General features: G+C 46.6%; 41 protein-coding genes (1 of these 41 running past the window's edge). 14 read left to right on the forward strand and 27 right to left on the reverse strand.

The annotated features are described in order from the left end of the window. The 3 genes from BTA31_RS12855 to BTA31_RS12870 all read right to left on the reverse strand — a co-directional run. Positions 1 to 2,528 (reverse strand): non-ribosomal peptide synthetase (locus BTA31_RS12855; protein ID WP_142243752.1); only part of this gene is annotated, 2,528 nt, incomplete at its 3' end. Between the two features lie 499 nt (positions 2,529 to 3,027). Beyond that, positions 3,028 to 4,665 carry an AMP-binding protein gene (locus BTA31_RS12865; RefSeq protein ID WP_076792178.1) on the reverse strand — a complete coding sequence of 546 codons (1,638 nt, stop codon included), beginning with the start codon at positions 4,663 to 4,665 and terminating at the stop codon, positions 3,028 to 3,030. Between the two features lie 31 nt (positions 4,666 to 4,696). Then, positions 4,697 to 5,857 (reverse strand): acyl-CoA dehydrogenase family protein, encoded by a 1,161-nt coding sequence (locus BTA31_RS12870; protein WP_043927660.1) that lies wholly within the window; start codon positions 5,855 to 5,857, stop codon positions 4,697 to 4,699. A 232-nt stretch (positions 5,858 to 6,089) separates the two neighbouring features. Between BTA31_RS12870 and BTA31_RS12875 the strand changes: the two genes are divergently transcribed. After that, a complete protein-coding gene (locus BTA31_RS12875) occupies positions 6,090 to 6,650 on the forward strand; it encodes an NAD(P)H-dependent oxidoreductase (protein ID WP_043927659.1) in 561 nt (186 codons plus the stop codon). A gap of 40 nt (positions 6,651 to 6,690) precedes the next feature. Here BTA31_RS12875 and BTA31_RS12880 read toward each other — a convergent pair whose 3' ends face one another. The 7 genes from BTA31_RS12880 to BTA31_RS12915 form a co-directional block, all read right to left on the reverse strand. Next, on the reverse strand, positions 6,691 to 7,041 hold the full coding sequence (locus tag BTA31_RS12880) for a winged helix-turn-helix transcriptional regulator (RefSeq protein ID WP_076792180.1): 351 nt from the start codon (positions 7,039 to 7,041) through the stop codon (positions 6,691 to 6,693). Between the two features lie 214 nt (positions 7,042 to 7,255). After that, the gene (locus BTA31_RS12885) at positions 7,256 to 8,527 is read right to left on the reverse strand and encodes a glutamate-5-semialdehyde dehydrogenase (RefSeq protein WP_076792183.1); all 1,272 of its coding nucleotides are present in this window, start codon (positions 8,525 to 8,527) and stop codon (positions 7,256 to 7,258) included. 25 nt (positions 8,528 to 8,552) lie between these two features. After that, complete coding sequence (gene proB, locus BTA31_RS12890; RefSeq protein ID WP_076792186.1) at positions 8,553 to 9,674, reverse strand: glutamate 5-kinase; 1,122 nt, start codon at positions 9,672 to 9,674, stop codon at positions 8,553 to 8,555. A gap of 38 nt (positions 9,675 to 9,712) precedes the next feature. Then, positions 9,713 to 10,564, reverse strand: a complete 852-nt coding sequence (gene proC, locus BTA31_RS12895; protein ID WP_076792805.1) for a pyrroline-5-carboxylate reductase — start codon at positions 10,562 to 10,564, stop codon at positions 9,713 to 9,715. A gap of 350 nt (positions 10,565 to 10,914) precedes the next feature. Beyond that, on the reverse strand, positions 10,915 to 11,592 hold the full coding sequence (locus tag BTA31_RS12900) for a YetF domain-containing protein (RefSeq protein WP_076792188.1): 678 nt from the start codon (positions 11,590 to 11,592) through the stop codon (positions 10,915 to 10,917). Positions 11,593 to 11,930: 338 nt separating this feature from the next. Next, entirely contained in the window at positions 11,931 to 13,070 is a 1,140-nt protein-coding gene (locus BTA31_RS12910; protein WP_076792190.1) for an inorganic phosphate transporter, read from the reverse strand. Positions 13,071 to 13,084: 14 nt separating this feature from the next. Then, entirely contained in the window at positions 13,085 to 13,795 is a 711-nt protein-coding gene (locus tag BTA31_RS12915; protein WP_076792193.1) for a phosphoadenylyl-sulfate reductase, read from the reverse strand. A gap of 572 nt (positions 13,796 to 14,367) precedes the next feature. On the opposite strand from BTA31_RS12915, the gene BTA31_RS12920 reads away from it, so the two are divergent. Next, complete coding sequence (locus BTA31_RS12920) at positions 14,368 to 15,132, forward strand: phosphosulfolactate synthase (protein ID WP_043927648.1); 765 nt, start codon at positions 14,368 to 14,370, stop codon at positions 15,130 to 15,132. Between the two features lie 17 nt (positions 15,133 to 15,149). On the opposite strand, the gene BTA31_RS12925 is transcribed toward BTA31_RS12920, so the two are convergent. The 7 genes from BTA31_RS12925 to gltB form a co-directional block, all read right to left on the reverse strand. Then, entirely contained in the window at positions 15,150 to 15,773 is a 624-nt protein-coding gene (locus BTA31_RS12925; protein WP_043927646.1) for a YitT family protein, read from the reverse strand. A 91-nt stretch (positions 15,774 to 15,864) separates the two neighbouring features. Continuing rightward, on the reverse strand, positions 15,865 to 16,971 hold the full coding sequence (locus tag BTA31_RS12930; RefSeq protein WP_076792196.1) for a mandelate racemase/muconate lactonizing enzyme family protein: 1,107 nt from the start codon (positions 16,969 to 16,971) through the stop codon (positions 15,865 to 15,867). 16 nt (positions 16,972 to 16,987) lie between these two features. Beyond that, positions 16,988 to 18,229: an MFS transporter gene (locus BTA31_RS12935; RefSeq protein ID WP_043927643.1), complete on the reverse strand. Its 1,242-nt coding sequence runs from the start codon at positions 18,227 to 18,229 to the stop codon at positions 16,988 to 16,990. Between the two features lie 70 nt (positions 18,230 to 18,299). Further along, a complete protein-coding gene (locus BTA31_RS12940; protein WP_076792199.1) occupies positions 18,300 to 19,307 on the reverse strand; it encodes a glycosyltransferase family 2 protein in 1,008 nt (335 codons plus the stop codon). Continuing rightward, a complete protein-coding gene (locus BTA31_RS12945) occupies positions 19,304 to 21,028 on the reverse strand; it encodes a DUF6044 family protein (RefSeq protein WP_239693207.1) in 1,725 nt (574 codons plus the stop codon). The genes BTA31_RS12940 and BTA31_RS12945 overlap by 4 nt, the downstream gene beginning before the upstream one ends. A 536-nt stretch (positions 21,029 to 21,564) precedes the next feature. Then, positions 21,565 to 23,046, reverse strand: a complete 1,482-nt coding sequence (gene gltD, locus BTA31_RS12955; protein WP_076792204.1) for a glutamate synthase small subunit — start codon at positions 23,044 to 23,046, stop codon at positions 21,565 to 21,567. 16 nt (positions 23,047 to 23,062) lie between these two features. Next, on the reverse strand, positions 23,063 to 27,628 hold the full coding sequence (gene gltB / locus BTA31_RS12960; protein ID WP_076792206.1) for a glutamate synthase large subunit: 4,566 nt from the start codon (positions 27,626 to 27,628) through the stop codon (positions 23,063 to 23,065). Positions 27,629 to 27,776: 148 nt separating this feature from the next. On the opposite strand from gltB, the gene gltC reads away from it, so the two are divergent. Then, complete coding sequence (gene gltC / locus BTA31_RS12965; RefSeq protein ID WP_043927636.1) at positions 27,777 to 28,679, forward strand: glutamate biosynthesis transcriptional regulator GltC; 903 nt, start codon at positions 27,777 to 27,779, stop codon at positions 28,677 to 28,679. Between the two features lie 305 nt (positions 28,680 to 28,984). Here gltC and BTA31_RS12970 read toward each other — a convergent pair whose 3' ends face one another. Continuing rightward, entirely contained in the window at positions 28,985 to 30,907 is a 1,923-nt protein-coding gene (locus BTA31_RS12970) for a di-heme oxidoredictase family protein (protein WP_076792208.1), read from the reverse strand. Positions 30,908 to 31,037: 130 nt separating this feature from the next. On the opposite strand from BTA31_RS12970, the gene BTA31_RS12975 reads away from it, so the two are divergent. The 5 genes from BTA31_RS12975 to BTA31_RS12995 all read left to right on the forward strand — a co-directional run bounded on the left by BTA31_RS12975 (position 31,038) and on the right by BTA31_RS12995 (position 38,220). After that, a complete protein-coding gene (locus BTA31_RS12975; protein WP_076792211.1) occupies positions 31,038 to 32,612 on the forward strand; it encodes an alkaline phosphatase family protein in 1,575 nt (524 codons plus the stop codon). Between the two features lie 139 nt (positions 32,613 to 32,751). After that, positions 32,752 to 33,225: a MarR family winged helix-turn-helix transcriptional regulator gene (locus BTA31_RS12980; protein ID WP_076792212.1), complete on the forward strand. Its 474-nt coding sequence runs from the start codon at positions 32,752 to 32,754 to the stop codon at positions 33,223 to 33,225. After that, entirely contained in the window at positions 33,222 to 34,949 is a 1,728-nt protein-coding gene (locus tag BTA31_RS12985; protein ID WP_076792214.1) for an ABC transporter ATP-binding protein, read from the forward strand. The genes BTA31_RS12980 and BTA31_RS12985 overlap by 4 nt, the downstream gene beginning before the upstream one ends. Beyond that, on the forward strand, positions 34,946 to 36,769 hold the full coding sequence (locus BTA31_RS12990; RefSeq protein WP_076792217.1) for an ABC transporter ATP-binding protein: 1,824 nt from the start codon (positions 34,946 to 34,948) through the stop codon (positions 36,767 to 36,769). The genes BTA31_RS12985 and BTA31_RS12990 overlap by 4 nt, the downstream gene beginning before the upstream one ends. Before the next feature lie 236 nt (positions 36,770 to 37,005). Then, a complete protein-coding gene (locus tag BTA31_RS12995) occupies positions 37,006 to 38,220 on the forward strand; it encodes a cytochrome P450 (protein ID WP_083698309.1) in 1,215 nt (404 codons plus the stop codon). 47 nt (positions 38,221 to 38,267) lie between these two features. Here the strand turns inward: BTA31_RS12995 and BTA31_RS13000 are convergent, their stop codons facing one another. Further along, positions 38,268 to 38,984, reverse strand: a complete 717-nt coding sequence (locus BTA31_RS13000) for a 3-ketoacyl-ACP reductase (protein ID WP_003182496.1) — start codon at positions 38,982 to 38,984, stop codon at positions 38,268 to 38,270. 53 nt (positions 38,985 to 39,037) lie between these two features. On the opposite strand from BTA31_RS13000, the gene BTA31_RS23560 reads away from it, so the two are divergent. The 4 genes from BTA31_RS23560 (at position 39,038) to BTA31_RS13020 (ending at position 46,018) form a co-directional block, all read left to right on the forward strand. Then, entirely contained in the window at positions 39,038 to 39,166 is a 129-nt protein-coding gene (locus tag BTA31_RS23560; RefSeq protein ID WP_275667487.1) for a hypothetical protein, read from the forward strand. 182 nt (positions 39,167 to 39,348) lie between these two features. Then, positions 39,349 to 41,943 (forward strand): phosphoenolpyruvate synthase, encoded by a 2,595-nt coding sequence (gene ppsA / locus BTA31_RS13005; protein WP_076792220.1) that lies wholly within the window; start codon positions 39,349 to 39,351, stop codon positions 41,941 to 41,943. 465 nt (positions 41,944 to 42,408) lie between these two features. Continuing rightward, complete coding sequence (locus BTA31_RS13015) at positions 42,409 to 43,833, forward strand: MDR family MFS transporter (protein WP_043927955.1); 1,425 nt, start codon at positions 42,409 to 42,411, stop codon at positions 43,831 to 43,833. Between the two features lie 145 nt (positions 43,834 to 43,978). Continuing rightward, the gene (locus BTA31_RS13020; protein WP_043927953.1) at positions 43,979 to 46,018 is read left to right on the forward strand and encodes a molybdopterin-containing oxidoreductase family protein; all 2,040 of its coding nucleotides are present in this window, start codon (positions 43,979 to 43,981) and stop codon (positions 46,016 to 46,018) included. A 40-nt stretch (positions 46,019 to 46,058) separates the two neighbouring features. On the opposite strand, the gene BTA31_RS13025 is transcribed toward BTA31_RS13020, so the two are convergent. Continuing rightward, positions 46,059 to 46,535, reverse strand: coding sequence for a MarR family winged helix-turn-helix transcriptional regulator (locus BTA31_RS13025; protein ID WP_076792223.1), 477 nt, complete (start codon positions 46,533 to 46,535; stop codon positions 46,059 to 46,061). A 201-nt stretch (positions 46,536 to 46,736) separates the two neighbouring features. On the opposite strand from BTA31_RS13025, the gene BTA31_RS13030 reads away from it, so the two are divergent. After that, entirely contained in the window at positions 46,737 to 48,194 is a 1,458-nt protein-coding gene (locus tag BTA31_RS13030; RefSeq protein WP_239693208.1) for an MDR family MFS transporter, read from the forward strand. A 4-nt stretch (positions 48,195 to 48,198) separates the two neighbouring features. Here BTA31_RS13030 and BTA31_RS13035 read toward each other — a convergent pair whose 3' ends face one another. The 7 genes from BTA31_RS13035 to abc-f form a co-directional block, all read right to left on the reverse strand. Then, positions 48,199 to 49,296, reverse strand: a complete 1,098-nt coding sequence (locus BTA31_RS13035; RefSeq protein WP_076792229.1) for a spore germination protein — start codon at positions 49,294 to 49,296, stop codon at positions 48,199 to 48,201. Positions 49,297 to 49,335: 39 nt separating this feature from the next. Then, positions 49,336 to 50,532, reverse strand: a complete 1,197-nt coding sequence (locus BTA31_RS13040; protein WP_076792232.1) for a Ger(x)C family spore germination protein — start codon at positions 50,530 to 50,532, stop codon at positions 49,336 to 49,338. Next, positions 50,519 to 51,619 carry a GerAB/ArcD/ProY family transporter gene (locus BTA31_RS13045; RefSeq protein WP_076792235.1) on the reverse strand — a complete coding sequence of 367 codons (1,101 nt, stop codon included), beginning with the start codon at positions 51,617 to 51,619 and terminating at the stop codon, positions 50,519 to 50,521. The genes BTA31_RS13040 and BTA31_RS13045 overlap by 14 nt, the downstream gene beginning before the upstream one ends. A gap of 30 nt (positions 51,620 to 51,649) precedes the next feature. After that, positions 51,650 to 52,756 (reverse strand): spore germination protein, encoded by a 1,107-nt coding sequence (locus tag BTA31_RS13050; protein ID WP_076792238.1) that lies wholly within the window; start codon positions 52,754 to 52,756, stop codon positions 51,650 to 51,652. 22 nt (positions 52,757 to 52,778) lie between these two features. Next, entirely contained in the window at positions 52,779 to 54,347 is a 1,569-nt protein-coding gene (locus BTA31_RS13055; RefSeq protein WP_076792241.1) for a spore germination protein, read from the reverse strand. 5 nt (positions 54,348 to 54,352) lie between these two features. Next, positions 54,353 to 54,478: a hypothetical protein gene (locus tag BTA31_RS23565; protein WP_003182518.1), complete on the reverse strand. Its 126-nt coding sequence runs from the start codon at positions 54,476 to 54,478 to the stop codon at positions 54,353 to 54,355. A gap of 145 nt (positions 54,479 to 54,623) precedes the next feature. Then, positions 54,624 to 56,351, reverse strand: a complete 1,728-nt coding sequence (gene abc-f / locus BTA31_RS13060; RefSeq protein WP_076792244.1) for a ribosomal protection-like ABC-F family protein — start codon at positions 56,349 to 56,351, stop codon at positions 54,624 to 54,626. 463 nt (positions 56,352 to 56,814) lie between these two features. Between abc-f and tlpB the strand changes: the two genes are divergently transcribed. Continuing rightward, a protein-coding gene (tlpB, locus tag BTA31_RS13065) for a methyl-accepting chemotaxis protein (protein ID WP_076792247.1) crosses the window boundary here: on the forward strand, positions 56,815 to 57,671 show its 5' portion. 1,129 nt of this gene lie beyond the right edge of the window; 857 of the gene's 1,986 nt are visible here — the first part of the coding sequence; its start codon is at positions 56,815 to 56,817; the stop codon falls past the right edge of the window.

Genomic DNA, 57,671 nt, shown 5'->3' on the forward strand with positions numbered 1-57,671 from the left:
CCTGTTTGATACATGCGTTCCCCTCGATAAAACGGATCATCGAGAAACCGTTCTTTCGTCAGTTCCGGCCGATTCAAGTAGCCCCTTGCGACGCCCGCGCCTGCGATATACAGTTCTCCGGCCACCCCTATTGGCTGGACGGCTTTCTCACGGTCTAAAATATAAAGACGCGCTCCTGGTACAGGTTTTCCGATCGGAAGCCGCATCCGTTCCCTGTCTTTTTCGCGGTCGTACCGATAAAATGCGGCATCCACCGTAGCTTCTGTCGGCCCGTAGCCGTGAATGACCGCAGTCTTTGGCAAAGAGCGGGCAAATCGAGCGGCTATCTGGGGAGCGAGCGCTTCACCTCCGGCGAATACGCGTTTCAAGGTTTCCGCAAGGCTTTTCCTTTTCTCCTCTGTTTCCATCTCCACCTGGTCTAAAAAGCTGTTGGCCATCGCCGGGATAAAATGCGCCGTCGTCACCCCTTCATTGACGAAGGCTTCTGTCATCAAAGCGGGATCTTTCTCCCAGCCCGGCGGAAGCAAATACACGGAGGCGCCGGGAATCATCCACCAAAACAGCTGCCAGATCGAAGCATCAAATGAAAACGATGACTTCAGCACGATGACATCATCTTCAGTTAATGGGAACTGGCGCTCGATCCCGGACAAAAAGGCGGCAGCCTGGCGGTGCTCAACCGCGACCCCCTTCGGTGTCCCGGTTGACCCGGATGTATAGATGACATAGGCGAGTGAGCCGCCATCTGTATGAGCGCAAACGGGTTCTGTTTCCTCTGGTTCTGTTTGAATTGATGACAGATTGACTTCAAGCGCCTCACCGGAAAAGCCGGAGACGGACAACCCCGGCCCTGTGACAAGGAGCTTGGCGCCGCTGTCGCTCAACATGTACCTGAGCCGTTCTTCAGGATAGTCCGGATCAAGCGGCACGTAAGCGCCGCCGGCTTTCAAAACAGCCAGCACCGCGATCACCATCTCTGGTGAACGATCGGCGAGCACACCGATGACGCTTTCTTTGGCGACACCATTTTTCTTCAGACGGACAGCGAGCTGATTTGTGTACTGATCAAGCTCTCGGTACGTCAGCGTACCGCCGGAAAAACGAAGCGCCGGCAGGTGCGGCGAAAGGGCCGCGCGGCGGGTGAATAAACCATGCAGCGTAGGTGCCAAAGGTTTGACAGAATCTGTTTGGTTAAAAGCAAACAAAATCTGCTCCTTTTCGTTGGACTCTACCATATCGATGTTTTTAATCAGCTGATCCGGCTTCTCGAGCGCCTTCTCTACAACGGTTAAGAAATGGGATTGAATCCGTTTGATGTCATGTTCAGTAAACATAGCGGTTTGATAATCAAAATTTAACTGTATGATACCGGTGTCAAGGCGTTCTTTAATTGAAACAGACAGCTGATTTGCAGTGCGTCCGCTGAAATACATGGCCGTTTCATATTCAAAGCCATCCGCTTGTTGCCATTGAAGCGGCTGATACTGTATGGAAGTGACGATTAAATTTTGCAGATCACCACGCTGATGCCTTAATTCGTTCATCAGCAGATTGTAGGGATATTTTTGATGACGCATGACTGAAAGCTGTTCTTTCCCTATGCTTGTGACAAAAGAAATAAAATCACAATCAGGATCAACCTTCATTCTGATTGGCAGTGTGCTGACAAACATACCGAGCATGTCTTTTTCCAGCCTGGAGGCGCGATTACCGTAATAGGTCCCAATCACAATATCCTTGCTGGATGTCAGCCTGCTGATGCATATGTAAAACGAAGCCATAAACAGAGAAAGAATGCTGATTTGATTTTTTTCGCAAAAGTGTCGAATCGATTCTGCCAAGGGATGTGAAAGAGTCAGGGTTTCTCTAATAGCGGCGGTACTTTGTTGAGGCAAGGCTTTTTCTGTTAGTGGGAAATGTTCTGGAATGGTGTGGTAGGTGTTTGTCCAAAATAAGCGGTCTTTTTCAAACCGGGAAGATTGCAAGTATTGCTTCTCTTTTTCGATATAGGTGAGATAGGAAGGTTCATGATGTTGAGGTAAGGGTTCATTCCGAATCATTTTTTGATACATCTCAATCAGCTGATTGCCTAGCAGATTAAGAGAAATACCGTCCATTATGATATGGTGGAATTTTGCATAGAGCCAAACTTCTTCGTCTGAAATCGCCAGCAGAGTGAATTGATAAAGCGGTGAATGAAACAGCTTAAACGGAATCGAAGTCTGATCGTCAATCCACTTGTTCCGTTCGGACTTGCCGGCCTTTGTAAAATCAATTGTCTCTATAGAAAGTGGGCGATGTTCTGCGAGATAAAGGGCAGGCTCCTCCCCTTGCCCTTCTGTCAGTTGAAAATGAAGTGAATCATGACGGGAAACTGAAAAGTCCAAAGCCCGCCGCAGCATATCAAGGTCGATAGCTCCCCTGAATTTGACACAGGCTGCAAGATTGCAGATACTTGTACCCGGATCAAGCAACTCGGTAAACCATACTCTCCTTTGAGCATGGGTCAAAGTATAGGTTGTGTTCAATGGAACCCCTCCATTTCAAATATAAGAGAATAAAAAAGTAAAATAATTACAGATTAAATTACAATATATGGCTAGATTATACTTATGAGAATCATTGTAATACAAATTCGATAAAATACAACAATGTTTACAATAAATTCAATAATTTTTTAGAAAATGGTTATTTTATCTTATCTGCAGCCTCCTTGTCTCTACTGTTATTTATACCATTTTATTCAAAAAAACAGTGCAAGCGAAAATGGAAATAAATTGTCATCATTTATTCGTAAAAAAAGACATCATCACATGTGTTTTTTTGAAAAACCTCATAAAAAAACTGTATCTTGATTGGTAAGATACAGTTTCTTGCTTCATTTTGTCTGATTTGAGCTTCAGGCTACACGATAGCCGTCTGAATATAGAGCCGCTGACAAGTTCGGATGATCCGGAGGGCGATTTCTCCCGGTTGGCGATAAGCAATTACGCCCCCTTTTATGTTAGTCGCGTTTGAAAGAGAAAATTACAATTGAAAATGCTCAAGCGCCTGCTCCCTTAACTTGAATTTTTGCACTTTCCCTGATGCCGTCATCGGGAACTCTTCTACAAATGCAATATAGCGGGGAATCTTATAGCGGGCGATTTTGCCTTTGCAGTATGCTTTTAATTCGTCAGCCGTCATGGATGCTCCGCTTTTCAGTTTGATCCAGGCCGATACCTCTTCGCCGAATGTTTCGTCAGGTACTCCGACAATTTGGACGTCGAGAATGTTGGGATGCTTGTATAGAAACTCTTCTATTTCCCGCGGATATATGTTTTCACCGCCTCTGATGATCATGTCTTTTAATCTCCCGGTAATCCGGCAGTAGCCTTCTTCATCCATTACGGCTAAATCACCCGTATGCAAAAATCCGTCCTCATCGATCACCGCTGCCGTGGCCTCAGGGTTTTTGTAATAGCCTTTCATGACATGGTAGCCGCGTGTGCACAGCTCGCCTTGAACGCCTCTTGCAACCTCCTGGTTCGTGCCCGGTTCAGTTATTTTGACTTCTACATTCGGCAAGGCGCGCCCTACGGTTTCGACCCTTCTTTTGAGCGAATCGTTGGCCCTCGTCTGGGTAATGACCGGTGATGCTTCCGTCTGTCCGTATGCAATCGTTATTTCAGACATCCCCATGTTATCGATTACTTTTTTCATGACTTCAATCGGACAGTTTGAACCGGCCATGATACCCGTTCTTAAAGAAGACAGGTCATATGATGCGAAATCTTGATCGTTCAGTTCGGCAATGAACATGGTCGGTACACCGTGAAGCGCCGTGCATTTTTCCGTTTCGACGGCGGAAAGCACTTCTTTCGGACTGAATTCTTGAACCGGCACCATCGTCGCGCCGGCGGTGACACAAGCCAGGTTTCCCAGCACACAGCCAAAGCAGTGGAAAAAAGGAACGGGGATGCACATTCTGTCTTTTTTCGATAAATTCATGCATTCGGCAATATTTGCCGCATTGTTTGCCAAATTGGAATGGGTGAGCATCACGCCTTTCGGAAAGCCTGTCGTACCTGATGTATATTGCATATTGATGACATCATGCTCTTTGAGTCGTTCCATCCTGCGATCAAGCGCTTTTTCGCTTACCGATCCGGAGAGCTTTAATATGTCATCCCAAAGATACATGCCGGGATGCCTTGTATCTCCCATCACAATAATATTTTTTAAGAAAGGCAGTCTTTCAGATGCAAGCCTGCCCGGTTCGGACTCCTTCAATTCAGGAATCAGCTTGTAAAGGATATCAATGTAGGAAGTGCCCCGGTATGATTCCATTAAAATGAGTGTTGTGGCATCTGACTGTTTCAGCACATATTCAAGCTCTGATAATTGATAGTTCGTATTGACTGTGACAAGGACAGCTCCCGTTTTTGCCGACGCAAACTGGGCTGTGAGCCATTCCGGAGTATTGGAAGCCCAAATTGCGACATGTTCACCTTTATCAATACCGAGCGCTATCAGTCCTTTTGCGGCTTTTCTGCACAACTGGTCAAACTGCCGGTACGTATAACGGAGGCCGCGGTCCGGATAGACGACAGCCTCGTGATCAGGTGCGTTTGCCGCGGTTTTCTCCAACAATTTTCCAATTGTCAAATGGAGCAGCTCTGCCAACGTTGTCCCTCCCCTCTGATAGAAAGCGTTTTCATTTCAGCGCTTGTTTGCCTATGCCGAGCTGCCTCGCGATGACGAGCCGTTGAATTTCTGAAGTTCCTTCACCGATTTCCATTAATTTTGCATCCCGCAGCATGCGCTCGACTCCATACTCTTTCATATACCCGTATCCTCCGTGTATTTGAATGGACTGATTGCATGTCCTGAACGCCATTTCTGAGGCGTAAAGCTTGGCAAATGCCGCTTCTTTTGTAAACGGCCGGCCTTGATCTTTCAGCCAGGCGGCCTTCAGCACCATATTGCGGGCGAGCTCAATTTCCATGGCCATGTCGGCAAGCTTGAACTGAATCGCTTGGAAATAGGAGATCGGCCGGCCGAATTGTTTTCGTTCGCTGGCGTATGCAAGCGCCGCCTCAAATGCGCCTTGGGCAATACCGACGGCCAGCGCGGCGATCGAAATTCTGCCGCCGTCAAGTGTATTGAGAAATTGTTTAAACCCTTTTTCCGGGCTCCCTAATAGATTTTGTTTTGGAACGCGGACATTGTCCAATATAAGCTGTGATGTATTGGAGCCGCGGACACCCATTTTGTCATATTCGCTTTTAATGGTGAAGCCTTCCGAATCTGTCGGAACGATGATCGCAGAGATGATGTTTTTTCCGCTGTCATCTTTTCCGGTGACGGCGGTGACGATGACGGTCCGGGCATATCCGGCATTTGTGATCCAGCATTTCTCACCACTGATCACATAGCTGTCCCCCTCTGAGCGGGCTTTTGTCCGGGTGCCGCCCGCATCGGAACCCGCATTCGGTTCGGTCAGCCCAAACGCTCCGAGCGCCCGGCCCGTCGCAAGCGGCACGAGGTACTCTTGTTTTTGTTCTTCAGTGCCGAAATAATAAATCGGTGCAGCCCCGAGCGATACAGCCGCAGCATAGCTTAGACCGGTACTTCCGCACACTTTGCCGATTTCTTCGACGCTAAGCGCATACGAAATCGTATCCCCGCCTGAACCGCCGTAGCTTTCCGGAAACGGAATCCCCAAGAGGCCGAGCTCCCCCATTTTTTTAAATGTCTCAATCGGAAATTCTCCCGTTCTGTCAACATGTTCAGCATGCGGTGCAATTTCCTGTTTCGCAAAGTCTCTTGCGAGTTCGCGTACCATTTGCTGTTCTCTGGTTAGTTCAAAATTCATAAAGTGACCCCCTTTTTGGATCGTCAAATTCCTTAGGCAGCAGAGCTTTGTAACATTATATTAAAAAAGTGCATTTTTCATGCCAGAGGATTTTGGACAGGCGAAATTGGACCGTTTGATGACAAACCGATACTTACCTTTACGTAAGTACCTGAACTAAAAGTGCATACTTACAAATTTGCAGTGTGAACTTTATACTCAAGATGAAAACATGCTAAAGGAGGGCAAATCTTTGAAAACGCTAGTTATCGTTGCACACCCAAGTTTAGAAACATCAGTTATTAATAAGCGCTGGGTAGAGGAACTCAAAAAATATCCGGAAAAGTATACGGTTCACGAATTGTCCGACGTTTACCCGGATGGAAACATAGACGCGGAAAAAGAACAAAAATTGGTGGAATCGCACGGCAATCTTGTTTTGCAATTCCCTATCTATTGGTTTAACTGTCCGCCTCTTCTTAAAAAATGGCTTGATGATGTGTTAGCTTACGGATGGGCTTATGGTTCAAATGGAGGAGATCAATTAAACAATCGTAAAGTGGGATTAGGTGTTTCTGCCGGAATTAAAGAAGAAGATTATTGTGAAAACGGAAGGTACCGCTATACGCTTGAACAAATATTAGTTCCATTTGAAACGACATTCCGGTATTGTCATGCAGATTATCGTTCATTTTTTGCATTTTACGGCAAGGAAAATGCACCCGGCGGAAACGAGGAAGAAGAGACTGAGCCGGGTGCAGGAGAATTGGAGAAAAGCGCACGAGATTATTTGCATTTTATTGATCATCTGTAGCAGGGAGTTGTGCTGAAATCATTCCGGTTGAAACAGGCTGTCAGCCCGGCCTGTTTTTCTCTCCCCACTCACACATCATATTGAACAAAGGTAAGAGGGAACGTCCGCGTTCAGATAATGAATACTCGACCTTTGGGGGGATTTGGGGAAATTCCTTGCGAATGATAAGGCCGTCTGCCTCCAGCTCTTTTAACATGATGCTTAGCGTTTTGAAGGAAATGGTGCCGATACTTCGCTTCAGCTCATTATGCCGCATCACTTCACGTTCAGACAGCCAATATAGAATGACTATTTTATATTTGCCGCTTATCAATGACAACGTATATCCAAAGCCGGTATCTTTAAGTTCTACACCCGTCGGAACGCAGGTTTTTCCGGATGGGATTTGCATAACGCACACTCTCCTTCTGACTCCTGTATCATAGATCATTATGTAATGTGATTGAAAGGATGTAAAGGGAGGATGTTGAAGGATGCTTTGTAAAAAACCTCTGCGCCTGTATGTGTTCCGGGATGTAAATTTTGCCGGAAGAAAGAAACTGCACCTTAAGATTGTCAGATGGTGTCTGACAATGCAGGTGCAGTTTCAATGGAGGCTTCTTTATTTATCTTCTGATATGGCCGTCGCCTCTCATGATATATTTGCATGTGGTCAATTCTTTCAGACCCATAGGTCCGCGGGCGTGAAGCTTCTGTGTAGAAATCCCGATTTCCGCACCGAATCCGAGTGCACCGCCGTCGGTGAACCGGGTTGAGGCATTGTGATACAATGCTGCCGCATCAACGGTATTCAAAAAAGCCTGGGCTGTTTCCGGATTTTCGGTGATAATCGCTTCTGAATGCTTTGTTCCGTATGTTTCGATATGATCGCAGGCTTCTTCAAGGCTTCCTGCGACTTTAACCGCAAGATCCAGGCTTAAATATTCGTTCTGCCAATCGGCTTCTCCCGCTGGTTTTGCGCCTGGAATCCATTGAACCGCCTTTTCGTCCCCGTGAACTTGAATACCGTGTTCGTTTAAAGCATTGATGAGCGCGGTGCTGTTTTCCTCAAGCCATTTTTCGTGAACGATCAGCGTTTCAAGCGCGTTGCAGACGGCGGGGCGGTCTGTTTTCGCATTGATCATGACATTGATCGCTTTTTCAGGGTCTGCTTCCCGGTCAATATAGATGTGACAGTTGCCGACTCCCGTTTCAAGAACCGGAACGGTTGCGTTCTCAACGACTTCCTGAATGAGGGCGCCGCCTCCCCGGGGTATGAGTACATCGATATGTTCTTTCATCTTGAAGAGCTGCTTCGTGGCGCTCCGGTCCGTGCTTTCGATAAATTGAACGGCATTGCGGGAGATATTTGTCGTCTCCAGCGCTTGATGCATGACCGAGACGATCGCTGTATTCGAATGAATGGCGGAAGAGCCGCCTTTTAAAACGATCGCATTGCCTGACTTTAAAGCGAGCCCGGTCGCATCGACTGTTACGTTCGGACGCGCTTCATAGATCATGCCGATGACGCCGAGAGGAACGCTGACTTTTTCCGCCTTTAGCCCGTTGTCGAGCGTCCAGTTTGATAGCGTTTCTCCGACCGGATCATCCAGTTCCGCGACTTCCAGCAGCCCATCGGCAAAATCCAGAACCCTGTCTTCATTAAGCGACAGGCGGTCGATGTAGGCTGCATCATAGCCTTTTTTTCGTCCCGCTTCGATATCTTTGTCATTTTCAGTGAGGATATAGCTCATGTTTTGTTTCAGGTGTTCAGCCAATGCAGCAAGCGCCTCGTTCTTTTCTTTTTCCGTTGTCAGCCGCAAAGATTTTGCAGCCGTTTTTGCCTTTATCGCTTTTTCTTCGATTTGCGCCCTGATGCTCTCGCTCGTCACAGTCATGTCAATTCCTCCTTTGATTTGTTTTTTAAAGCGGAACGGATAGCTCTAAATGACAGACAAACGCTTCTCTGTCAACGACAGCCTGTGAGGAAGCGGCTGTTTCCTGATTCGTATCCTTCTTCCATTTACGAAGCTGAGATGAGGAAAAGTTGACGACGCCGAGGCCGATTTCCTCTCCTTCCTGATCAAGGATTCGAACGACGGAACCGTTGCTGAAACGGCCGTTGATTTCGTAAATACTAGAAGGATACAGGCTTTTTTTATGGTCGATAATAAACTCTTTGCTTTCGTTGTGGACGACGATGTCTCCTTCAGGTCCAGAGTTAAATGCTATCCATTGCTCTTTATGGTTGAGGGTGTGTGAATCCGCATTCGGTATAAAATAGGTTCCCCTGGCAGTTCCGCTGATTGCTTCATGCAAAAGGCCGGATGTGTCAGCGCGCCCTAAAAATCCTTTGATGCCTGAAGCCATTGTAATTTTAAAAGCGTCCAGTTTGGACTTCATGCCGCCGGTTCCGATTTCGCTTCCGGCATCCCCTGCTGAAGCTTCTATTTCCGGCGTGATTTCGTTTACTTCCCGGACGAGTGCGGCGTCCGGCGCTTTTCGCGGATTCGCGTCATAAAGGCCGTCTATATCAGAGAGGATGGTCAGCAGGTCGGCGTCGATCAGACCCGCCACTTTAGCAGAAAGCGTGTCATTGTCTCCGAATTTGAGCCGGTTGACGGTAACTGTATCATTTTCATTGATGATCGGGATAATGCCGCGTTTTAGCAGCACGTTCATCGTATTCCTCACATTGTTGTACCGTTTTTCATCTGAAAAATCGCTTTTTGTGATTAAAATTTGTGAAGCGATATAGCCGTGGGATAAAAAAAGCTTGGAATACGCTTCGATTAATAAGCCTTGGCCGACAGAAGCGGATGCTTGTTTTTCAGGCAATGTATCCGGCCTGTTGATGAAGCCCAGCTTCCTGTAACCGGCCGCTACAGCGCCAGATGAAACAAGGAGGACTTCGTGTCCTTCATCTTTGAGGCGGACGATCTGCTCAACGAGCTTTTCGAGCTTTTTGCTGCTGATTTCGCCGTGAAGACTTGTTAAAGAACTGCTTCCCACTTTGACAACTACCCTCTGTTGATTAGAGGTCATTTTATCACTCCTGTAGTCTTTTTCTTCGTTACGGGTATTTACTTTGCTGCGACTAATTGTTCAAGTTCCAGACTGATGGTTTTGGATCGTTTTGCGGCTTGTTTGACCGCCTGTTCGATCGCTTCGCCTCCGCCGCTTTCTTTCAATGCCTTTAAACCGGCGGCAGTCGTACCGTTAGGGGAAGTGATGTTGTCTTTGAGAGCAGCTGTATCTTCAGGGCTTTCCAACAGCATTTTGGCGGCGCCTAACAATGTCTGCGCGCCGATTTCCCTCGTTAATTTTTGGCTTAATCCAGCCTCGGCTCCCGCTTTTTCGATGTGCTCCATTAAATAATAAAAGTAAGCAGGCCCGCTGCCGGCAATACCGGTGAAAATGTCCATTTTGCTTTCTTCAATGGAATAGACTTCTCCCATACATTGAAGCAGTTGTTTCGCGGTTTTTGACAGATCGGCTGTTACATGGCTTCCTTCGGCCATGGCGGTTGCAGATGCGCCGATTGCACTTGAGGTGTTAGGCATGATTCTGATGACCGGCTGCATGTCGTGCAGCGCGTTTTCAATAAATGAAATTGATATGCCAGCTAAAACTGACACGATAAGCTGATGGGGTTGAATATGCGGTTTCATGGAAATAAGAGCACTCTCTGCATCTTTCGGCTTCATCGCCAAGATGAAGCAATCGATGTTCTGATAGTCAAGTTGTTCTTTTCTGACGCCTTGTATTCCATATTTCTGCTGGAGTTCTTCTAAACGCCGGTGATTCGTGTGGTTTGTAACATAAATTTGCGAAGCAGGCAGTTTTTTGGATTGAACGATGCCTGAGATCATTCCCTCTGCCATTGATCCTGCCCCTATAAAAGCTACGTTTTTTTGATAAAAGATCTTTAACATCTCCCTTTGTTCGCATTTCTGTTCGTATTTTTCGAACACGGTTAGTATATTAACACTTTAGATATTTATGTCAAGTTTGCATGTTTTGATTGGACGGGGCAAGGTATGTGAAAAATGGAGATTTTTGAAGAAAAAAGGAAAAGAAAAGGAGACTGAAGGCAGATTCTTCATCTTCATTTGCACCTTTTGTCGTTTGTCTTCCATCCATTTGAAGGTCGTTTGAATGATTTAACGGAATTTTTTGGAGATCACCAACCTTTCGGACTAGTAAAATAGTATGATCCTCAAGCCGTTTGAATGCAACTGAAAAAGCGCGGGCTCGAAGCTTGTCGAACCCGTGCTTGGCAACATCAATATGTCGTAATGTAAAGCTGCCCTTCATCACCGCGCCATTCCGCATACAGCACATCTTGATACTGAGTGATACCCTGACTTGATAATTGATTTTGCAGCCAAAGCTCATCAAAGCCGGCTTCATGCAGATTGTTCTTTTCGAGCTGGCCGTCGAGGATTACTGGCACCGGGAGCTGAACCGGTTTGTAAGGGATGTTTAAGTCTTCTTTTGTCGGCATCCCGTATTTGTGTTTTGGGAGGACGCTGATCGAACCGTCTGTTTCCAGGATGGCATATTGGATCTCGTTTAAGGAAAAACAGCCTTTCTCACGTGCCAATGTCTGCAGCTGGTTCAGATCCAATTTGTTCTTTTTAAGGGCGTTGTAATCAATTTTTCCTTTATTGATGACGATGCTCGGCCTGCCTTCGAGAAAACCTCTGATGTTTTGCACTTTTTGTGATAAAACTTCTATTGAATAGATCAGAATGGCCCAAATGAGGATGGCGAAAAGGACTTTCCAGATGGTGACATCCTCATCGAAAATCGCGTTTCCAACCATCTCCCCCAATATTAAAGCCGAAATAAAATCAAACGGCGTAATTTGGGCAAATTGGGTTTTTCCCAGAATTTTCGTCATCAGAAATAAAGCTGCAAACCCTATCGTCAGTTCGACTACCAAGTGTACATATTCCATCAAGGTTCCCTCCCGAATCTCTCTCTTCATTGTTAACAATCGGGATACAGTTTAAACCAGAGGAATACTTTTCCTGAGAAAAAGGACACCGGAACGACCGGGATCAGCCAAAAACGAGCGGCGTCAGCCGAGTTCTTCTTCGGTCAAACGGCTGTTAAGTGCCGTAACCGCTCTCGGCTTCTCGCGATCACACCCGGCAATGGAACAGATACAGCTGCACGGGCGCCTTTTCTCAATGTGATCGGAATACACTGGTAGAAAGGTCTATGGCATTGACAGACTTGTATCCGCCTGATTCCGGGCAGTCCGGGAACACTGAGCTCCATATGGGGGGCCGGTTAACTAAAATCCCTCCATGCGGCAGGTTCTCTTTTACGTCCTCTTCCTCCAACGATTGATTTTACATGATCCCTGCTTCTTCGGGGATCTGATTGTTTCTGCCTGGCATGTTTCATAAGGCTTACAGATCCAAGAGTGGCAAGAAAAACACATAAAACAACTGTCACTGAATATAAATCAAAATCAAGAAAGATTTTCACGAGACTATACGAAATGACAAGTGAAAAAACCGGTGAAACAACCCATACTTTCATTAATTTCAAAATGACGCTTTTACGAAAGATTGCCCTTCCCTTTTCAGAAAGGCCAATCCCGATGATGCTGCAAGTCGTAATCTGGGTTTGCGGTACAGGAATGCCGAATAGCGAAGCGCCGATGACCAAGGAAGCACCAAGTCCGGAAACACATGACCCTTGCAAAAGCGAAAACTCGGTGATTTTTTTTCCGTTCGTCTCAATGACTCTGCTGCCAAGGCAAATGGCTCCGATAGCCACGAACAGCCCCCCAAGAAACGTTCCGCTGCTGACTGACAAGAGGCCTGCTCCAACGAGAGGTCCAACGGAATTGGCGACATTGTTCATTCCCGCCGAAAAGGCTTCTAAAAACCCGGTTAAAATCACTAGTGCGGTGAGCAGCCGCGCCCATTTTTGCTGTTTGAGCCACCGCAGCTTCGTCTCAGCTTTTTTCAGCAATTCTCCAATTAAAAAAGCGAGAAAAAAAGCGGCAATCGGAATGATCAGCCAATACAAAACGATCACCAACAGCTTATCGGTAAATAACGCCTGAAACGCGACGCCGACCCCGACAATCGAGCCGACCGTCACCTCGCTGGTTGAAAGGGGAATTCCCGCGATGTTCGCGATAAACAGCGAGATCGCAGATGCCCCAAGGATAATCACAACAATATGCACATTGAGAATAGACGTGGGAATGATGCCTGAACCGATTGTTTTCACAACCTCTCCTCCGCCTATCATGGCGCCCAGAAATACGCCAATTCCGCTGATCCACAAGGCCGCCTGCCTTTTCCGGACGGCGCCTGCGCCATATGCTATTCCCATCGACGCTGCTGCTCCGCTCGCTCCTATGTTCATGGCAAAAAACAAAGCGATAATGAATGCCAAAATGGTAATCGTCATTTTTTACCCAGCTCCTACCGGAATTGATGCAGCCCGCATTCTGTTTTTTCCTGGTGGGCCCACCTTCCCGCTCTTAAATTGCCGCCGTCTGCCACGGGAAGCGTACACACCTCACACCCGATGCTCGGATAATCTTGATCATGAAGCTTGTGATACGTCAGCTGATTCAGCTTAATGTAAGTCCAGACATCTTCCCATGTCCAGTGAATAAGGGGGCAGATTTTAATCAGTTTAAAATTGTCGTCTTTGTTGAGATAGCGGACATGTTTCCGTGTTTCCGACTGCTCCCGCCTCAGCCCGGTAATCCAGGCCTCCATGCCTGACAGATGCTCCCTGAGCGGCTCGATTTTGCGAAGGCGGCAGCAATGGTCCGGCCGGTGCTTCCAAAGTTCGCTGCCATAGCGTTTTTCCTGCTCTTCAAGCGAGAGGCCGGGTTTTAAAAAGCGGATCGACAGGCCGGGATAGCGATCTTTCACTTCATTGATCAGCTCATACGTTTCCGGAAAATGCAGTCCAGTATCTAAAAACACGATGTCCGCTTCTTTCACAACCTTTGAAATCAAGTCGATCAAAACGATTCCTTCCGCACCGAAACTGCAGGCATAAACGATTTTCTGATACGTGCTGTATGCCCATTTCAAAACATCCATTTCGCCGCTGAAGGTATCCATCACCTCTTCAGAAGCTTTTTCATCCCATCTGTTATACGTTAAAACATCGTTCATCGATTTTCCCCCAATACGTCCTAAAGGTTTGTTTTCTTACCCCCTGATACGAAACATGAACTGAAAGAACATATAGGCAGATTATTCACTTTTTAAACTAAATGTGATCTGGAAAATGTTATGATTTCAGCAATTTTGTGAATATCCGAATGATCAGCGCACTATACAACTGAAACAAACCGGATAAAATTGACGGGAAAAGAGCCGAATTTAATATGCTGATATATTTTCAGCTGCTAAGTAAGTGTTTCACAAATTTGTCACGGACCTTCTTTTTACGTCAGTTTTCATCGGAAAGAACAAGTGAGGAACCATATGAAAGGACGGCGAATATACTTACTTTGACTTCACAAAATGGATAGATACCTAGGTGAGAAGCAAGTCAGGCGATGAGGGGCTAACATGCTGCCTAATGGGGAGGTGGGCGAAGATCACTCCTTGCCGAACGGCAACACATGAATGGGAAAAATGATAAACGTGGAAAGGTGAATTCTTATCGTGACAGCTGAATAATGGCCAACAGACATTTACCTGAAAGTATGAAAGATACAGTAGATTGTGAGGGGTAATCAATGATTTCTTCTGAACTGATACTGCCCGACAGGCAGCTTAAACCAAGAATGAAAGGGATCACCATCCTGATCGATAACGGGGTTCCCTTGAGCTTTTTTAAAGATACGATTCACGGAGCGGCAGATTATATAGATTTTGTGAAATTTGGATGGGGAACGTCTTTAATTACGAAATATTTGGAGGAAAAAATCGATTGTCTGAAGCAGAATGACGTTCAATTCTTTTTTGGAGGAACGTTGTTTGAGAAGTTTTTAAGCCAGGATAAAATTGAAGATTACTACCGCTACTGCAAATTATATGGATGTCGTTATGTGGAAATATCAAACGGAACGATCCGTCTCTCTAATAAAGATAAAGCAAGCTTTATTTCCGATTTTTCGAAAGAGTTTCACGTGTTCAGCGAAGTCGGCAGCAAAGACAGCACCCTCAGCAGTGAGCTGGAGTCAGCCGAATGGATCGATTACATCCTCGAAGATCTTGAAGCCGGAGCCGAGAAAGTGATCACGGAAACGAGGGAAAGCGGCACGAGCGGGCTGTGCAAAAGCGATGGAGAAATGCGGTCCCAGCTTATAGAGGAGATCCTTCATTCCGGTATCGCTTCAGGGGATTTAATTTTTGAAGCGCCGACGAAACAGCTGCAGACGTGTTTCATTGAAAAAATCGGTCCTGACGCCAATTTGGCAAATATTCCGTTTCAGGATGCCATTCCGCTTGAAACGCTGAGACTGGGACTTCGATCAGATACATTTTATTTATTTGATTAGGTTCGCTTGAAAGCGGCCTATTTTTTGTTGCGGAAACCGGCGATTGGCATCAATAACGGACGGAAGCGAATCTGATAAATCGCATCGATGATCCTCGTAGAAATCCATTGGCAGATTAAGGCTTGGATAACGATTCCCCAGGCGATGACAGACGCCGTCAAAAGGAAAATGAATGCGTTCATGATAAACAGCGCAGTTCCCGGTTTTCCGCCGCGGTAAATCGATATCATTAAAGCCAAGGCGCCAAAACCGCCGTTAGAAATATTGTATTTATATAGCAGTCCAACCCCCGTTCCCAAAAGGACGGATCCATAAAATAAATCCAGCCAGATATTGTTCGTCGTCATGACGGGCATGCAGGTTTCGAAGATCTGCACCGAAACGGACGTCATGGTAATCGCCCCCATCGTCCCGAAGACTGTCACGGGTTCAAGCCATTTAACGGCCGTCAAAAGCAGCGAGAAGTTGACAGCCCAGACGGTTAATCCGTGCGGAACCTGAAACCAAAAATTAAGTAAAACAGCGATGCCGGCTGCGCCCCCTGAAGGAATATGGTTCGGAAACAAAAACAGCGCCATACCGAGACCCTGTAACACGCTGCCCAATACAATTGCATGTACGATTTTGAGTTTTCTTCCCATACGGATATAATCCCCTTTAAAGAAACTTGTCCTCTTTCCTACTATATGTAAGGGGAAATGAAAAATATCACATTTTTTCGGGGTGCGCTAGTCAGATGTAAGACGAGCCGTCCCATACATACGCTTCTACGAGCTCTGTATCGATTTCGATTTTGTCGGGGACTTGGATGCAGCCGTCTTTTATGGTGACGGGCACGAGTTGTGTGAACGGATTCTCCATCGCATCCCATTCGAGCGGTTCGATATCTTCTCCGTCCATTTTGGTCCAAGGCGGTAAACAGGCTTGTCCGAAAACGGCGTATATTCTTGAAAGTCCGCCGTCATAGCTGTGTGGAGAGACCCTTTTTCCGAAATGCCTGGCGAGCTTCAGAGCGGTTTGAAAATCGTCTGTGCTGTCACAGTGCATAACATCGGGCTGAGCAATATCGACTGCGTTCTCCAGAAAAATCGGCAAAAACGGTTTTGCGCCTTTTACGTTTTCTCCTCCGGCAACCGGAACAGAAAGCGCTGAGCGCAGCATCCGGTATTCAGCGAGGTCGTCAAACGGCATGGGCTCTTCAAACCAAAGCACATTGCACCAGCCGGAAAACCACGTTTCCCACTTTCGCGCGGCGGCCTGATCATAACTCTGGTTTGCATCGAGGATCAGTCCGGTATTTTGCCCTGTCATCTCCTGGAACGCCTGAATATGTGCCAAGTCTTCGGAAAACACCTTGCCTCCCGCTTTCAGCTTGACGGTTTTAAATCCGTCCCGTACAGCCTTTTCGATGAGCCGGAGGGAATGACGGCTCCAATCCGGCCTGTCTGAATACGATTGGAATGATGCATATACCGGGATCTGCTCCCTCAGTTTTCCTCCCCATAATTCGCATACCGAAAGGCCTGCTTTTTTCGCCGTGATGTCCGTTAAAGCCATGCTCACGGCAGATGCGGCCCGCTGATGCCACTTTTTGATGACGGTGATAAGCTCCGTGCGATTGCCCGCTTCTTTTCCAATTAAATAAGGAATGATCCGTTTTTTAAAGCCCGCATCCAAAGCAGGCAGCCAATCCACACATTCTCCCCATCCCGTCAGTCCTGAAGCTGTCGTGATCCGAATCAGATAGCACGTTCTGTAGCTTTTCAATCCGTTCGCATCGCCGTAAGGGGAGGAAAGCTTGTGGAACAGCGGAAATGTGTCAACCTTTTCTATGCGCATGTTTTTTCCTTTCCTCCTATCTGGCGTCAGCCGGCTGCAGCCCTTTCTCCCCTTTTTTGCTGTCTTCCTTTTTGACATGAATCATGGTCAGCACCAGCACACCGACGACTAATGTCAGACCCGCAATCGACATAAACATGCCAAGTTTCGACCATTCCATCAGTCTCCCGAAAATCGGCGGACCGATGGCGACTCCTAAAAATCTGACCGATCCATACAGAGATGTCACAAAGCCGCGCCTCTCTTTTCCGACAGCCCCGGTTATGAAGCTGTTGACACACGGCAGAACAAAGCCTGTACCGATGCTGCTGATGACAAGGATCGAAATAAAAGGAATGAGCGCGGAGAAAAAAGACAGTGTGCCGTAGGAAATCGTAATCAGAGCGAGCCCGATGACCATCATTCTTTTCATCAGCTGCTGATTTTGTCCGATTTTGCTGCCCGTAATATATGATGTTGTACACATCACAAGCAAAGGAATCGCCAAGATCAGACCTTTCTTTACGCCGTCTGTATGAAATTCTTTTTCCAAAATATCAGATAAGTAAAAGAGGATGCCAAACAGAGTAAACAAACAAACGGCTCCTGCGAGATATGCGGTGAAAAGCCATCTGCCCTCATGTTTAAAAACGCTTGTCAGCCCTTTCACATATTTTCCGAGAGGCGGCGGATCTTTTTTCTTGTCTTTTTCTTTGATAAAAATCCAAGTCAAAATGATCGGTGCAATACAGAAAGCCGGAAATGCAAAAAACACCCAAAACCAAGCGATCAATGCAATCAATGATCCTAAAATCGGAGACAGCACTTTACCAAAGCCGTTCGAGGCTTCAACAAGACCGAGCACCCGGCTTTCGTCAGACCCTTTAAAAAGGTCTCCTGTCAGCGCCATAGCGATCGGCGCTGTACCGGCTGCCCCGAGCCCCTGCAGTCCTCTCCCGAAAAGCACCCACGGGAAGGCGTTCTCAAAGGTCGTCGATGCAAATCCTGCAAGAATCCCGCCGGCCCCGTAAAGGAACAGGCACGGAATAATCACCACTTTCCTTGAAAAGCGGTCCGCCAAGTAACCCAGCAGCGGAATAAAGAGCGCTGCAGTGATCGAAAACACGGTAATGACAAGGCTGACTTGAAATTGCGATAAATTGAGTTCAGATTTCATCTTCGGCAAAATCGGAATCAGCATCGAATTTCCCAACGTCATAATCAACGGGATCGACCCGATAGCGACAACCGTCATGCCAGAGGTTTGTTTTTCTGCCATAAGTTTGTACATCCTTCCTATTCATGATGAACTGTAAAATTTGAGTTAAGTGATCCGTTAACATCCGTCATCAGCTGAGCTTTGTTCCTGACCGTTTTTCAGGTTCGCGCCGGCCGAGCCGTTCAGTATACAAATCGATATCCACCGCATATCTCGGCCTTCTTTTCACTTCGGTGAAAATCGTTCCGATATATTCGCCGATAATGCCGATTCCCATCAATTGCAGGCCGCCCAAAAACCATATCGAAATGATCAACGAAGCCCAGCCTGCATTCGTGTAGCCGAGCAGTTTTTGAATCATTGCATATATACCCGCGATGCAGCTTAGGAAAAATAAGAAGAAGCCAATCAGGGTAAAAAAACGGATCGGAGCGACACTGAAAGACGTAATCCCGTGAAAAGCGAAAGACAGCATTTTTTTCAGCGGATATTTCGTTTCTCCAGCCAGCCGCTCTTTTCGGTCATAGAACACTTTGGCCGACCGGAGGCCGATCAGGGGCACCAGACCGCGCAGGAAAACATTTGCTTCTGCATAGCGGCTGAGCTCCTCAAGCGCCCGTTTATTCAAAAGTCGAAAATCGGCATGGTTATCAACCAGCTGGATGCCAAGCTTATTCATGACCCGGTAAAACCATGCGGCTGTCGTTCGTTTAAACCACGTATCTGTTTTCCGGCTTCGGCGTACACCGTAGACGATTTCATAGCCTTCATGATATTTTTCGATAAACTGGCGAATCGCCGAAATGTCATCCTGAAGGTCGGCATCGATTGAAATCACGCAATCCGATTTTTGCTTCGCTTTATCGAGTCCGGCTAAGAGGGCTTTTTGATGTCCTGAATTACGGGCCAGCTTCAAGCCTGTCACATAGCGGTTTTTTGTACTTTCCATGGCAATCAGCGGCCATGTGCGATCCGTCGATCCGTCATCGACAAATAATAGCTTGCTCTCTGAAGAGATCAGTTTGTCCGCTGTGAGATCATCCAATACCGCAGTCAGCTGTTTTACGGTTTCGGCAAACACGTCCTCTTCGTTATAACAGGGTACGACAATCGTCAGCAAAGGCTGTTGAAGATTCAATTTGCTTCCTCCTTATCGATGCTTATCGCTTCATATACATAGATGTTCCAAGCGGACTGCGGGTGGCTGAACCGCTTTAAAAACGCGAGCTTGTTTTGTTCTGCATTCATAATCGGAACGGAAGAAAAAATATATCGTCCCCCCATTTTTTTGAACGCTTCAGTGTTTAATTCCAGGTTCGTGATTTTTTTCTTCGTGTTCTTTTTGAACGCGTAATGTTTTCCAAGCTCGTCAACAAACAAGTAGCAGCGGCTCCCCCACTCATCGAAATAGCGCTTCAAGGCCGGATTTTTATCAAGCTCTTTGGCGATGATTTTCCGGAATTGATACTTGTATTTGAGCGGATAAATATTGGCATACGTATCAAGTGTGTAGAAGCCGTTATATTGCGCAATCGCAGGATGCAGGCCGATGCTTGCCACCCGGTAGGAATCGGGAGGACGGCCGATGAATTGTTTGATCTGTTTAAACTGATCTGATGCATAAAATTCCCGAAATGTCGGGGCATGGTGGTATGCGCCGTAAGTCAACTCTTCATGAAACGGAATAAGCACGAGCAGCTGGGCAACCAGCGCGGCATGCACGAAGCGCCGCCACCTCTTCCCCATTTTCCACAATATGTAGCATGCAACTGCAAAGCTTGCATATATCACAAGAGGGCGCAAAAAGTGAAAACGTGCGAAATTGAAAGCCGAAAGCAGACTGATCTTTTCCTTTGGAAGCGCCCACAGTTTGTTGAACCAGAAGGCATACCATAAAGAAAGCGCATAATTTAAAATGAATAAAAAGATGAACAGCTTTTCTTCTCTTGGCCGCTTTTCGCGTTGTCTTGCAACGACGAGCCCGAAAGTGAGCACAATCAAAGGCAGTATCACTGCCGTATGGACGGTCATGACATGATTGTGGCCGAGCACGAAATTTTTAAAGGACAACCGAAACGAATGTAGGATATCATGCCTCGACGAAATAAATTCAACGCGATGCATCGTTTCGCCTGAAGCGAAAACCGAATAAACAAGCCGGTATTCTATCGCCAGAAAAATGCCTGTCATCAGGGCGATACTTCCGAGAAAGCGAAGGTTAAAGCTGCGCTTTGTAACCAAATCATAAAGCCAAATCAGCGAAACGGCGGCAAGGAAAAAGAAGAAACCGAGCACAAAACTTGAGTAAAGCGGCAAAAGTGCAAGGGTTGCCCACTCTTTCCATGAGTCGTTCCCTGCCCTGATGTTTAAAAAAGCCCATAAAGCTAAAGGATGGCCAAGCGTGCTGAGCATTCCCGAAGGCCAAAAGGGTGTCAGGGCAAAAGCAAGCGATACCGCGATTCTGATGAAATACGCTTTTTCATCGCGAATCACATGGCTTTTCAGCATGAGGTACATCCCGACAAAAGCAAACACCCTCGTGATCGTCTGGCTTAAAGCATATGCGGTCATCGAGGGAAACAAGGCATGAAGCCAGACAATGCCGCTCCATTCCGTTCCGTAAGCATCCCGCGGCAGTCCGTTGATGATTTGTGGAATGACGGCTTTAACGCCGCCGAGCAGTTGCCCGCTTTCGGCCAGCACCTTATACCAGGCGATGTTGGAATCCAGGTTGTCATGCACGCGGATATGAGCGTCTTCATTTAATATGTAAAGCGGAAGGACATAGAGAAGAATGACACTGAATGCGAAAATCAAATATCGCTTTTCTCTGCTCAACTTTTTGACGAATAACGACACGAATACCACATCCAATTTGTTCTCTTTTGGAAATATAGAGCTTTTATCATATCGCTGTTATTATTCGTGGAAGCGTTTTGAAAAATTCATCAAAATGAAAAAAGCTGCCTGTTTCACCAGACAACTTCGGTTTACCCATTACCAAGGGTAAGGGTAGAAAGGATAATAAGGATAGAAGAACGGATAGAAGAATGGATACGGATAAAACGGCGGCCTTGGTCTAGGGCGCGGTCTTGGCCGCGGATAAGGGTAACCGCCATAAGTAAAAGGCTGCTGTCTATTCGCATCCGCCCAGTCATCTTGATATTGATAAGTCTCTTCCACTGTTATAGCCTCCTTTGATTGCTTTGCATACTTTAGGCTATGTTATATTCCATTAAATGGAGTACGTACACAGCCAAAATTTATATATATCAAATCGTTTAAGGCTGGCCGAGAAAACAGTGAACGAAAGAAAAACAAAACAGCCTGCCGCATCAATCTAAAAAAGGTTGAAGGACAGGCTTTCATTTATATGATGTAAATACCCCTTTGTTTTACGGCAGTACAGAACTCCCCATTAAATATTTGTCAACTTCACGGGCGACTTCGCGTCCCTCGTGAATCGCCCAAACGATCAGGCTTTGCCCTCTTCTCGCATCCCCTGCTGCGAAGACTCCGTCGACATTTGTTTTATATCCCCCGTATGCTGCGTCAACTTTATTTCTCACCGTATTTACCCCGAATTGTTCAAGCAGCGGCTGTTCCGTTCCTTCAAAGCCGATGGCGATAAAGACGTATTGAGCAGGCCATACTTTTTCCGTTCCCGGAATTTCGTGAAACTCAAATTTTCCTTGATCATTCTTTACTTTTTTCATTTGAATCGTATGAAGTTCTTTCAAATGGCCGTTTTTGTCTGCGACAAGCTTTTTCGTTTGGATCGAATACTGTCTCGGATCGCTGCCGAATGCTGCTTGCGCCTCTTCATAAGCATAGTCCAGCGAATGGACATGCGGCTGTTCCGGCCACATATTTTCGGCGGTTCTTGTATCGGGCAGCTTCGGATGTTTACCGAACTGGACGACGCTTCGCGCTTTTTGGCGCAGGGCCGTTGCAACGCAGTCTGCCCCCGTGTCCCCGCCGCCAATGACGATGACGTCTTTATTTTTCGTATTGATAAACTGCTTATCTTTAAAATTCGAATCGAGCATGCTCTTAATGGTGCCTGTTAAATAGTCCATGGCAAAGTGGACACCTTTTGCTTCACGGCCTTCAATCAAGAGATCGCGCTGTTTTTGGGCCCCTGTGCAAAGGATAACCGCATCGTACTGTTCTTTTAGTTCGTCGGCTGTAATATCTTTGCCGATTTCCGTATTGGTGACAAAGTCAATGCCTTCCTGCGTCAATAGCTTGATGCGGCGTTCGACAACGCTTTTTTCAAGTTTCATGCTTGGAATACCGTACATTAACAGGCCGCCCGGGCGGTCGCTGCGCTCATAAACAGTGACCGAATGCCCCGCCTGATTCAATTGATCGGCGCTTGCGAGACCGGCAGGCCCTGAGCCAACTATCGCGATTTTCTTGCCGCTCCGTTTTTTCGGAATTCGCGGCTGAATCCATCCGTTTTCAAATCCTTTGTCAATAATCGTCCGTTCGATCCCTTTGATGGATACGGCCGGATCGGAAATCGCCACCGTACAAGAACCCTCACAAGGCGCCGGACAAACCCGTCCCGTAAATTCAGGGAAGTTGTTTGTCTTTAGAAGGCGGTCAAGCGCTTCTTTCCACCTTCCCTTGTAAACGAGGTCATTCCATTCAGGGATTAAATTGTGAATCGGACATCCCGACGTATAACCGCTTATATCCATGCCAATTTGGCAAAAGGGGGTGCCGCAGTCCATGCAGCGCGCTCCCTGTCTTTTTGATGCTTCCTCAGAAAATGGAGACGAATATTCGTTCCAGTCGTTTATCCGTGTGAGAGGATCGCGTTCAGCAGGCTTTTCCCGCTTGAATTCCATAAATCCTGTTGCTTTGCCCATTTTCCCCTCCCCTTTCTTACTGTGCCACCGCTTCTTTTGATGAAGCAGCCGCAGATGGTTCAATCTTTTGCTTCGTACCGGCTTCAAACGCGTACATTAACGCCTCTTCATCAGACAAGCCGGCTTCTTTCTGCTCTTTAATCCGCTCTATCATTTGCTTGAAGTCTTTCGGAATCACTTTCACAAACCGACCGACGGCCTCTTCCCAATGATCAAGTATTGAAGCTGCTTTTGAGCTTCCAGTATATCTGTAATGGTTTTCGATCATCGTTTTCAGTTCCGCGATTTCCTCAGGTGCTTCAAGTGTTTCAAACTCGATCATTTCAGGATTGCATTTCCGTTTAAAGGCTTTTTTGTCTTCGGCGTACACGTAGGCGATTCCGCCTGACATGCCCGCGGCAAAGTTTTTGCCGACGTCGCCGAGAATGGCGACGCGCCCGCCGGTCATGTATTCGCATCCATGGTCGCCGATGCCTTCAACGACAACGCTGACTCCGCTGTTTCTGACGGCAAAACGTTCGCCGGCGAGTCCGTTAATATAAGCTTCTCCGCTTGTAGCACCGTAAAACGCGACGTTTCCGACAATAACATTTTCACGGAATGCAGGGTTGAATTCGTCAGGCGCTTTGACGGCGATTTTTCCGCCTGAAAGACCTTTGCCGATGTAATCATTGGCATCTCCTGTCAAATACATCGTCATTCCTTTTGGTACGAACGCTCCGAAGCTTTGCCCCGCTGAACCTGTGAATCGGAGTGTAATCGTATCTTCAGGGAGACCTTCTTCACCGTAGCGCTTAGAAATTTCGCTTCCGGTTACGGCTCCTGTTACACGGTTGATATTGCGGATTTCAAAAGATGCTTCCGCAGGCGTACCGTTTTCAACAGCTGACTGCACGGCCGGTAAGATTTGCGTAATATCGAGCGATTCATCGATTTTATGGTTTTGCGGCGTACGGAATGTACGTGCGCCTTCTGGCTGATAAAGCAGGTTTGATAAATCGAGCTGCCCCGCTTTCCAATGCGCTTTGGCCCGTTCGCTGACACGAAGGACATCCGTGCGGCCCACCATTTCATCAACTGTTCTGAAACCAAGCTGGGCCATCAATTCGCGGACTTCTTCTGCGACAAAGAGCATGTAATTCACGATGTGATCCGGATCGCCCATGAACTTTTTGCGAAGCTCAGGGTTTTGCGTTGCTACCCCGACAGGGCACGTATCCAAATGGCAGGCTCTCATCATGACGCAGCCGAGAACAACGAGCGGTGCTGTGGCAAAACCGAATTCTTCAGCTCCTAAAAGCGCAGCCATGACAACGTCTCTGCCGGTCATTAATTTGCCGTCTGTTTCCAATACGACGCGTTCGCGCAAACCGTTCATCATCAGTGTTTGATGAGCTTCAGCAAGTCCAAGCTCCCATGGAAGGCCGGTATGCTTAATACTTGTTTTCGGTGATGCTCCAGTGCCCCCGTCATAGCCGCTGATGACGATGACATCGGCAGTCGCTTTGGCGACTCCGGCTGCAATCGTGCCGACCCCGGCTTTAGCGACAAGCTTTACGCTGATCCGTGCATCGCGGTTGGCGTTTTTCAAGTCATGGATCAACTGCGCCAAATCTTCAATCGAGTAGATATCATGGTGCGGCGGCGGTGAAATCAAGCCGACCCCAGGCGTAGATCCGCGAACATTGGCAACCCATGGATACACTTTATTGCCAGGGAGCTGTCCGCCTTCCCCAGGTTTTGCACCCTGCGCCATCTTAATTTGCAGCTCGTCGGCATTGACGAGATAGTGGCTTTTCACACCGAAACGGCCTGAAGCAATTTGCTTGATCGCGCTGCATCGGTTATCACCATGCGCGGCAGGCGTAAAGCGCGCCGGATCTTCTCCGCCTTCCCCGCTGTTGCTTTTTCCGCCGAGACGGTTCATTGCAATCGCCAGCGCTTCATGGGCTTCCTTGCTTAAAGAGCCGAATGACATCGCCCCTGTTTTAAAGCGGCGCACAATCGATTCAGCAGATTCGACTTCTTCAAGCGGCAGCGGCTTCCGGTTTTCATCAAACGAGAAGAGATTACGGAGAAAACCGATTCTTTCTTCATCAGCCGCTTTCGAATATTGTTTAAACAGGCTGTAATCACCTTTGCGGCATGCCCATTGCAGCGTGTGAATCGTTTTCGGGTTAAAAGCGTGGTGTTCCCCGCCTTTTCTCCATTGAAAATCGCTTCCCGAATCAAGCGTTTCACTGAATGTATCTTCATAAGCTTCCCTGTGGCGGCGCTTCGCTTCTTCGGCAATCGTGTCCAAACCGATTCCGCCGAGCTGTGATGCCGTTCCTGTGAAATAGCTGTCTATGACGTCTTTGCTGATCCCGACCGCTTCAAAAATCTGTGCGCCCCTGTAGCTTTGGACAGTGGAAATACCCATTTTGGACATCACTTTTACGACGCCCTCTGTCACGCTTTTGCTGTATTTTGTAACGGCTTCTTCATAGCTGATGGAGAGCGCTCCGTCTTCAATCGCCTGTTTGTATGTCGCATACGTGAGGTACGGATGAATGGCATCAGCTCCGTAGCCGATCAAGGCGGCAAAATGATGAACTTCGCGCGCTTCACCGGATTGGGCGATAATGCTGACTTTCGTACGTTTTCCTGCACGGACCAAATACTGATGCAAGGCACTGACGGCTAGCAGCGCAGGAATCGGCGCTTTCTGACCGTCCATTTTGCGGTCGGATAAAATAAGGAGTGTCACGCCTTCGGCAATCGCTCTGTCCACTTCTTTAAACATATCTTCGAGTCCGCTCTTCAAATCGTCTGTAAAGAGCGTATGAATCGTCTTGCTTTTGAAATCCTTGTGCACAAGTCCTTTTAAAGAATTGAACTGTGCGTTCGTCAAGACCGGTGTATACAATTTGATCCGGCGGCAGCTGCTTTCGTTCGGATGGAGAACATCGCCTTCCGCTCCGAGCCATGTCAATGTCGATGTGACGATCTGTTCGCGGATTGCATCAATCGGCGGGTTGGTAACCTGAGCAAACAGCTGTTTAAAATAGTTGAACAGCGATTGCGGACGGTCTGACAACACCGCCAGCGGGACATCGTGGCCCATTGAACCGAGCGGGTCTTTGCCTTCTGTAATGACAGGAATTAAATACTTGTGAATATCTTCGTACGTAAAACCGAATGCTTTTTGGCGTGTCAGCAGGTCAGGCACAGATTTTTCTTCGGTTTCCTCAATGTCGTTTGAGACATGAACCAGTTCTTTACTGAGCCATTCCTGGTACGGAAACTCTCCGGCGATTTCGGATTTGACTTCTTCATCGGAAATGATCCGTCCTTCTTCAAGATCTACAAGCAGCATTTTTCCGGGATCCAGCCGGTCTTTATACAAAATGTTTTCCTGTTCGACATCAATCACGCCGACTTCGGAGGAAAAAATAAGGTAGTCGTCTTTAGTGACATAATAGCGAGCGGGTCTGAGCCCGTTCCGGTCTAAAATAGCTCCGATCTGCTTTCCGTTTGTAAATGAAATCGCAGTCGGGCCGTCCCACGGCTCCATTAAAGAGCTGTGATATTCGTAAAATGCCTTCTTTTCTTTTGACATGTACGGGTTCTCGTTCCACGGCTCCGGAATCAGCATCATTGCAGCATGGGCCGGCTTCCTTCCAGCCAGTACAAAGAATTCAAATGCGTTATCCAGTATCGAGGAGTCGCTTCCATTTTCATCGAGAATCGGCAAAACCTTCGGCAAGTCTTCACCGAACGCTTCAGAAACAAACTGCTGTTCCCTCGCTTTCATCCAGTTCATATTGCCGCGCAGCGTATTGATTTCCCCGTTGTGGATCAGATAGCGGTTCGGATGCGCCCTTTCCCAGCTCGGAAACGTGTTTGTGCTGAAACGGGAGTGAACCAATGCAAAAGCTGAGACGAAGTCCTCGTCCTGCAAATCTTCATAGAAAGCATCAACCTGCTCGGGCGTTAAAAGTCCTTTATATACGATGGTATTGCTTGAGAGGCTGACGAAATAGAACGTTTTTTCGTGTTCTTTTGCCCAATTTTCGGCCTGTTTGCGAATGATGTACAACTTGCGTTCGAATGCCAGATTGTCTTTCAGCGCTGCATTTGCTCCGATGAATACCTGGCGGACGACTGGTGCACTTTCTTGTGCGACTGTTCCGATTTTTCCGACATTTATAGGTACAGTTCGCCAGCCGAGCACCGCCTGACCTTCCTGTTCGATCAGCTCGTTAATGCGCGCTTCGGTTTTCTCGCGCCCGCTGTCATCTTTCGAAAAGAAGATCATTCCGACGCCGTAGCGTCCTTTTTCAGGCAAGTTGAAACCGGCGCAGACTTTTTTGAAAAACGCATCCGGAATCTGCATCATGATGCCTGCCCCGTCTCCGGTATGCGGGTCACTGCCCTGACCGCCCCGGTGGTCTAATTGACAAAGCATTTGCAATCCTTTTTTGACAATATCATGAGTAGGAAGGCCCTTCAAATGAGCGTAAAGGCCGATTCCGCATGCATCATGTTCAAATTCAGGACGGTAGAGACCTTGTGCCTTTGGTAATTGATTATAAGTCATTGTTCCTCTCCCCCGTTCATTTTTCCCGTTTGTCCCCGGTCATAAAATCTTACAAACTCTAATCCTATTGTAGGTTTTCAAATCTATACAAACAATATATAATTTAGATTAAAACTATCTCATTTTGAGATGAGCAGGTGAAACAACGATGGAATTACGCCAATTGCATTACTTTATGGAAGTTGCAGAAAGAGAGCACGTATCGGAAGCGGCCATGCATCTTCATGTCGCTCAGTCGGCGATCAGCAGGCAGATCGCCAATCTTGAGGAAGAGCTCGGCGTTGATTTGTTTGAGCGCGAAGGCCGGAATGTGAAGCTGACTCCGATCGGGAGACAGTTTTTAGATCATATTAAAACGGCGATGAAAGCGATCGATTTCGCGAAGGAACAAATCGACGAGTATTTGGACCCGAATCGCGGAACCGTTAAAATCGGTTTCCCGACAAGCCTTGCGGGTCAGTTCCTTCCGACCGTCATCTCCGCTTTTAAAGAGGAGCATCCTCATGTCGCTTTTCTTTTAAGGCAGGGATCTTATAAATTTTTGATCGAAGCGGTGAAAAACAGGGATATCGATTTGGCTTTTCTCGGTCCCGTTCCGTCAAATATTGCTGAGATTAAAGGGGACATTTTGTTTTCGGAAAGCCTTTTGGCACTCGTGCCGGTCAATCATCCGCTATCAGGCCAGAAAAGCCTTCATCTCGGCGATCTCAGAAATGATCAGTATGTGCTGTTTCCAGACGGATACATCCTTCGAAAAATGGCTGTAGATGCATGCAAGCAAGTGGGATATACGCCTAAAATTTCTTCAGAGGGCGAAGATTTGGATGCGATCAAAGGGTTGGTTTCTGCTGATATGGGAGTGACGCTTTTGCCGGAAAGCGCCTTTAATGAAACGGCTCCCCGTTTTACAAAGAAGATTCCGATTGATTTTCCGCAGGTAAAGCGCACGGTCGGTATCATCACCCCTAAAAACAGGGAGCTTTCCCCTTCCGCAAAAGTCTTTTATCAGTTCGTAAAGAAGTTTTTTTCTCGACTTCAGCAATATCAATAGCAGTCTTACAACAAATCCAGCCGGGCGCAAAAGCTTGGCTGATTTTATTTTATCATAAATACAGATAAAAGTCTGAATTTTCTGTCCTTTATATCACTGGCCGCGTCTCTTCTATTATAAAAAGCGCATCTTACATATGTATGTTCATCCCCCTTTTTTATGTTGATTTTTCAAATTGATTCTCCTGAATCGCTCATCAGTCGGGTCATCCCTATCGCTCCGTCACAAAGCAAAGGACCGAAAAGGCGTCGTCGCGGTGATGAGGTTTTAAAAAAGCCGCCTGACAGGCGGCTTTTCGTTTCATTTTATTCCTTATTTTTCGGCATATCGGCATGGATTAAATAATGAATCAACGCTTTTTGCTCCTGTTCGGAAAATCCGCTTTTGGCGTCGATCCAGAATTCATGCCCTTTGCCGGTCACTCTGACCGCTTTTAAGTCGGGCGATTCCGAATTGCTTTTAACGACCTGCTGTCTTAAGTCTCTGTCGATCATCGCCAGCAAGCTGTTATAAGGGTCCGCCTGCTTGCCTTCTAGGATCGTCTTTGGTATGCCTGTCTCTTTTAATGAGCTTCCCACTGCAACCCCTCCGTCGTGCAAATAAGGAGCGCGCCAGTAAACGCCGATCAGACTCGGCACTTTGTAGCCGCCTTTGGAATCTCCCTGCGCCCACGAAAGCTTGATCTGTTCGGGGTCAAACCCGGCTGTCGGGACTTTCAGAATCTTCGGCTCGCGCGGCAGAGGCACCGGTGTGTCAGGCGAATGGATAAGACTTTTCCCAAAAATGTTTTCCGTTTTCTTAAAAGACTGCGCTCTTGTCGGCTCGGTTCCGACTTTTTCAGCCGAGATGACCTTGTTGTTCGTCAAATACCGGCCGGCATGGCAGGATATGCAGCCTGCTTGTTCAAAAACGCGCCTGCCGCGCCTGACGGTTTGGCTGTCGGTTTTTTGCCGCGGATCAGGCGGTCTAAGTGTATTTTGCCAGGCGGACACAGCGTTGTTTTCTTCATTTACTTTTCGTCCGGGCGAGCTCACATGCACGCCATCGGGCGCAGCCAATGTGATGTTAGGAAAGCTCGGCGGCTTGACCATTTGGTTGACGCCCGGTACTCCGGGAGTGGGATCGGCTTTTTTGAAAAACGCAGTCGGACTTTCCCCTTTTTTCGGCTGATACCTGTATGTTGAGGCGGGAGCCCTTTGCAGAATCGTTCCGATATAAACATCTTCGCTCATGCCGAAAAGCGCCCGGCTTGCCGGGGCTTGTGAGAGGCTGTCCGAATTTTGCGCATGAACATTATTGCTGAACACAGTCAAGCCTTTAAACGGACCCGCCATTGCCGCACCGCTCCAGCTGTACGGATGGTCGCCCAATGTATAGGCATCCGGAATCTGCGTGGGATTGCTTTTCATATCGATCGTCGAGTCGAAAAAACCTCTCGGCCACTTCAGGAAGATCCGATCGACAGCATCTTCGAGGCGGTCCGGATCGGGAAGGCGTTCTTTTTTGCCGTTTCTAGCGGTGATCACAGGGCTTTTATCATTCATAAATTGTTTAATGTTATCAATTTCGGCATGTGTAAAATATGCCGCTGAATTCGTCGCCAGCGCCAGCATCAGTCCTGTATTTAAATCAGGGTTTGTCACGCCTTCCATCACCTTCATCGTTTTCGAATCAACTGTGGCGTGGCAGGCCGCACAGCTGATGCCGGCTTTGATTTTTCCGTCAGCGTATTTGAAAGGCATGCCAAGGGGCGCATAAGCCCCTTTTGCAACATCAATACCGGTGTCGATCTTCTCGCCTTTTTTAAAGGTTTTCCCGCCGACCTTAACCGTTTCCGCCAATTCGATGCGTAAATTCGTCGTCCCTTTCCCTTTTAATCCAGCAATGGCTTTCGTCATGTTGGCAGCTGTAATGGGACCGTCAAGCAGTCCGACGATATCCGTCAAAAACACCTCATTGCCGAATGTTTCCTTATAAAATGTCTCCCGTCCCAAGTCGAGAAGGCGGTCATCAACCTTTACAGCTCCCTCCCCTGCGGACGCGGGCTTGTCCGTTGTAAAAGCCCCCCATAGATCGTATCCGTGCAATCGTTTTTCCTTTGAGATGACGTTTTCTTTAGGAGGCATATAGGCATATTCCGGTTCAAGGTGTCTGACCGTGAAATAGCCGATAACGCCTAAAATGGCGATGATAGCAAATGCGGCTAACCATTTATGTTTCTTCATCATTTTCCCTCCTTTCTAATTGAATAGGCTTCCCAAGAGCAGGCGGGATTCATTTAGAACCTATTACCAGCTATAACTTCCGGCGCCACATGCCAGAATATGCATACGATGGAATTAAAGGAATGAGGCCATTTTGAAAAAGCTAAGCATTGTACTTGTCATTTTCATATGTGTGCTGGTTTCATTCATCATATGGCTGAATGCCGGGGATGAAAAATTGGGGCTCTCAGATGAAGAAGCAGAGGCCGTCAAGCCCTCCAAAAAACCGGTCATTGTCCTGATTATCGACTCTTTGATGGATCAGCCTCTGAAAAAAGCGATTCAAGAAGGACGCGCCCCGGCATTGAAATTCTTTCTTGAAACCGGTCATTATGAACCTGAAGTGGTAAGCGCGTATCCGACCATGTCGGTTACGATTGACAGCACGCTGCTCACGGGAACTTATCCAAATATCCACCGCGTTCCCGGGCTCGTCTGGTATAACCAGGGTGAACAGAGAATTGTGAATTACGGGAGCGATAAAAAAGAAATCGCCGCGCTCGGCATCAAACAAACGATCGAAGACGGGATATATTCTCTCAATCACCGCCATTTAAACCGAAAGGTAACAACGGTACATGAAGATTTGCAAAAGCAAGGAAAACAGTCGGCATCCATCAACGGGCTCATATACAGGGGGCCTGACCGCCGCGAATTAAACATCCCGCCCCCGCTCAAGAAGCTTAAATTGATGCCCGAACATATGACGGTAAACGGGCCGGCTCTTTTTTCGTTCGGCCGCTTTGCCCAGCTTGATCCCGACAATCCCTACCACCATATTTGGCAGGGTTATGGCGTTAACGACAAATTCACGGCACAGGAAATAGCCTATTTAATTAAAAAGAGGAAGCTGCCTGCACTGACTGTCGCCTACTTTCCCGATTTTGACCGCGATGCACACAAAGAAGGCCCGATGAATATGGAAGGCATCGAAAAAATGGACCGGCAGCTGCAGCGGATATTGAATCCATATGATTCTTGGCGCGATGCGGCCGAAAAAGCGGTGTGGGTCGTCATGGGAGACGGCGGGCAGACATCGATCGGACGCGATAAAGACAAGGCAGCCATCCGGCTCCATTCGCTTTTTAAAGGATACCGGATCACAAAAATAAACAAAGGCCCCGATCGAAAAGATCAGCTTCTTTTTGCGGTAAACGACAGAATGGCATACATTTATGTAACGGATCGAAACATGCCGATGCAAGATGCCGTCAATGAATTGAAAAAAGACGGACGGATCGCTTTCACAGCATGGAAAAAGGACGGCTGGATATACGTCGATTCGAAGCGTTCCTTACAACCGCTGCGGTTTCGTCCGGAAGGCGGTTATCAAGATCCTTACGGGCAGTCATGGACAATCAGCGGAGATTTTTCTTTATTGGACCTTAAAGCAGACGGCACATCGATCCGGTATGGCGATTACCCGGATGCTCTTGCCCGCCTGTACAGCGCCATGCATTCGCACCGCGGCCGGTTTGTGATTGCCGATGCGAAACCCGGATTCCAATTTGCCGGCGAAAAGTCTCCCCTCCATTTTGGCGGAGGCGGCCATGGCTCACTTTATAAAACGGATAGCTTGGCTCCGATGATCATCGTCGGTTCGGAAGAGGTTCCGTCACACCTTCGCCATCTTGAACTGAAGGATTATTTTATGAAGCTCGTACAATGACCCGGTCAATGTCATCAATGATCGGGTTTTTTCTTTTTCCTAAGTTTCTTCTTTGACATTCTTTTGTTGTTCTATGTATGATAATACCGTGTTTTAGTTTATTTACTTAATTAATTAAACTGGAGAAGCAGGTGCTTTTATGAAACAAGATAAAGTCGGCCGCGAGACCGTTGAGCAGTTGATCGAAGCTTTCAGCCGGCTGCGGTATACGAAAATGAAACAGTCTTTTCCTTCAGTTGAATGGAAAAAGACTGAGGCAAAAGCGCTGATGTTTTTAAATGAAGAAAACGGTGAAGGAAAAATGGCATCCGAAATCAGCCGCGCTTTGCATGTCACCTCTCCTTTCGTCACACAGCTGTTGAACAGAATGGAGAAAAAAGGACTCGTTTTGCGGCGCATGGATGAGGATGACAAGCGGATCGTCCGGATTTTTCTAACCGATGAAGGAAAAAAAGCGGCTGACGATGCGCTTAAAGGCCTGAACCGATGGTTCTTGCAGCTCTCGCGGTTTCTGGGCGAGGATGAAAGCAGGCAGTTCGCCGATTTGATTCTTAAGTTATCCGAATTTATCGAACACGGAGAAAAAACAAGTGAAAAGAAGGTTGAAAGATGATCTCACTCTTAAAATATTTAAAGCCCTATAAGCTGCAAGTGATTCTTGTCGCTGTTTTTACTTTGCTGAGCAGTGTGCTTGAGCTTTATTTGCCGACTTTAATGGCTGATGTCGTTGATGTCGGAATCGTGAACGGTGACATGCCATTCATTATGAGAACCGGCGGCTGGATGATCGCCTGCTCCCTTCTGGCTATCATGATGACTGTCGGAAAAGCGTTTTTCGCTTCGAAAACAGCCCTCGGCTTTGGAAGAGACATCAGGCGCAAGCTGTTTGTCAAAGTCGAACACTATTCAATGGATGAATTCGGAAAAATCGGTTCTGCTTCTCTCATTACCCGTACCACAAATGATGTCAAGCAAGTCCAAGATGTGCTCAACATGATGCTTTCATTGATGACGAGGGCGCCGTTAATGCTGGTCGGCGGTATTGTGCTTGCTGTTTCCAGAGATGCCAAGCTGTCGATTATATTTCTGGCCGCTCTCCCGATACTTGCCGGGCTGATTTTTCTCATTACAAGAAAAGCTGTCCCCCTATTCGGCGTCCTTCAAAAAAAGACGGATCGTCTCAACCTTGTTCTCAGGGAAGGTTTGACGGGCGTTCGCGTCATTCGCGCGTTTAACCGCGTTGATCAAGAGAAAGCCCGTTTTCAAAAGGCAAACGAAGAATTTCGCGATACAGGCATCGCCGTCAACAGAATCATGGCTTTTCTATTCCCTGTCATGATGATTATGATGAATTTCACGAACATCGCGATTATCTGGTTCGGAGGCATCCGTATCGATCAAGGCAACATGCAGGTTGGGAACTTAATGGCTTTCCTTCAATATGCATCCATGATTCTAATCGCGCTGATCATGCTTGCGATGACATTCGTGATGATCCCAAGGGCTCAGGCATCCGCCGACCGCATTAACGAAGTGCTGTTAACAGCGCCTTCGATTACCGATCCGAAAGAGCCGCAGAAAGACAGCGGCTTGCGCGGTTATGTTGAATTTCACAATGTGACTTTTCGTTATGCCGGAGCCGAAAAACCCGTTCTCGAAGATATCACGTTCAAGGCAAAGCCGGGTGAAACGACTGCGATCATCGGCAGCACAGGAGCGGGAAAAACGACGATTCTTCAATTGATCCCGAGATTTTTCGATATTGAAAAAGGGACTGTGCTTGTCAACGGAACAGATGTCAGAAAGATGGCGCAAAAGGAACTTCGCGCGAAAATCGGCTATGTCCCGCAAAAAGCTTCAATATTCAGCGGGACGATTAAGGACAATATCCGATTTGGCAAAGAAGATGCAACAGATGAAGAAATTTTGGAAGCACTTGAAACGGCACAGGCTGCCGAGTTTGTGGAAGGCAAGGAAAACGGAATTGAATCTGATATCGAGCAGGCCGGGGCCAATCTTTCAGGCGGCCAGAAACAGCGGCTTTCCATCGCCCGGGCATTAGTCAGAAAACCGGAAATTTATTTATTTGACGACAGCTTTTCGGCGCTTGATTACAAAACGGATCAAAAGCTGAGAAAAGCGCTGAAGAAAACAACCGATGATGCCGCCGTCATCATCGTTGCCCAAAGGGTAAGCACGATTACGGATGCAGATCAAATCATCGTATTAAATGAAGGGAAAATAGCCGGCATCGGCACCCATCAACAATTGCTTGCTGAAAACGGCATTTACCAGGAAATCGTGGCATCACAGCAGGCTGAGGAGGAAAGCGCATGAGCCAACAACAAAAGCATCACGGCTCTATACCGAAAGGAATGCATAAGACAAAGCCGAAAGAATTTAAAAAGACCCTCTTGAGATTGGCCCGCTATTTAAAACCGCGGACCTTCCAGCTGGTGCTCGTTGTCTTTGCTGCAATATTGGCGACGTTGTTTAATGTCATCAGTCCAAAACTTCTCGGGGATGCGACCTCTTCCCTTTTTGCAAGCTTTACAGAAGGCACCGGTGTTCAATTCGGCTTTCTCGGCCGGATTACGATGATCCTGGCAGGACTGTATCTGCTTTCTGCTTTGTTTACTTTCTTGCAGCATTACCTGATGGCCGGTGTAGCCCAGAAAACGATATACGAAATGCGCCAGGAAGTGAATGAAAAGCTGACCCGGCTCCCTTTAAAGTACTATGACAAGCATTCGCACGGCGACACGCTAAGCCGCGCCGTCAATGATATTGACAATATCAATACGTCATTGCAGCAGGCGCTGACGCAAATGATTACGTCCGTCATTACGATAGTCGGAATCATCGTCATGATGCTTTTGATCAGCCCTGTGCTGACGCTTGTCGTCTTCATCACGGTCCCGCTCAGCATGCTCGCTGTCCGATTTATCGCCTCATTTTCGCAGAAACACTTCGGCGCGCAGCAAAAAGAACTCGGCGACATCAACGGACATGTTGAAGAGATGTTTACTGGACATCAGGAAGTAAAGGCATTCGGGCATGAAGAAAAAGCGATTCAGCAATTCGATGAAGTGAATGAGCGTCTTTACCAGTCAGGCTGGAAAGCGCAGTTTATTTCCGGTCTGATGATGCCGATGATGACATTCATCGGCAACCTCGGCTATGTGTTTGTCAGCATAACCGGCGGTATTTTCGTTCTTAACGGCACCCTTTTGATCGGAGGCGTGCAGGCTTTTATCCAATACACGCAGCAATTTTCCCAGCCGCTCGTTCAAGCTGCCGGAATCGCGAATACAATCCAATCGGCAATCGCATCCGCCGAAAGGGTGTTCAGTCTTCTGGACGAAGAAGAGGAAACTGAGGAGACGCCGGCTTCGATCGATACCGGCATATTAAAAGGCGATGTATCGTTTGAACGTGTCGCCTTCGGTTATGATGAAAACGTTCCGGTCATCCGCGATTTAAGCCTCCATGCCAAAGAAGGCCAGACGATTGCGATCGTCGGACCGACTGGCGCAGGAAAAACGACGATCATCAATTTGCTGATGCGGTTTTATGAATTAAACAAAGGCAGCATCAAGGTCGGCGGCACAGAGATCAGCGAGCTGTCGCGCGAACAGGCAAGAAGCATGTTTGCGATGGTTTTGCAGGACACATGGCTGTTCAACGGCACCATCCGTGAAAACATCGCTTACGGGCGTGAAGGCGCGACAGATGAAGACATCATCAGAGCGGCAAAAGCCGCCTATGCCGACGATTTTATCCGCACCTTGCCGGACGGCTATGATACGGTACTTGGCGAAGATGCCCAAAACATCTCGCAAGGGCAACGGCAGCTCTTAACGATCGCGAGAGCCATTTTAGCCGATCCGAAGATTTTAATATTGGATGAAGCGACAAGCAGTGTCGACACCCGGACGGAAATGAATATTCAAAAAGCGATGAACAAACTGATGGCTAACCGTACGAGCTTTGTCATCGCCCACCGCCTGTCTACCATTAAAGATGCCGACCTGATTCTTGTGATGAAAAACGGAGATATTATTGAAAAAGGCAGCCATGAAGAGCTTCTCCGCGAGAACGGATTTTACGCCGATTTGTATAACAGCCAGTTCTCCCGGGAAGAAGCCGTCAGCTGAAAGATTGAGGCCGTACCTGTTCAGGTACGGCCTCATTTTTTCCATCCATCTCTGAGCTGATGTTCCCGCTTTTTTAAGCATTCCTCGCCTTTTTTCCTTTTTTAGATCCGATACTTTCGGCCAATTGACAATTTTTTCATGATATGTCCGTTGAATCCGTTATAAAAATAGTGATAACGTAAAGATTGAACCGGTTCATCATATATCAACGATTCATTTAAAGGAGAGAGTTGACTGTGGCAAATTCAAATTCACTTCAATCAAGCAAGCACTATGCCAATTGGATTCCGATGAAAGAAATCAGCTCCAGTAATGACCGGCTGTTTCCGTTCCCGATTTATAACCGGATCAGAAAGACGTCTCCTTTGCGTTACGATGATGAGCGCAAATGCTGGGATATTTTTTCTTATGAAGACGTTCAATTCGTGTTAAAAAACCCGAAGCTTTTCTCTTCAAAACGCGGCGGTAATATGGAAGGAAAAAGTATATTAACCATGGACCCGCCGAGGCACACAAAAATGAGGGCCATCATTAATAAAGCTTTTACGCCGAAAGCGGTGAAAGAGCTTGAGCCGCATATCGAAGAAGTGACGGCTTTTTTATTTAACGAAGCGAAACAGAAAGATTTGTTTGATGTGGTGGATGACTTGGCTGCTCCTCTTCCCGTCATTATCATTGCGGAACTTTTGGGCGTTCCGTCTGAAGACCGCCTCATGTTTAAACATTATTCAGACATCCTTGTCGCAGGTGCGGAAGACCGCTCGGCTGAAGCCGCCGAACAGATGTACAAACGACGTGAAGAAGGCAATCGGTTTTTAGCGGATTATTTTAAAAACATTATCAAGCAGCGCAAAAAAGAGCCGAAAGACGACCTGATTTCGCTTTTGCTGCGGGCGGAAGTTGACGGCAAGTCGCTGACAGAAGAAGAACTGCTGCATTTTTGCATCATTCTTTTGGTCGCAGGCAACGAAACGACAACCAACCTGATTGCAAACAGCGTCCGCTATCTCACAGAAGATAAAGCCACACAGGAAGCCGTAAGACAAAATCTGTCCCTCGTTCCTGTCTTTGTTGAAGAAACACTGCGTTATTATCCGCCCGTGCAAGCGATCGGCCGCACGGCGGCTGAAGACATTGAGATCAGAGGCGTGCGGATTGCAAAAGGTTCCACGGTGATCAACTGGGTCGCTTCAGCGAATCGTGACGAACTTAAGTTTGACGATCCTGACAGCTTTAAGCTTGATCGTAAATCAAACCCTCATATGAGCTTCGGCTTCGGCATCCATTTTTGCCTCGGCGCTCCCCTTGCCCGGCTTGAAGCGAAAGTCGCACTCGATTACTTGCTGCGGCATGCATATATGGAAAGGGACAGCTCAGAGGAGCTTGAAGCGATTCAAAGTCCGTTTGTCTTCGGCGTCCGCCATCTCCCCGTACGCCTTTCACAAAAATAGCACGAAAAAAAGGACAGGCTGTTTCAAACCTGTCCTTTCCCTATTGTTTAAGGATTTGTAGACCACATGCCCGCTGATTTAATGAAAATGCGCGGATGCAGTTTGAGTTGGGCAACCATGTATTCCGCCAGATCTTCAGGCTGCATGACGCGTTCCGGATTGCCGTCTGTTAATTTGGAATCGATTGCCAGATCCGTCGCAACCGTGCTTGGTGTAAGGGCGCTCACGCGGATATTGTGCTTTCTGACTTCCTGCATCAGCGATTCGGTCAGCCCGAGTACAGCGAACTTAGACGCGCTGTAAGCGCTCGTGCCGGCTGCTCCCCTTTGGCCTGCTGTCGAAGAAATATTAATAATATCGCCGGCTTTTCTTTCGATCATCTCAGGCAGAACGGCGCGTGTTACATTGTAAACCCCCATCAGATTAACCTGGATAATATTTTCCCACTCTTCAGGAGATTGCTCAAGAAATCCTGCAAACCCGCCGATCCCGGCATTGTTAATGAGAATGTCGATTTGTCCAAGCTCTTCTTTTACGGATTGGACTGCACGTTCTACAGCTGTTAAATCCTTCACGTCAGCTGCGGCTACAGATACTTTTACTCCGAACGCCTTCAACTCCTCTGCCGCTTTTTCAAGATTCGCAGCTGTACGGCCGATCAGGCCGATATGTACGCCTTCTTTTGCAAGGGCAATCGCTGTTGCGCGGCCGATCCCTCTTCCCCCTCCTGTAATCAGAGCGGTTTTGTTTTGTAAAGATTGCATTTGAAAACTTCCTTTCTCTATGTATCACACATTTTAAATTATAGGAAAATAAAATGCGCTTTTGCAAATATTACGACTTGCGAAGAATGAATGGCCGGCGCAGCCGGCACCATCCGCAAACCGTATGGATTAAATCGCCCCTCGTTGTTACAGCCAACATCGAGTATTTTCTGCTCGCATGAGGAAATGAAAAAAGAACCTGGAGGTTTTACCAGGTTCTTTTAATATTGCACAAAAACAGACCCGATGATATAATCAGATCACGTATGTTTTATATTTAAATGTCATAGATATCCCATCTTACATTTTAAGTCTACCACATTGAAAAGCTCTTGTCAATTTTTTTTCGAAGGAGAGATGCAGAATGAGTCATTTGGTTCTCGGTTTTCACGAAATGGAAAAAACACAGCTTTTGCTCGTCGGGGGAAAAGGGTTAAATTTAGGGGAATTATCAAAAATTCAAGGAATACAAGTACCAGAAGGATTTTGTGTCACAACAGCAGGATTTCAAAAAGCCATCAAACAAAACAAACCGTTCCAGGCCTTGTTGGATCAACTGACACTGCTTAAAGTTGAGGATCGAGATCAAATTGGTGAAATCAGCAGGAAGATTCGACATACCATTATGGAAGTCGAAATTCCTTCCAATGTTGTGAAAGAAGTGACTCGCTATCTCTCCCGGTTTGGTGAAGAACATGCTTATGCCGTACGTTCTAGTGCGACTGCTGAAGATTTACCATATGCCTCTTTTGCCGGTCAACAAGACACCTATTTAAATATCATCGGAAAAGAAGCAATCTTGCAGCATATCAGCAAGTGTTGGGCGTCCCTGTTCACGGAGCGCGCGGTCATCTACCGCACACAAAATGGATTTGACCATCGTCAAGTTTATTCATCCGTTATCATTCAGAGAATGGTTTTCCCGCAGGCTTCAGGGATTTTATTTACCGCTGATCCGATCACTTCCAACCGAAAACTGCTTTCAATCGATGCAGGTTTTGGACTAGGAGAAGCTCTGGTCTCCGGCTTGGTCTCTGCCGATTGTTATAAAGTGCAAAACGGGCAAATCATCGATAAGAGGATAACAGCCAAGCAATTGGCGATCTATGGGCGAAAACGAGGCGGAACAGAGACAAAGCAGATCGATCCTGATCAGCAGATGTCTCAAACACTCACTGACAGGCAAATTTTACAACTGGAACGCATCGGAAGACAGATCGAATCTCATTTCGGCCGGCCGCAAGATATCGAATGGTGTTTGGCTGATGATACATTTTATATTGTTCAGAGTCGGCCGATCACTACTTTATACCCGATCCCTGAAGCGAATGATCAAGAAAATCACGTCTATCTATCTGTTGGTCATCAACAAATGATGACAGATCCGATAAAACCATTGGGATTGTCTTTTTACCTGTTCATGACTCCTGCACCTATGCATAAAGCCGGCGGAAGGTTGTTTGTTGATGTTGCCCCTAGGCTGACGACACGTGCCGGCCGGGAAACTTTATTAAATACCGTGGGATCAGATCCGCTTACAAAAGGCGCACTCATGACCGTAATTGAGCGAGATTATATAAAATTGTTGCCAAATGATCAAACAGCACCGCTTCCGGGCAGCAGTCATACAGATATGCCGGCGCAATTTGAGAACGATCCGACAATCGTTTCTGATTTGATGAAGCGCAGTCAAACATCGATCGAAGAGTTAAAACAAAACATCCAAACGAAATCGGGATCGGATTTGTTTGATTTTATTCTGGAAGATATCCAGCAATTAAAGAAGATCTTATTTGACCCGCAAAGTACGGCCGTGTTTATGGCTGCTATAAATGCTACATCATGGATCAATGAAAACATGAACGAGTGGTTAGGCGAAAAAAACGCAGCAGATACTCTTTCTCTATCTGTACCCAATAATATTACTTCGGAAATGGGTCTGGCGCTGATGGATGTCGCGGATGTGATTCGCCCTTATCCAGAAGTGATTGATTATTTGCAGCATGCAAAAGAAGACCACTTTCTCGATGAACTGGTTAAGTTTGATGGAGGAAAGGAAATCCAAGACGCTATCTATGATTATCTCAGCAAATACGGAATGCGGTGTCCCGGAGAAATTGATATTACAAGAACTCGTTGGAGTGAAAAACCAATAACACTTGTTCCCATGATTCTTAATAACATTAAAAATTTTGAGCCTAATGCCGGCAATCGAAAGTTTGAGCAAGGGCGGCGTGTTGCTTTTGAAAAAGAACAAGAGTTAATAGAGCGATTGAAACAATTACCGGATGGTGAACAAAAAGCCAAAGAAACAAAACGAATGATCGACCTCATCCGGAATTTCATCGGCTACCGGGAATATCCAAAATACGGAATAGTCAGCCGCTTTTTCATTTATAAGCAGGCTTTACTGAAAGAAGCCGAACAATTCGTACAAGCGGGCGTTATTCATGAAAAGGAAGATATATACTACCTCACTTTTGAAGAACTTCACGAAGTCGTTCGCACAAAAAAAATAGATGACCAGATCATCAGCATACGAAAAGACGAGTACAAATTATATGAAAAACTAACCCCGCCACGTGTGATCACGTCTGAAGGTGAAATCATTACAGGTGAGTACAAACGAGAAAGTTTGCCGGCTAATGCGATTGCAGGTCTACCTGTTTCTTCCGGAGTGATAGAAGGAAGAGCGCGTGTCATTTTAAACATGGAAAATGCCGATCTGGAAGATGGAGATATATTGGTCACCTCCTTTACCGACCCTGGCTGGACACCATTATTTGTATCCATAAAAGGCCTGGTCACCGAAGTTGGCGGACTGATGACCCACGGAGCAGTTATCGCACGTGAATATGGCCTGCCGGCAGTTGTCGGAGTGGAGAATGCTACCCAGCTGATAAAAGATGGGCAACAAATTCGCGTGCATGGCACAGAAGGGTATATCGAAATATTGTAATGCTGTCTGCTTAAGAAGTCGACGATGCATTTAAAAGAACTCTTCAGATTTGGAGAGTTATTACCTTTTTATCCATCAGGGAAAGGATTCGGGCATGATTCTTTTCAGTCGGCACATCCGCCGGTGAAACAGGTGAAATATACCTGTAATAACGGAATGGCTTGACCGAAAGAATCATCTTTGCCCTTCCCTTCCCGCCTTTTCTCACGGCACTTCCCTGCCATTTCATAATCATCCATACGTTAACTTGAAAAGATGAACCTGACAATTTTATTGTAAATATGGGTGAAACCGAGTATACTCATATAGTTGCCAATCATGAAGAAAAACGATGAACGGCGGTGGAGACACGTTATTATATAAGATGAAAAACGAGAGAAGCAAATTAGGACCCCGGATATTCGGGAGTCCTACATATCATTTGTCGTCATGTTTTTGGGTAAATTGTATTACAGGAGGTTTGATATGGAGAAAAAGTTTAATTCAAAAGCAATATTAGTCACCTTCATGATTGGTGCATTTTTTGCAATATTAAACGAAACGCTGTTGAACATAGCATTAACAGAGCTAATGGAAGTCTTTCACGTTGATGCTCCAACTGTTCAATGGCTGGCAACCGGATTTATGCTTGTCATGGGTGTTTTAATGCCTATTTCCGCTTTACTGATTCAATGGTTCACGACAAGACAGATGTTTATCGGTGTCATGTCGACTTTTTTAGCGGGAACCGTCATCGCCGCTTGTGCAGTGAATTTTCCGATGCTCTTGACGGGGCGCATGATTCAGGCAGTCGGTACGGGACTCTTGATCCCCATTATTATGAACGCCCTCTTGCTGATTTATCGGCCTGAAGTCCGCGGGAAAATCATGGGTACGTTCGGGCTGGTCATCATGTTTGCTCCTGCGATCGGACCCACTCTTTCGGGCGTTATTGTTGACATCCTCGGCTGGCGCTGGCTGTTTATCATCGTCATTCCTTTTGCAGTATTTTCAATCCTGTTTGCGATGAAGTATTTGCAAAATGTCGGAGAAACGACGCGCCCGCGGGCTGATTTTTTATCGATCATTCTCTCAACCATCGGGATCGGCGGAATCGTATACGGATTCAGCAGTGCCGGGGAGGCTCCGGAAGGGTTTCAGTCCCCTCTGATCATCGGTGTGATCATCATCAGCCTGATCAGCATCGTGTTGTTCGTGCTTCGTCAGTTGAAGCTTGAAGAACCATTGCTGGATGTGCGTGTGTTCGCCTATAAAAATTACACGCGCGGGGTCTGCCTTTTTGTGATTGTCATTATGGCGATGTTCGCTTCCGAAATCGTGATGCCGATGTATTTGCAAGGACCGCTTGGTTTTTCAGCAAAAGCAGCAGGTCTTTTGCTTTTGCCCGGGGCCTTGCTAAACGGCCTCATGTCACCGGCCATGGGCGCTTTATTCGATAAGTTCGGGCCGAGAAAACTCATCATTCCGGGTACGATCGTTCTCGTCGGCGTGATGTTTTTCTTCAGCAGGATCAATCCTTCGGTGCCGGTTTGGGCGTTCATTATTGTGTACATCATCTTGATGCTGTCCATCTCAGCGATCATGATGCCTGCGCAGACGAATGCATTAAACGAATTGCCGAAGCATTTATATCCTCATGGTACGGCAATTTCCAATACACTTCAGCCTGTTGCAGGTGCACTCGGTGTTTCGGTGTTTGTCAGCATCATGAGCCAGGGCCAGAAAAGCTATCTTGCCGGGCAAGAAGCCGTAAGTCCAAAAATCGTGAATGAAGCGATGACTCACGGTGTTCACCATGCCTACTGGTTTGCTCTCGCTTTATGCTGTATCGCTTTCTTTACCGCTTTATTTATTAAAAAAGCGGTCGCGCCTGATTTTGATCAAGAATAAACAGAAACTTAAAGGATGTCCTTTCTGGGGCATCCTTTTTTATCGTTTTTCTGCCGATATTCTTCCGGCTCTTATTTTCAGAATTGACGAGATTTTGTGATATAATGCTAGAATCATATCATTTTATCTGAAAGGAACGGATTCCATGGAGTCATATGTTGATCAAAAAGACGGGATTTTCAAATCCGTATGTTCGCTCGACTGCCCGGATCAATGCGGGCTGCTCGTTCATAAAAAAGACGGAAAAATCGTTAAAATACAGGGCGACCCGGACCATCCGGTCACACAGGGCAATATTTGCAATAAAGTCCGCAATATGACGGAGCGTATTTATGACCCAAAACGCCTGAAAACCCCGCTGAAACGGACGGGTCCAAAAGGAGACGGGATATTTGAACCGATCAGCTGGGATGAAGCGATTGAAACGATTCGCACCCGCTGGCAGTCGCTCATTGAACAGGAAGGTCCCGAAAGCATTCTGCCCTACAGCTTTTACGGCAATATGGGAAACTTGACGGCTGAAGGAATGGACAGGCGCTTTTTCCACCGCCTCGGATCGAGCCAGCTTGACCGGGCGATTTGCACCCCTGCCGGTTCTGTCGGCTATAAATACACGATGGGCGGAAGCATCGGCACTGACCCTGAAGATACAACGGAGACAAAACTGTTTATCTTTTGGGGGATCAATGCGGTCTCAACGAACATGCATCAAATCACCATTGCTCAAAAAGCCCGGAAAAACGGTGCAAAAATCGTTGTGATCGACGTTCATAAAAATCAGACCGGCCGGATGGCGGACTGGTTTATTCCGATTCGCCCCGGCACGGACAGCGCGCTTGCGCTTGGCATTATACATGTCTTATTCGAGGAAAATTTGGCTGATGAATCATTTCTGAAAGAATTTACAGTCGGCCATGAAGAGCTGCGCCGCCATGTGCGGCAATACGACCCCGCCACAGTAGAGGCAGTCACCGGTGTATCCCGGAATGATATCATCGAGCTCGCCCGCCTGTACGGCCGCACCTCCCCTTCACTGATCCGAATCGGCAACGGTCTTCAGCATCATGATAATGGAGGAATGATCGTTCGCACCATCGCGTGCCTGCCCGCGATCACGGGCCAATGGACGATAAAAGGAGGCGGAGCGATCAAAGGCAACACGGCATTTTTGGCCTATAATACAAAAGCTTTGCAGCGCCCCGATTTATTAAAAGGCAGAACGCCGAGAGTCATCAACATGAATCAGCTCGGCAAAGCTCTCTTAGAAACCGAGCCTCCGATCCGTTCGCTGTTTGTGTACAGCAGCAATCCGGCCGTCGTCGCGCCGGAAGCAAACAAAGTCAGAAAAGGGCTTGAGCGCGAAGATTTATTCACGGTTGTTCACGATTTATTCCTGACGGAAACGGCACGGTATGCCGATATTGTCCTACCGGCTTCTTCCGCTTTCGAAAACACGGATTTCTATACGTCATATTGGCACCATTATGCGCAAATTCAGCAGCCTGTTATTGAGAAATATGGTGAGAGCAAGTCAAATACAGAAGTATTTAGACTTTTGGCTGAGGCGATGGGCTTTGATGATGAGCCGCTGAAAGATTCCGACGAAGAGATGATCAGACAGGCGCTTGACTACCCTGATAATCCGTGGCTCGATGGCATTGACTACGATAGCCTGACTGAAAAGCATTTTGTCAAAGCAAATCGGAAAACGATTTTTCCTGATCAACTGCCAACGCCGAGCGGAAAAATTGAATTGTATTCAAAAATGATGGAGCAGCACGGCTATCCGGGCCTGCCGACTCATACCCCGCTTGTTGAAACAGACAAGTATCCATTTTTATTTGTGCCCGGACCGAATCACAATTTTTTAAATTCGACCTTTTCAAACAATGAAAAGCATATTAAATTAGAAAAGGAGCCGAAACTTCACTTAAATATAAAGGATGCCGAAGAAAAAGGCATCGAAAATGGAGATTTGGTGAAAGTTTGGAATGACCGCGGATCATGCATACTGCCCGCTGCCGTCGGAGAAAACGTCCTTCCGGGCGTGGCCGCAAGCCAAGGATTATGGGCGGATGCAGAAGGAAAACATTATCTCGTCAATGCGCTGACGCCCGATCGTTTAGCTGATATGGGCGGTGGTGCAACTTTCTTTTCTGGAAGAGTTCAAATTGAAAAAATATGAACGTGTACAAAAGACCGGTTGTAACAAAACCGGTCTTTTTTCACTTTGCCTTCTTTAAAGTTTTCGCAAAATCGGCGGCAAACGCCGTGCTGTTTTTCAAAAACTTGATAATGGTTTGCAGCTCTTCCTCTGAATATCGACTTAAAAATCCGGCAGATTCTTGCGCCAAGTCTTGAAATAGATAGGAGATCTTCTCCAGAGTTTCCGGGATCAGTTCGACTAAAAGACGCCTTCTGTCAGACGAGTCCCTGAGGCGTCTGACATAGCCCGCTTTCTCAAGACGGTCGATCACTCCTGTGATCGCTCCCGTTGTCAGTCCGCTTTTTGCGGCAAGCTCCCCCGCTGTTACTTTACCTTCCCGTGAGATGATCTCAAGGCATTTATGATCCGTTCCGTTCAGTCCGATTTTCTCGCCGATCGCCTGGTGCAGAAAAATGGTTGCGGTGCTGTGAAACCTCAACTGCTGTATCAGCTCGTTGACCAGCCCTTCTTCTTCAATATGATTTGTTCTTGACATCGGTAACACCCTTCTATAAAATCATTATGTCTTAGCAGCTAAGATATTTATTTCCTGATATAAATGATCATAACAGGATGAAGCGTCGATGCCAAACGCTGCTTTAGAACGAATGTATTTAAAGGAGAATAGATTGATTTGTCACAAACTCAAAATCAAAAATTAGGATTTGTTGTAGCAGGACTTTTGCTTGCCATTCTGATGGCTTCGATGGACAATACCATCGTTGTCACGGCAATGGGAACAATCGTCGGTGATCTAGGCGGACTCGACAGCTTTGTCTGGGTTGTATCTGCCTTTATGGTCGCTGAAATGGCCGGTATGCCGATATTCGGCAAGCTGTCGGATATGTATGGCAGAAAACGTTTTTTTCTTTTTGGCAGCATCGTTTTCATGGCGGGATCAGCATTGTGCGGAACGGCTACAACCATTGAGCAGCTCAGCATTTACCGCGCGATCCAGGGGATTGGCGGAGGGGCGCTTATTCCGATTGCTTTTACGATCATCTTTGATATTTTCCCGCTGGAAAAGCGCGGTAAGATCACAGGACTTTTCGGCGCTGTTTTTGGCCTCTCGAGCATTTTCGGACCGCTCATCGGCGCCTATGTCACTGACTACATCAGCTGGCACTGGATTTTTTATATGAATCTGCCGCTCGGTATGGTTTCTTTTGTTTTCATTCTTCTATTTTACAAAGAGACGAAACAGCATGAAAAGCATCGCATTGATTGGCTCGGGGCGATCACACTCGTAGGAGCGGTTGTATGCCTCATGTTTGCGTTGGAGCTCGGCGGCGAGAAATACGCCTGGGATTCGAATGTCATCCTTACCCTTTTCGGAAGTGCAGCCGTCTTATTGGTTTTCTTCCTCATGATCGAACGTAAGGCCAGTGAACCGATCATTTCGTTTCATATGTTTAAAAACCGGCTGTTTGCCGGCAGCACGCTTGTCGCCTTATGTTACGGCGGGACATTTATCTCGGCGACCATCCAGATTCCGATCTTTGTTCAGGGTGTTTACGGAGATTCGGCGACAAACTCCGGACTGGTTCTTTTGCCGATGATGCTCGGCTCTGTCGTATCAGCTCAGCTTGGCGGATTCTTAACGACAAAAATGAGCTATCGGAACATCATGCTCATCTCCGGATTGGTTCTCGTCAGCGGGTTTTCTTTATTAAGCACGCTTAACATTGACACTCCGCGTTTATTATTAACCATTTATATGATCGTCGTCGGCTTGGGAGTCGGTTTTTCTTTCTCTGTATTAAGCATGGCAGCTATCCATCATTTCGGTCCGGCTCAGCGCGGTTCAGCGACTTCTACGAGTAACTTTATGCGCTCTCTCGGCATGACGATCGGCGCCAGTATGTTCGGGATGATTCAAAAAAACCACTTTTCAGCACAGATGGAAGATATGTTTAAAAGCAGCGGCGCTTCAAATCTCGTCTCACCGAATGATGCCAACCAGATTTTATCAAGTGCCAGGGCGTCCATGCCGCCGGATGTTTTAAACAGCATCACCGAGGCGCTATCAAAATCGATTGTTCATACGTTTACTTGGGCGATTTTCCCGGCGGCGGCCGCCTTTTTGCTCGTGTTTTTCATGCCGAATGACAGGGTGAAAGCGAGAGCAAATAAGCAAGTGAACAAAGTAGGCTGAATATCTAGCTCTGCAAAGCTTTCTTTTTTCTCATTTTCGAAATCAATAACAGCGGAATCGGCACGATGCCGAATAAAACGGCCGCAATATAGCCGATCATGTCACCGAGAGAAAATACATCATTTACATTTTGGGGCGTCATCGCGATCAAATACATCACCGGGAGCAGACCGTACATCATCGGTCTGCTCTTTTTCTTGGAAATTTGCGAGAGCCCCAGAGATGCAGCGTAAAATGAAACGGAAAAAGTCGCAAACAGCTGCATAATCCAGATGACTAGGAGCAGCGATTCAAAACGTTCAAATATCAAGCCGGGCATTTCAAAACTGCGGATCAGGTCAAGCGTCGGCCATGTCATCGTGATCACCCCGTCAACTGACAGCCCTCCGATCACGAATACGATCGTCGTTAAGTAAAAGAGCACCGCAATGCCGATTCCCATGACAGCGACTTTGACACCATCTTTCGGCTTTTTCATAAACGCCAAAAGGAACACCATTACTTCTGCACTGATAAACGAAAGGGTTGTCGCTTTTGCCCCCTTTAATGCCGGCATGATGCCTTTCCCAAGAACAGGCCGCAGGTTATCCAGTTCAAACATGCCAAAGCTCATAAATACGACGGTTAAAAAGAAAAGAATTGTAATCGGAAAGATGATTTCAAACAAACGGGCAAGCGATCCCATCCCGTCTTTTATCGAATAAAATCCGACCCACATCATCGACATGATGATCGCCCAAATCGGTGTTTCCTGCAGCAAAAAAAAGGTGATGACTTCCGCCATGATTCTTGCTTCAAAAGCCGCGATTGTCACAAAATGTTCAATGAAAAGCAGGCTGATTACGATACTGAGCCACTTTCCGACAATGTCTTCCCCATATTGAAAAAATGTTAGCCCCGGATAATCCGCACTCAATTTTGTCATAACCACTCCGGCTGCTATTGTGATAAGACCGCCTAAAAGGATGGAAATCCATACATCCGGTGTACCGGCTTCTTCTACAGCGGTTCTCGGCAGGGAGAGAATCCCGGCCGCCATAATATAACTGACAAAGACAACAATTGCCTGAGAAGTCGTGATTTTATCTTCGGAACGGATCATTGCGCGCTTCTCCGCCTTTCGTGATTAAAAGTTCTTCTGTTACTGATCTCCAACGGTTCCGTATTCTTTAATCGCGATTTGAACATGAAATGTAATCGGTATGTCGGTAAAGGTCTCATCCCAATTTTTCTTTAGTTTTTCCCAAAGCCTCGGATGCTTGATCCTCAGCTCATTTCCGAATCCGGCAAGATCTGCTTTGTATTCGGTTTTCATTTTTTTTGTAATGTCCTCCATCGATTTCATCACCGTTTTTGCGGTTGTTTTTTCGACTTTTTCTAAAAATTTGTCATCAAAAGCTTTTTCCTTCGTGTTCCAGTTTTCCGCAAGATACCCATCTGACTTTACGCTAACTTCAAAAGAAATCCGGTTTCCTTTGACGATGGGCTTGATGTTGCTTTTAATGGTTTCAACGCCAAATGCGGTCACCTTCTTTTCTTTCGGATCATAACTTTTAACCGTGCCTCCAATTCCCTTTCCGATGATCCACATCAAGCCTTCTAAATCCTTTTCATCCAAATAGCCGATCAGCTTATTGGTTTTTCCATTGATCGCGGCTGCTCCCGCATATTTGACTTCTCCGTCGGTACCGATGACATTTTGAAGAAGATAGCTTGTTCCTGACCTCATTTTGCCTGTCAATTTGGCAAGCGTTACAGGAGGGAGAATTTTTTTCGCCTTATACTCATTTTCGACGATTTTGCGCAGACGAAACGCCGGCATTTCGCCGGTTTCCTTCAGCTCAAGCGTGTCTCTCGCCCGCCCTCTTGTGACAAGCACCATACTGCTCGGCCTGATTTCATTATCGCGGAGAGGCTGATCAAGCAGTTCCGCCAGCGAATAGGTGCGAAGAAGCTCAGCGGCGATGACAATCACCTTTAAATGAGGACTGAATACAGGTCTGTCCTGTCTCAATGCTACTTCAGAGTTAATTTGCTGAAGCGAGTCTCCTGTTTCATAAACATTGATATACGATTTTTGATCAGTGCTTCCTCCGGTCGATTTTGAACCGGCCGCTTGTTCGTTCACGTATTGATAGACCATCGTGATCCGGTCTTTTTTCGGGTAATCGCCCCCCGCTTCGTCAAACTTTTTTTCAAGTTCGGTTTCCTTGCCTTTGTCAATCCCCATTGCAAATGTTAAGCCGAGCTCTTCAATTTCGTGGCTGCTCCAGCATCCGGTTAATAGAAACAAGAGTAAAGCAATCGATAAAAAGCGAATGGTGCTAATTTTTTTCATACTTTCGCCTCCTCACTTTCGAAATCATCAGTAGCACGAGCGGGATCACACCGACTAAATAGATGGCGCTGTTGCCGATTAGATCTCCAAATTGAAAGAGTTGATTAATATTTTTCGGCGTCATTGCAATGAGATAAATGACCGGAAGCAACGCGAATAGAATCGGTTCCACCCTTTTCTGCAGGAATTGGGAGAGGCCCACAGCAGCAGCATAATAGCTGATCGTAAAATTGGAGAATATTTGCATGATCCAGATGACGAGCAACAAGGACTCAAACCGTTCAAAGATCAGCCCTGGTATTTCAAAGCTTCGCATCAAATCAATCGTCGGCCATGTCAGTGATGTCACTCCATCGATCGACAGTGCACCGATGACCATAATAACGGTGATCATATAAAAGACAATCGGAAAAGAAATTCCGACCAAAGTAGCTTTTAACGCTTGCTCGGGATTTCTCATAAAAGGAACGATGATCATCATGACTTCTATGCCTGTAAAAGCAAAAGACGTTGTCTTGACTCCTTGCAGCACCGGCACGATCCCTTTCCCGAGAACCGGACGCAAATGGTCCATATCGAATATGTTTGCGATCAGAAAAATGACGATCAGAAAAATGAGAACTGTAATCGGAAATATGATTTCATAAAGTCGGGCAGTCGGATTGATACCGCCGGTTAATAAATAGATCCCGCCCCATAAAAAAACCATCGCCATCGACCAAAGCGGCGTGTCTTCCAGTAAGTAAAATCTCATAACCTCTGTAACAGAGCGGACTTGGAAACCTGATGTGGTGAGAAAGTAACAAATCAAAAGCAGGCTGAAAAGTCCTCCCGGCCACTTGCCAATGAGATCCCGGCTGTATTGATATAACGTTTTTTCGGGGTACTTCATGCTTAATTTCACCATGATGAAACCTGCTAATATGGCAACCAGTCCTCCGAATGCAACAGACAGCCAGACATCCGGTGTCTTGACCGCTTCCACAGAGGTCCGAGGCAGCGTCAAAATGCCGGTTCCCAACAGAAAATTCGTGATGATGATGCCGGTTTGTGAAACGGTAATTTTGTCTTGCTGACTCACCATCATGGAGAAATCCCCCCTTTCCTTTTTCAATCATCAGCCTCTATCAGTTCCCTGTTTCCTCCTTCTTATTTTGGAAATCACCAGCAGCACGAGCGGGGTCAAGCCGCCTAAATAAACGCCGCTGTTTCCAATAAAGTCTCCAAATGCAAACATGTCGTTGATATTTTTCGGGAACATGGCCATGAGATAAATCACCGGAAGCAAAGCAAACAGCATCGGCCGAATATTTGTTTTAAAGAGCTGGGCCAGGCCTAATGCTGCACCGTAAAAAGAAATCGCAAAGGTATTGAACAGCTGCATGATCCAGATGACGAGCAGCAAAGATTCAAACCGTTCAAAGATCAGACCCGGCATCTCAAAGCTTCGCATCAAATCAATTGTCGGCCATGTCCGTGAAACCACTCCGTCTATAGAAAGGGCGCCGATCACCATAATGACGGTGATCATATAGAAAAGGAGAGGGATGGCGATCCCGATCGTCACCGTATGAATGGCCTTGCGAGGCTGATTCATGAAGGGCATCAGGATCAAAATGATTTCAATCCCTGAAAAAGATAATGCCGTCACTTTGATTCCTTTTAGGACAGGCCCTATTCCCTCCCCCATTACAGGACGCAAGTTGTCCATATCAAAAATACCGACACTCATAAACACGACCAGCAGAAAAAGAATGAATGTGATCGGGAAAACGATTTGGAACAATCGGGCGATCGCGCTTAAGCCGCCGGCGATCAAGTATAAACCGACCCATAAAAAAATCATCGCGATTGCCCAGCGAGGGGTTCCTTCCAGTAAAAAAAAGCGGATAATTTCAAGCGTTGAGCGGACCTGAAAACCGGAATGGGCCAATAGGTAACAAATGAAAAACAGGCTGATCAAGCTGCCGATCCATTTGCCGATGATGTCCTGACTGTATTCATAAAAGGTTTTATCAGGATATTGATGGTTGAGCTTTACCATCATGATCGCGGCCGTCAGAGCGACCAAGCCGCCAAATAGAAGCGTGATCCAAACATCAGGCGTCCCCACTTCGTCAACAGACGTTCGCGGGAGTGTCAGGATCCCTGTTCCAAGCAGGAAATTGGCGATGATAACGGCTGTTTGCAAAGTGGTGATGCGCTCTTCGTGCCTGACCAACATGAGCGTCTCCCTCCTCTCTATGCTATTGGCGTGTCGAATCGTCTGTTTTTAACATCTTCGGCCGTTTTTTCATGATCTGTATCGGCATACGAATGATGAAATCTTTCCAATCGCGCAAACGATAAGGAACGGCCGGGCTCGCATATGGAACGCCAAAGCTTTTCAGCTTCACCGCGTGGCTGGCAAGCATGAGGAAAAACATAATCACCCCGTACAATCCGAATACAGCCGCGCAAAACATCGCCACAAACCTCAGCATGCGCAGAGAAATACCGGCGCTGTATTGCGGAATGGCGAATGATGAAATCGCGGTAACGGCAACGACGATGACCATAATCGGGCTGACGATGCCAGCCTGCACGGCAGCCTCCCCGATGATGATACCGCCGACGATTCCCATCGCCGGACCGATTGGTTTTGGAAGCCGCAGGCCGGCCTCGCGCAAAATTTCGATTGCCACTTCCATAATGAGCGCTTCGATCAGCGATGGAAAAGGTACGCCTACCCTCGTTCCGGTAATGGAAATTGCCAGTTCACTCGGAATCAGCCCGGGATGAAACGATATAAAGGAAATATATAAAGCAGGCCCAAGCAGCGAGATCATGGCTGCGCCGGTCCGCATGATTCGGATCAATGAACTCGGGAGCCAGCGTTCATAATAATCCTCGGGCGATTGCAAGAGCATGCTGAATGTAACCGGAACGATTAAAACAAAAGGCGTCCCGTCCAATAAAATGGCCACTCTTCCCTCCATTAACGCACTCATCACTCTGTCAAGGCGTTCAGTGCTTTGCACCTGAGGAAATGGACTGAGATAATTGTCTTCGATCAGCTGCTCGACAAAACCGGATTCGAGCACATCATCAATATCAATCTTTTCGATTCTTTTTTTAACTTCTTCCACCAGTCCTGGTTCAGCCACGTCTTTGATATATGCGACGACAAGGTTTTTAACGGCGCGCTTCCCGACTTGAAATTGACTCATAGCCAAACTTTGATTTTTGCCATGCTGCCTCAAAAGGGCTGTATTTGTGCCGATCGTTTCCGTAAAGCCGACGCGCGCCCCTCTGACCAAGGATTCTGATACAGGCTCTTCAATGTTCCTTGTATTTCTTTTAACGGTTCCCAGCAATAAAACTTCCGCTGAACCGTCGATCAACAGCATGGCCGTACCCATTAACACTTCCGCCACCACTTCGCTGACATGCTTTGCCTCTGACACTCCGCTAATTGATAAAATCTGCGTTTTGATAAAGTCGGACACATTGTTGCTTAATGAAGAAAGCTCAACTTTATATTCTTTAGAAAAATCGGCCATAAGGGATTTCATAATATGCTTGTCAATCAAATCTTTATCCGCAAGCATTTCGACAAAAACTATCGCCGCGCGGATGCCGGTACGTCCTAAGTTGAATTCACGAAAATAAACGTCAGAATTATTCTCCATAGCTGTTTTGACCACTTGTAGATCGTGATCAAAATCGCCGGTCAAATACCCCGTGGATTCTACTGAAGGCACTTCATTTTTAGGTTTTTCCGGCTTGTTGGACGACTGTATCATTCTTCGCGTCTTTGCTTTCCACCATCTCATGTCACTTACTCATCCCCTGCCGTGCGAAGCCACAGAAATACTTTTGATATGGCAAACGGGACGAAAAAGACAAAAAAAGCCTGCATCAGGACCAGCCAGTCCGGAAAATAGGAAACAATGGTTTTCCACATGTTGATCACCCTTTTTCATTGCTGTAGTAAAGTCATCATTTTTATCCTATTATTACCTTGGGTGCCATCTATAATTGGTGGTAATTTAAACCACGTCTTACAAAAAAGAACCATCTGCGTTAAAAACACAGATGGTTCTGGTCATTTATTCTTTTTCTAAAAACGCCCGTTTGCGTTTGACAAGCTCTGAAAATTCCTGATCCAATTCATGATATCGCGGGTCTTGGGGTGTGAGTCCGGCCAATTCTCCAAGAACGGCGGTCATCCGATTTTCGATGCGAAGCCGCTCCTCTTCATCGCTTTTTTCATGGCGCTGTTTCTTTCTGTTCCGATAATTTTTCAATCCGGTTTCGACGCGGATGATGCGATCATTTTCAAACACAAGAAGTTTGTTACACAATTGATCTGTAAAATACAGGTCATGTGACACAATGATGATCGTGCCTTGAAACTCAAGCAATGTCTGCTCAAGCTGCTCTCTGCTTGGCAAATCAAGGTGGTTGGTCGGTTCATCCAGAATCAGCAGATCATAATCCTTTAAAATCATGCCTGCCAGTTTGATCCGGGTCCGCTCCCCGAGACTGAACGTCCCGATTTCATCATGAAAGCGATTTTCTTTGATCCCCATATTGGCCAAAATCGTCCGCGCATTTGCGATTTCGGCTCTGTCAGACAAATTCAGCACTTCAGCCACTGTTTGATCAACCCTTAAATCACTGACATCCTGGCTTAAATATGCGGCCTTTACAGATCGGCTTTTCCATAGCGTTCCGGCTGTTGCAGGTTCAGCATCCAACATCATTTTAACAAGGGTCGTTTTGCCGCAGCCATTGTCTCCGATAAGCGCTATTCTCTCGCCATGTTTGACGTAAAAGTGGCTGTCTTTGAATAAAGTACGTCCGTCAAACGCTTTTGTCAGGCCTTTTGCTTCGATAATCCGCTTGCCCCTTTTTTCTCCCGATGAAAATTGAAAATTGACAGATGCTGCTTCATTTGGCTTTTCGGCTTTGTTTTTTTCAAGTTCCTGTTCAAGGCGTTTCAGTTTTGATTTGACTTGGTTGTCGAGCTTTTTGGCTTTTACCCGGTGGTATTCTTTAAAACCGGCCTGCCTTCGTTCTGACTGTGATCCCTGTTTTGTTGAGTCACGGTGGGCTTTCTGCGACCAATTTTGAAGAGTCGCAATCTGTGACTCGATTCTATCTTTTTGCTTCTGCTGAACTTCGTATTGGTGCAGACGTTCTTCATATAACCGTTTTTTCTCCCGCCGGTATGCACTATAGTTTCCTTGATAAGTGTGCAAATTCCCAGCTTCCAGTTCGAGGATTTTGGAGACGGATTGATCTAAGAAATAACGGTCATGAGAAATAATCAATACAGCCCCTTGATATTGTTGCAGTTCTTCAAGGAGCCAGCTGATCCCTTTTAAATCCAAGTGATTGGTCGGCTCATCTAAGATGAGGAGGTCAGGCATCGTTTTCCAGACGTGTGCCAGTGCAAGCTTCAGTTTTTCTCCCCCGCTCAAATGGCTGAGCCGTTCGGAATTCCAGCTTTGAACCTTTGATAAGCCAAGACGGCTGGTCAACTGATATAATTTCCCGCCCTCATCGCCTGTTAAGATGCTGTTGAAATCATGAACGGAGTACTCAATCGACTGGAGCAGATAGCCGATTTTAAGCGTCCGGTCTGTTTGAACAGTTCCTTTGTCGGCTTCTATATGACCGCTCAATATATTTGCAAGCGTTGTTTTCCCCGCTCCATTGTATCCGACCAAACCAATCCGCTCTTGATTGGAAATGTCAAAATCGATGTTTTTTAAAATTGTTTGCTCTCCAAAGCTTTTTTGCAAGCCTCTTATTTTCATTAAAATCGTCATACCGCTCACCTCTGTTTATGTTTTGGCTGACAACAAAAAACCTCTCGCGGAAACCCGGAGAGGATATCATGCCAAAATATGCATCGTGAAAGCGGTATGAACCGATTCCATTCCTTTGCACGACAAAAAACATGCAAATTCAGAAATTGATGCAAGGTATAAAAGGGCATACTCATCCTATTCTCCAAGTTTCCGTTTTTTCATATTAAAAAAACGATGGAAAATAAGATTACTGCTTCATGTCCCCTATACCTATTCCTTTCACTGTATTTACCGATTAGTATATAAACGGAGGGAAACTTTGTCAACAGTTATATAGCCCGTTTTTCAGCCGATATCGAAAACAGTTGCCTTTCGCCTTAGTTGTGGATTTTGTTTCGAAGCCAAAATTTTAAAATTTAATGCAAAAGTGTGAAAATTGTCCGATATTAATCTCGTAACCTAGAAAAAGGAGTTTTGGCGAATGAAAAAAATATTGGACTGGTTCAGGCATCCATCTCTTTCAAAAAGATTAGCGGTCTCATTTTTATTGATTTTAACGCTCCCTGTTTTAATCCTTTCAGGTGTTTCCTATTATACGGCAGGCGGGTCGATTGAAGATGAAATCATGAGAAGCGCAAGAAACAGCGTGGATCAATTAAACGAAATGATCGATCAAAACATTGAGAAAAAAGCGGATGCTGTTACATATTTCAGTGAAGAGATCAAAGAAAAAACATACAAGGAAAAAGGCCAGATTTCGTTAAGACAAAAGTTTGAACAATACGCCAGACAAAACAAGGATGTAGAAGCCGTGTTCACAGGCTCTGAAGACGGTGTATACGTGCAGCATCCTTATACGAAAATGCCTGACGGCTATAATCCGGCGGAAAGGCCCTGGTTTAAAGAAGCGGTTGAGAAAAAAGGCGAAATCATCGTCACTGATCCATACACATCTGCCGCCACCGGCAACACGGTCATTACCATCGCCAAACAAAATAAAGACGGGTCGGGCGTCGCGGCGCTCAGCTTGAATATCGACGAGCTGATTAAAGCGACAAACGATATCAAAGTCGGAAAAGACGGCTTTGCTTTTATCTCAAGTGCGTCCAAAAAATATATCGCCCACCCGACGATTAAAGCCGGAACTGAAGGTGAAGGCGGCTGGGTTGATCAAGTTTACGGCAAAGAAAAAGGCGATTTCAAGTATACTTTTGAAGGAGAAGCCAAGCAAATGGCGTTTGCAACAAACAAACTGACAGGCTGGAAAATCGCCGGGACGATGTTTTCCGATGAGATAACAAACGCAACAAAGCCCGTCCTTTATATGGCTCTCATCGT

Source organism: Bacillus haynesii, assembly GCF_001969855.1.
Taxonomy (GTDB): Bacteria; Bacillota; Bacilli; order Bacillales; family Bacillaceae; genus Bacillus; species Bacillus haynesii.

Bases quoted from the DNA above. Each gene is read 5' to 3' on its own strand.
- BTA31_RS12870 (WP_043927660.1), bottom strand. From the start codon at position 5,857: ATGAATTTTGAACTAACCAGAGAACAGCAAATGGTACGCGAACTCGCA.
- BTA31_RS12880 (WP_076792180.1), bottom strand. From the start codon at position 7,041: ATGCAAATCCCATCCGGAAAAACCTGCGTTCCGACGGGTGTAGAACTT.
- BTA31_RS12885 (WP_076792183.1), bottom strand. From the start codon at position 8,527: ATGACTGTGACGAGCGAGAGCATCAGGGCGCAAATCGAAGAAAAAGCG.
- proB (WP_076792186.1), bottom strand. From the start codon at position 9,674: ATGACCTCTAATCAACAGAGGGTAGTTGTCAAAGTGGGAAGCAGTTCT.
- proC (WP_076792805.1), bottom strand. From the start codon at position 10,564: ATGTTAAAGATCTTTTATCAAAAAAACGTAGCTTTTATAGGGGCAGGA.
- BTA31_RS12900 (WP_076792188.1), bottom strand. From the start codon at position 11,592: ATGGAATATGTACACTTGGTAGTCGAACTGACGATAGGGTTTGCAGCT.
- BTA31_RS12910 (WP_076792190.1), bottom strand. From the start codon at position 13,070: ATGACGATTACCATTTTGGCATTCATTATCGCTTTGTTTTTTGCCATG.
- BTA31_RS12915 (WP_076792193.1), bottom strand. From the start codon at position 13,795: ATGAACGATGTTTTAACGTATAACAGATGGGATGAAAAAGCTTCTGAA.
- BTA31_RS12920 (WP_043927648.1), top strand. From the start codon at position 14,368: ATGATTTCTTCTGAACTGATACTGCCCGACAGGCAGCTTAAACCAAGA.
- BTA31_RS12925 (WP_043927646.1), bottom strand. From the start codon at position 15,773: ATGGGAAGAAAACTCAAAATCGTACATGCAATTGTATTGGGCAGCGTG.
- BTA31_RS12930 (WP_076792196.1), bottom strand. From the start codon at position 16,971: ATGCGCATAGAAAAGGTTGACACATTTCCGCTGTTCCACAAGCTTTCC.
- BTA31_RS12935 (WP_043927643.1), bottom strand. From the start codon at position 18,229: ATGGCAGAAAAACAAACCTCTGGCATGACGGTTGTCGCTATCGGGTCG.
- gltD (WP_076792204.1), bottom strand. From the start codon at position 23,046: ATGGGCAAAGCAACAGGATTTATGGAATTCAAGCGGGAAAAGCCTGCT.
- gltB (WP_076792206.1), bottom strand. From the start codon at position 27,628: ATGACTTATAATCAATTACCAAAGGCACAAGGTCTCTACCGTCCTGAA.
- gltC (WP_043927636.1), top strand. From the start codon at position 27,777: ATGGAATTACGCCAATTGCATTACTTTATGGAAGTTGCAGAAAGAGAG.
- BTA31_RS12970 (WP_076792208.1), bottom strand. From the start codon at position 30,907: ATGATGAAGAAACATAAATGGTTAGCCGCATTTGCTATCATCGCCATT.
- BTA31_RS12980 (WP_076792212.1), top strand. From the start codon at position 32,752: ATGAAACAAGATAAAGTCGGCCGCGAGACCGTTGAGCAGTTGATCGAA.
- BTA31_RS12985 (WP_076792214.1), top strand. From the start codon at position 33,222: ATGATCTCACTCTTAAAATATTTAAAGCCCTATAAGCTGCAAGTGATT.
- BTA31_RS12990 (WP_076792217.1), top strand. From the start codon at position 34,946: ATGAGCCAACAACAAAAGCATCACGGCTCTATACCGAAAGGAATGCAT.
- BTA31_RS13000 (WP_003182496.1), bottom strand. From the start codon at position 38,984: ATGCAATCTTTACAAAACAAAACCGCTCTGATTACAGGAGGGGGAAGA.
- BTA31_RS23560 (WP_275667487.1), top strand. From the start codon at position 39,038: ATGCGCTTTTGCAAATATTACGACTTGCGAAGAATGAATGGCCGGCGC.
- ppsA (WP_076792220.1), top strand. From the start codon at position 39,349: ATGAGTCATTTGGTTCTCGGTTTTCACGAAATGGAAAAAACACAGCTT.
- BTA31_RS13015 (WP_043927955.1), top strand. From the start codon at position 42,409: ATGGAGAAAAAGTTTAATTCAAAAGCAATATTAGTCACCTTCATGATT.
- BTA31_RS13020 (WP_043927953.1), top strand. From the start codon at position 43,979: ATGGAGTCATATGTTGATCAAAAAGACGGGATTTTCAAATCCGTATGT.
- BTA31_RS13025 (WP_076792223.1), bottom strand. From the start codon at position 46,535: ATGTCAAGAACAAATCATATTGAAGAAGAAGGGCTGGTCAACGAGCTG.
- BTA31_RS13030 (WP_239693208.1), top strand. From the start codon at position 46,737: ATGGCTTCGATGGACAATACCATCGTTGTCACGGCAATGGGAACAATC.
- BTA31_RS13035 (WP_076792229.1), bottom strand. From the start codon at position 49,296: ATGATCCGTTCCGAAGATAAAATCACGACTTCTCAGGCAATTGTTGTC.
- BTA31_RS13040 (WP_076792232.1), bottom strand. From the start codon at position 50,532: ATGAAAAAAATTAGCACCATTCGCTTTTTATCGATTGCTTTACTCTTG.
- BTA31_RS13045 (WP_076792235.1), bottom strand. From the start codon at position 51,619: ATGATGGTGAGTCAGCAAGACAAAATTACCGTTTCACAAACCGGCATC.
- BTA31_RS13050 (WP_076792238.1), bottom strand. From the start codon at position 52,756: ATGTTGGTCAGGCACGAAGAGCGCATCACCACTTTGCAAACAGCCGTT.
- BTA31_RS13055 (WP_076792241.1), bottom strand. From the start codon at position 54,347: ATGAGATGGTGGAAAGCAAAGACGCGAAGAATGATACAGTCGTCCAAC.
- BTA31_RS23565 (WP_003182518.1), bottom strand. From the start codon at position 54,478: ATGTGGAAAACCATTGTTTCCTATTTTCCGGACTGGCTGGTCCTGATG.
- abc-f (WP_076792244.1), bottom strand. From the start codon at position 56,351: ATGACGATTTTAATGAAAATAAGAGGCTTGCAAAAAAGCTTTGGAGAG.